The 57,671-nt window shown below is 59.3% G+C and carries 45 protein-coding genes, 3 tRNA genes and 4 pseudogenes (2 of these 52 cut by a window edge); 29 read left to right on the plus strand and 23 right to left on the minus strand.

Annotated features, from left to right (window positions below):
• A protein-coding gene (locus tag HMPREF1292_RS01795) for an alpha-(1->3)-arabinofuranosyltransferase family protein (RefSeq protein ID WP_084521388.1) crosses the window boundary here: on the plus strand, nt 1-1,879 show its 3' portion. The gene continues 1,358 nt to the left of window position 1, outside the view; only the last 1,879 of its 3,237 coding nucleotides appear in the window; its start codon lies off the left edge, out of view; it ends in the stop codon at nt 1,877-1,879.
• Here HMPREF1292_RS01795 and HMPREF1292_RS10610 read toward each other — a convergent pair.
• Entirely contained in the window at nt 1,786-2,922 is a 1,137-nt protein-coding gene (locus HMPREF1292_RS10610) for an acyltransferase (RefSeq protein ID WP_023018480.1), read from the minus strand. The genes HMPREF1292_RS01795 and HMPREF1292_RS10610 overlap by 94 nt on opposite strands.
• Nucleotides 2,923-3,043: 121 nt before the next feature.
• On the opposite strand from HMPREF1292_RS10610, the gene HMPREF1292_RS01800 reads away from it, so the two are divergent.
• The 3 genes from HMPREF1292_RS01800 to HMPREF1292_RS01810 all read left to right on the plus strand — a co-directional run bounded on the left by HMPREF1292_RS01800 (nt 3,044) and on the right by HMPREF1292_RS01810 (nt 6,101).
• Nucleotides 3,044-4,453 carry a porin PorA family protein gene (locus tag HMPREF1292_RS01800; protein WP_023018481.1) on the plus strand — a complete coding sequence of 470 codons (1,410 nt, stop codon included), beginning with the start codon at nt 3,044-3,046 and terminating at the stop codon, nt 4,451-4,453.
• 3 nt (nt 4,454-4,456) lie between these two features.
• The gene (locus tag HMPREF1292_RS01805) at nt 4,457-5,941 is read left to right on the plus strand and encodes a hypothetical protein (RefSeq protein ID WP_023018482.1); all 1,485 of its coding nucleotides are present in this window, start codon (nt 4,457-4,459) and stop codon (nt 5,939-5,941) included.
• A gap of 71 nt (nt 5,942-6,012) precedes the next feature.
• Nucleotides 6,013-6,101, plus strand: a tRNA-Ser gene (locus HMPREF1292_RS01810).
• Nucleotides 6,102-6,230: 129 nt separating this feature from the next.
• Here the strand turns inward: HMPREF1292_RS01810 and HMPREF1292_RS01815 are convergent.
• Both HMPREF1292_RS01815 and HMPREF1292_RS01820 read right to left on the minus strand, forming a co-directional pair.
• Nucleotides 6,231-6,461, minus strand: a pseudogene (locus HMPREF1292_RS01815) (IS256 family transposase); the annotation flags it as partial.
• Between the two features lie 10 nt (nt 6,462-6,471).
• Nucleotides 6,472-7,698, minus strand: a complete 1,227-nt coding sequence (locus HMPREF1292_RS01820) for an MFS transporter (RefSeq protein ID WP_023018484.1) — start codon at nt 7,696-7,698, stop codon at nt 6,472-6,474.
• A gap of 132 nt (nt 7,699-7,830) precedes the next feature.
• Between HMPREF1292_RS01820 and HMPREF1292_RS01830 the strand changes: the two are divergent.
• Nucleotides 7,831-9,046 (plus strand): annotated as a pseudogene (locus HMPREF1292_RS01830) (IS3 family transposase).
• A 351-nt stretch (nt 9,047-9,397) separates the two neighbouring features.
• Here the strand turns inward: HMPREF1292_RS01830 and HMPREF1292_RS01835 are convergent.
• Nucleotides 9,398-9,718, minus strand: a complete 321-nt coding sequence (locus HMPREF1292_RS01835) for a hypothetical protein (RefSeq protein ID WP_023018487.1) — start codon at nt 9,716-9,718, stop codon at nt 9,398-9,400.
• Between the two features lie 126 nt (nt 9,719-9,844).
• On the opposite strand from HMPREF1292_RS01835, the gene HMPREF1292_RS01840 reads away from it, so the two are divergent.
• From HMPREF1292_RS01840 to HMPREF1292_RS01860, 5 genes are all read left to right on the plus strand, one after another.
• Nucleotides 9,845-10,486 carry an NADPH-dependent FMN reductase gene (locus HMPREF1292_RS01840; protein WP_232217999.1) on the plus strand — a complete coding sequence of 214 codons (642 nt, stop codon included), beginning with the start codon at nt 9,845-9,847 and terminating at the stop codon, nt 10,484-10,486.
• Nucleotides 10,487-10,533: 47 nt separating this feature from the next.
• Nucleotides 10,534-11,715, plus strand: coding sequence for a sensor histidine kinase (locus tag HMPREF1292_RS01845; RefSeq protein ID WP_034644980.1), 1,182 nt, complete (start codon nt 10,534-10,536; stop codon nt 11,713-11,715).
• A 17-nt stretch (nt 11,716-11,732) separates the two neighbouring features.
• Entirely contained in the window at nt 11,733-12,440 is a 708-nt protein-coding gene (locus tag HMPREF1292_RS01850) for a response regulator transcription factor (protein ID WP_023018490.1), read from the plus strand.
• Between the two features lie 146 nt (nt 12,441-12,586).
• Nucleotides 12,587-13,519, plus strand: a complete 933-nt coding sequence (locus HMPREF1292_RS01855) for an ABC transporter ATP-binding protein (protein WP_023018491.1) — start codon at nt 12,587-12,589, stop codon at nt 13,517-13,519.
• A 3-nt stretch (nt 13,520-13,522) separates the two neighbouring features.
• A complete protein-coding gene (locus HMPREF1292_RS01860; RefSeq protein ID WP_023018492.1) occupies nt 13,523-14,254 on the plus strand; it encodes an ABC transporter permease in 732 nt (243 codons plus the stop codon).
• 18 nt (nt 14,255-14,272) lie between these two features.
• On the opposite strand, the gene HMPREF1292_RS01865 is transcribed toward HMPREF1292_RS01860, so the two are convergent.
• A complete protein-coding gene (locus HMPREF1292_RS01865; protein ID WP_023018493.1) occupies nt 14,273-15,322 on the minus strand; it encodes a hypothetical protein in 1,050 nt (349 codons plus the stop codon).
• A gap of 130 nt (nt 15,323-15,452) precedes the next feature.
• On the opposite strand from HMPREF1292_RS01865, the gene HMPREF1292_RS10335 reads away from it, so the two are divergent.
• Nucleotides 15,453-16,811, plus strand: coding sequence for an MFS transporter (locus HMPREF1292_RS10335; protein WP_023018494.1), 1,359 nt, complete (start codon nt 15,453-15,455; stop codon nt 16,809-16,811).
• A 28-nt stretch (nt 16,812-16,839) separates the two neighbouring features.
• Here HMPREF1292_RS10335 and HMPREF1292_RS01875 read toward each other — a convergent pair whose 3' ends face one another.
• Complete coding sequence (locus tag HMPREF1292_RS01875; RefSeq protein WP_023018495.1) at nt 16,840-17,913, minus strand: hypothetical protein; 1,074 nt, start codon at nt 17,911-17,913, stop codon at nt 16,840-16,842.
• A gap of 78 nt (nt 17,914-17,991) precedes the next feature.
• Here HMPREF1292_RS01875 and HMPREF1292_RS01880 point away from each other — a divergent pair, with 78 nt between their 5' ends.
• Entirely contained in the window at nt 17,992-18,237 is a 246-nt protein-coding gene (locus tag HMPREF1292_RS01880; protein ID WP_023018496.1) for a type II toxin-antitoxin system Phd/YefM family antitoxin, read from the plus strand.
• A pseudogene (locus HMPREF1292_RS10615) lies at nt 18,231-18,338 on the plus strand (type II toxin-antitoxin system YoeB family toxin); the annotation flags it as partial. The gene HMPREF1292_RS01880 and the pseudogene HMPREF1292_RS10615, both read left to right, overlap by 7 nt.
• On the opposite strand, the gene HMPREF1292_RS01885 reads toward HMPREF1292_RS10615, so the two are convergent.
• Nucleotides 18,335-20,407, minus strand: a complete 2,073-nt coding sequence (locus HMPREF1292_RS01885) for a BCCT family transporter (RefSeq protein ID WP_023018497.1) — start codon at nt 20,405-20,407, stop codon at nt 18,335-18,337. The pseudogene HMPREF1292_RS10615 and the gene HMPREF1292_RS01885 sit on opposite strands and share 4 nt — an antisense overlap.
• A gap of 331 nt (nt 20,408-20,738) precedes the next feature.
• On the opposite strand from HMPREF1292_RS01885, the gene HMPREF1292_RS01890 reads away from it, so the two are divergent.
• Nucleotides 20,739-22,283 carry an MFS transporter gene (locus HMPREF1292_RS01890; RefSeq protein ID WP_023018498.1) on the plus strand — a complete coding sequence of 515 codons (1,545 nt, stop codon included), beginning with the start codon at nt 20,739-20,741 and terminating at the stop codon, nt 22,281-22,283.
• Nucleotides 22,280-23,041, plus strand: coding sequence for a TetR/AcrR family transcriptional regulator (locus HMPREF1292_RS01895; RefSeq protein WP_023018499.1), 762 nt, complete (start codon nt 22,280-22,282; stop codon nt 23,039-23,041). Before HMPREF1292_RS01890 ends, HMPREF1292_RS01895 begins: the two co-directional genes overlap by 4 nt.
• Before the next feature lie 49 nt (nt 23,042-23,090).
• On the opposite strand, the gene gluQRS is transcribed toward HMPREF1292_RS01895, so the two are convergent.
• From gluQRS to HMPREF1292_RS01915, 4 genes are all read right to left on the minus strand, one after another.
• Nucleotides 23,091-24,053 (minus strand): tRNA glutamyl-Q(34) synthetase GluQRS, encoded by a 963-nt coding sequence (gene gluQRS, locus HMPREF1292_RS01900; RefSeq protein ID WP_034644981.1) that lies wholly within the window; start codon nt 24,051-24,053, stop codon nt 23,091-23,093.
• Nucleotides 24,037-25,287: a tRNA guanosine(34) transglycosylase Tgt gene (gene tgt, locus HMPREF1292_RS01905; RefSeq protein ID WP_023018501.1), complete on the minus strand. Its 1,251-nt coding sequence runs from the start codon at nt 25,285-25,287 to the stop codon at nt 24,037-24,039. The genes gluQRS and tgt overlap by 17 nt, the downstream gene beginning before the upstream one ends.
• A gap of 81 nt (nt 25,288-25,368) precedes the next feature.
• The gene (locus tag HMPREF1292_RS01910; protein ID WP_023018502.1) at nt 25,369-27,846 is read right to left on the minus strand and encodes an MMPL family transporter; all 2,478 of its coding nucleotides are present in this window, start codon (nt 27,844-27,846) and stop codon (nt 25,369-25,371) included.
• Nucleotides 27,847-28,033: 187 nt separating this feature from the next.
• Nucleotides 28,034-28,124, minus strand: a tRNA-Ser gene (locus HMPREF1292_RS01915).
• 174 nt (nt 28,125-28,298) lie between these two features.
• Here HMPREF1292_RS01915 and HMPREF1292_RS10980 point away from each other — a divergent pair.
• Nucleotides 28,299-28,529, plus strand: coding sequence for a hypothetical protein (locus HMPREF1292_RS10980; protein ID WP_126925434.1), 231 nt, complete (start codon nt 28,299-28,301; stop codon nt 28,527-28,529).
• A gap of 9 nt (nt 28,530-28,538) precedes the next feature.
• Here HMPREF1292_RS10980 and HMPREF1292_RS01920 read toward each other — a convergent pair whose 3' ends face one another.
• The 3 genes from HMPREF1292_RS01920 to HMPREF1292_RS01930 form a co-directional block, all read right to left on the minus strand.
• A complete protein-coding gene (locus HMPREF1292_RS01920) occupies nt 28,539-28,763 on the minus strand; it encodes a hypothetical protein (RefSeq protein WP_021352757.1) in 225 nt (74 codons plus the stop codon).
• 57 nt (nt 28,764-28,820) lie between these two features.
• Complete coding sequence (locus HMPREF1292_RS01925; RefSeq protein WP_034645512.1) at nt 28,821-29,252, minus strand: nucleoside deaminase; 432 nt, start codon at nt 29,250-29,252, stop codon at nt 28,821-28,823.
• 183 nt (nt 29,253-29,435) lie between these two features.
• Complete coding sequence (locus tag HMPREF1292_RS01930; RefSeq protein WP_023018504.1) at nt 29,436-29,930, minus strand: tRNA adenosine deaminase-associated protein; 495 nt, start codon at nt 29,928-29,930, stop codon at nt 29,436-29,438.
• Nucleotides 29,931-29,969: 39 nt separating this feature from the next.
• On the opposite strand from HMPREF1292_RS01930, the gene HMPREF1292_RS01935 reads away from it, so the two are divergent.
• The gene (locus HMPREF1292_RS01935) at nt 29,970-30,998 is read left to right on the plus strand and encodes a prephenate dehydrogenase (RefSeq protein ID WP_023018505.1); all 1,029 of its coding nucleotides are present in this window, start codon (nt 29,970-29,972) and stop codon (nt 30,996-30,998) included.
• Here HMPREF1292_RS01935 and HMPREF1292_RS01940 read toward each other — a convergent pair.
• Nucleotides 30,995-33,145: an acyl-CoA dehydrogenase family protein gene (locus tag HMPREF1292_RS01940; protein ID WP_023018506.1), complete on the minus strand. Its 2,151-nt coding sequence runs from the start codon at nt 33,143-33,145 to the stop codon at nt 30,995-30,997. The two genes, HMPREF1292_RS01935 and HMPREF1292_RS01940, sit on opposite strands and share 4 nt — an antisense overlap.
• A gap of 84 nt (nt 33,146-33,229) precedes the next feature.
• The gene (locus tag HMPREF1292_RS01945; protein WP_023018507.1) at nt 33,230-34,525 is read right to left on the minus strand and encodes an acetyl-CoA C-acetyltransferase; all 1,296 of its coding nucleotides are present in this window, start codon (nt 34,523-34,525) and stop codon (nt 33,230-33,232) included.
• A 160-nt stretch (nt 34,526-34,685) separates the two neighbouring features.
• Between HMPREF1292_RS01945 and HMPREF1292_RS01950 the strand changes: the two genes are divergently transcribed.
• The 6 genes from HMPREF1292_RS01950 to HMPREF1292_RS01975 all read left to right on the plus strand — a co-directional run bounded on the left by HMPREF1292_RS01950 (nt 34,686) and on the right by HMPREF1292_RS01975 (nt 41,194).
• On the plus strand, nt 34,686-36,002 hold the full coding sequence (locus HMPREF1292_RS01950; protein WP_023018508.1) for a 3-oxoacyl-ACP reductase: 1,317 nt from the start codon (nt 34,686-34,688) through the stop codon (nt 36,000-36,002).
• 32 nt (nt 36,003-36,034) lie between these two features.
• The gene (locus HMPREF1292_RS01955; protein WP_023018509.1) at nt 36,035-37,030 is read left to right on the plus strand and encodes a MaoC/PaaZ C-terminal domain-containing protein; all 996 of its coding nucleotides are present in this window, start codon (nt 36,035-36,037) and stop codon (nt 37,028-37,030) included.
• Nucleotides 37,031-37,184: 154 nt separating this feature from the next.
• Nucleotides 37,185-38,384: a Xaa-Pro peptidase family protein gene (locus HMPREF1292_RS01960; RefSeq protein ID WP_023018510.1), complete on the plus strand. Its 1,200-nt coding sequence runs from the start codon at nt 37,185-37,187 to the stop codon at nt 38,382-38,384.
• 357 nt (nt 38,385-38,741) lie between these two features.
• The gene (locus HMPREF1292_RS01965) at nt 38,742-40,058 is read left to right on the plus strand and encodes a DUF2254 domain-containing protein (protein WP_023018511.1); all 1,317 of its coding nucleotides are present in this window, start codon (nt 38,742-38,744) and stop codon (nt 40,056-40,058) included.
• A gap of 178 nt (nt 40,059-40,236) precedes the next feature.
• Nucleotides 40,237-40,728 (plus strand): helix-turn-helix transcriptional regulator, encoded by a 492-nt coding sequence (locus tag HMPREF1292_RS01970; protein WP_023018512.1) that lies wholly within the window; start codon nt 40,237-40,239, stop codon nt 40,726-40,728.
• A 97-nt stretch (nt 40,729-40,825) separates the two neighbouring features.
• Nucleotides 40,826-41,194, plus strand: coding sequence for a hypothetical protein (locus HMPREF1292_RS01975; RefSeq protein WP_023018513.1), 369 nt, complete (start codon nt 40,826-40,828; stop codon nt 41,192-41,194).
• Nucleotides 41,195-41,473: 279 nt separating this feature from the next.
• Here HMPREF1292_RS01975 and HMPREF1292_RS10340 read toward each other — a convergent pair whose 3' ends face one another.
• On the minus strand, nt 41,474-42,112 hold the full coding sequence (locus HMPREF1292_RS10340) for a DUF4230 domain-containing protein (protein WP_126850246.1): 639 nt from the start codon (nt 42,110-42,112) through the stop codon (nt 41,474-41,476).
• Nucleotides 42,113-42,379: 267 nt separating this feature from the next.
• Between HMPREF1292_RS10340 and HMPREF1292_RS01985 the strand changes: the two genes are divergently transcribed.
• Nucleotides 42,380-43,315, plus strand: a complete 936-nt coding sequence (locus tag HMPREF1292_RS01985) for an exonuclease domain-containing protein (RefSeq protein ID WP_023018515.1) — start codon at nt 42,380-42,382, stop codon at nt 43,313-43,315.
• Nucleotides 43,316-43,412: 97 nt separating this feature from the next.
• Here HMPREF1292_RS01985 and selB read toward each other — a convergent pair whose 3' ends face one another.
• The 3 genes from selB to HMPREF1292_RS02000 form a co-directional block, all read right to left on the minus strand.
• Nucleotides 43,413-45,251 carry a selenocysteine-specific translation elongation factor gene (gene selB, locus HMPREF1292_RS01990; RefSeq protein ID WP_023018516.1) on the minus strand — a complete coding sequence of 613 codons (1,839 nt, stop codon included), beginning with the start codon at nt 45,249-45,251 and terminating at the stop codon, nt 43,413-43,415.
• Nucleotides 45,252-46,541 carry an L-seryl-tRNA(Sec) selenium transferase gene (gene selA / locus HMPREF1292_RS01995; protein ID WP_034645522.1) on the minus strand — a complete coding sequence of 430 codons (1,290 nt, stop codon included), beginning with the start codon at nt 46,539-46,541 and terminating at the stop codon, nt 45,252-45,254.
• Nucleotides 46,542-46,692: 151 nt separating this feature from the next.
• Nucleotides 46,693-46,788 (minus strand) — tRNA-Sec (locus HMPREF1292_RS02000).
• Nucleotides 46,789-46,887: 99 nt separating this feature from the next.
• On the opposite strand from HMPREF1292_RS02000, the gene selD reads away from it, so the two are divergent.
• Nucleotides 46,888-47,943, plus strand: coding sequence for a selenide, water dikinase SelD (gene selD / locus HMPREF1292_RS02005; RefSeq protein WP_023018518.1), 1,056 nt, complete (start codon nt 46,888-46,890; stop codon nt 47,941-47,943).
• Between the two features lie 52 nt (nt 47,944-47,995).
• On the opposite strand, the gene nrfD is transcribed toward selD, so the two are convergent.
• The 3 genes and pseudogenes from nrfD to fdnG form a co-directional block, all read right to left on the minus strand.
• On the minus strand, nt 47,996-49,114 hold the full coding sequence (nrfD, locus tag HMPREF1292_RS02010; protein ID WP_023018519.1) for an NrfD/PsrC family molybdoenzyme membrane anchor subunit: 1,119 nt from the start codon (nt 49,112-49,114) through the stop codon (nt 47,996-47,998).
• Nucleotides 49,111-50,244 carry a 4Fe-4S dicluster domain-containing protein gene (locus HMPREF1292_RS02015; RefSeq protein ID WP_023018520.1) on the minus strand — a complete coding sequence of 378 codons (1,134 nt, stop codon included), beginning with the start codon at nt 50,242-50,244 and terminating at the stop codon, nt 49,111-49,113. The genes nrfD and HMPREF1292_RS02015 overlap by 4 nt, the downstream gene beginning before the upstream one ends.
• A gap of 159 nt (nt 50,245-50,403) precedes the next feature.
• Nucleotides 50,404-53,580 (minus strand): annotated as a pseudogene (gene fdnG, locus HMPREF1292_RS02020) (formate dehydrogenase-N subunit alpha); the annotation flags it as partial.
• Between the two features lie 305 nt (nt 53,581-53,885).
• Here fdnG and HMPREF1292_RS02030 point away from each other — a divergent pair.
• The 4 genes from HMPREF1292_RS02030 to HMPREF1292_RS02045 all read left to right on the plus strand — a co-directional run.
• The gene (locus HMPREF1292_RS02030; RefSeq protein WP_023018523.1) at nt 53,886-55,412 is read left to right on the plus strand and encodes a dicarboxylate/amino acid:cation symporter; all 1,527 of its coding nucleotides are present in this window, start codon (nt 53,886-53,888) and stop codon (nt 55,410-55,412) included.
• Between the two features lie 404 nt (nt 55,413-55,816).
• The gene (locus HMPREF1292_RS02035) at nt 55,817-56,389 is read left to right on the plus strand and encodes a Panacea domain-containing protein (protein ID WP_023018524.1); all 573 of its coding nucleotides are present in this window, start codon (nt 55,817-55,819) and stop codon (nt 56,387-56,389) included.
• Between the two features lie 21 nt (nt 56,390-56,410).
• Nucleotides 56,411-56,878 (plus strand): type II toxin-antitoxin system death-on-curing family toxin, encoded by a 468-nt coding sequence (locus HMPREF1292_RS02040; RefSeq protein WP_023018525.1) that lies wholly within the window; start codon nt 56,411-56,413, stop codon nt 56,876-56,878.
• Nucleotides 56,879-56,942: 64 nt separating this feature from the next.
• Nucleotides 56,943-57,671, plus strand: partial view of a DUF542 domain-containing protein gene (locus tag HMPREF1292_RS02045; RefSeq protein WP_023018526.1) — the 5' portion only. 45 nt of this gene lie beyond the right edge of the window; 729 of the gene's 774 nt are visible here — the first part of the coding sequence; the start codon lies at nt 56,943-56,945; its stop codon lies off the right edge, out of view.

Below are 57,671 nucleotides of genomic sequence, written 5' to 3' on the forward strand. Positions count from 1 at the left end.
TGATGCGGTGCCGCTGTTGCCGCCGGAGGCGATTCGTGGGCTGGATGGGGTGCTCGCCACGCTGGATCGCTCGGTGGATCCGTTGTTGCGTTTGGGAATCGGTGCGGTGCTGGTGCGCCATGATTTGGATTCTCCCGTCCAGCGGGAGCGTGCCGACGAGCTTGCCGACGCCTTGGACCGCTGGGCGCAGCGCCATGATTTCGGGGAGGTCTCGGTGTTTGTTGTGGATGCGCAGCGGGATATGCACATCGCGCATGATCCGGTCACGGTGGCCGGAGGCGGCGAGGCGCTGGCGGTGTTGGATGCTATCGATGGCCCGGCTCCGCGCCGATTGGTGGACCATGCGGGTGCGGGGGCGGCGACGGAAGGGTCTGGTGCCGAGATCGTCACCGATACCCCACTGCTGGTCGACCGTAATTTCGGCACCCTGCAGGGGGCTGTCTCTGGCCCGCTGGCCAGCCCGGATGAGGCCACCACGAAGCACCCGAGTGTTGATTACCCGAGCGTCGCCACGCCGCTGCCGGTGCGTACCCGCGGTGATGTGCAACTGCAGGCCTCGTCTTCGGCCGCAGATGCCACCGCTTTTGGGGGCGCGGATCCGGCGCGCTCGATCAACGCGGCGGTCGATGGTACGGACCAAGCCTGGTTGCCAGCCCCGGGAGATCCGGGAGCGTTGCAGCTCCGCAGCACCGACGGGATGTTCCACGCGCCGGAATTACATCTGACCACCACGGAGGATGCACGCCTGCGGGTACTGGCTTTTGCTGATTCGCGTCCCAGCGACAAGCCGATCCACACCATCACCGTGGAAACTGCAGCCGGCGAAGATACCCGCGTTGCTTTCCCGGATGATCTCCGTGCCAGCCACATAGAAGTCCAGCTCAATCCGGAAACCCGCACCGGGGTCTCCGATATCCACCTGGCTGGCCATGAGTTGTCGCGCCTGGTGCACGTCCCAGCTACCGCGAATGCTCGGCAGTTCGTCTTCCAGCGCCTGGCGGTGGATACGGGTGTTGTGCAACGCAGTTTCGAGGTTCCGCGCACAATGCAGCTGGAGATCCGAACCGACGATGAGCAGCCGGTCACCATCGACGGCACGGAATATTCCGCAGGTGAAACGGTGGAACTATCCGGCACGCACACCATATCTACTGCGGCCGCGTGGGTCAGCCTGCGCGAGCCTGGCTTTGCCCCGACCGCGCGTTATGAGCCTGTCGCTGGCCGCACGGTGCCGGGTGCTGCAGACGCTGACGATGCTGTAGGCGAGGGCCGCCTGCTCGTCACCGGACGCGCGTTCAATGAGGGTTTACGCGGCGAGCTTGTCGACGCCTCCGGCACTGTCACCGAGTTGCAACCTACCAGCATTGATGCCGCTACCCAGGCATTTGTGCTGCCCGCAGGCGCATCCGGCGAGTTTCGCATGAGTTTTGCCGGTGAGGCTGCGTACCGCACGACCTTATTTGTGGGTGCGGCGGTATCGCTGGTGACCTTAGCCGCGCTGGTGTTGTTCCCGCTCGCACGCCCGACGGCCAACACCCAATTCGCAGCAGCGCGACGTCGGCACGCGCGACGCTTACTAGCCACAGAACCCACACTGCCTGCCTGGGCATTCCCGGTGGCTGCCGTTGCGGTCTCGGGTGCGGTGGTGGGCCCAGCAGGGGCGGTCTCAGCAGCTGCGGCGTGGGCAATCACGCGCTGGACGACGATCCGCCCGGTGGTTTTAGCACCAGCATTGCTGGGGATTTGCGGGTTGTGGTTGGCGCGCGCACCGTGGCCGGATGTGCATTATGCCGGTGATAGTTTGCTCGTGGCGTGTTTGGCTGCCGGTGCGGTGGCCTGCCTGAGCCAAAGCCGGGCTGGTTCTTCTACCAAGGTGTAGCTGATAGCCGCGACCGCTACAGAAAGCCCCAGGGTGAGAGCCAGAATGCTGACAAAACCGCCGCTAAACATCTCGATTCCTGCCAGCGGGAAGGCGATGGACAGCACCGCCACATGCCACAGGAACAGCGAATAAGACCAGCGCCCCACAGCTTGCACCGGTTGGCTCAGCAGCAGGCCAGATTGGGTAGGCCGCAGCGCATAAGGCACCACGATGCACGCCGCAAAGACAGTACCCAGACTGATGCGGATGGCGAATTCCAGTGGGCTCGGATGCGTAAGGCCACGCGGGCTGATAGCTTCCCAACTGGCCAAGAATAAACAAGCAGTGGCTAGCACCCAAAACAGCGGTTTCATGCCCAGGATGCGTCGTACCACACCTGGGCGCTTGGCGACGCCCGCCGATTCCGCCTCGGCAGCCAGCATGCCGACGACGAACCACAGAGTATAGGCCGGTGGCCAAATCTGCCGGTTCACACTCGCCGCCCAACTAGCGCCGTCGCTACCGTCGAAACCGGCCACAAACGGCAAAAAAGCCCAGCCCAAACTCATGACCCCCACCACGCACAGCGCGAGTACTCGCGTGCGGGCCTGCCAGCGCAAAAGCACCCAGGCGATCAGTGGCAGCGTAAAATAAAAAGCGAATTCCACGCACAGCGACCACAAATGTGTCAGGCCTGGTGCCAGCCCATCGGGAATATAGATCTGAGTGGCGGTCAGGTTAGCGAGTAGTTGTTGCCAGCTCATGGTACTAGCCGCTGGCAACGCCAAGGCCACCACCGCAACGCAGACGAGGTAAGCGGGTAATACGCGCGCGGCACGCTTGCGTAAAAAACCGGGGCCGATCGGCCTGCGCCACAGCAAAAATGCGGAGAGCGCAAAGAACACGGCTACAAAGTAATCAAAACGTTCCAGCACCACTGGCCCAGAAGCAGTCTGAAAATGCACGTGGGTGATCAGCACCCCGACGGCTGCAAGCGCACGAATGCCTTCTAGGCAGTCAATGCGCTGCGGAACCGATGCGGAGACACTGGTGGCGACCATGCGCTCAGGCTAGCAGGCACGTCTTGCAGTTCGCGTGCTGAGGAAACCTATTAGTTTGGGCCTCAGCTTAGCTTGGGCCTCAGCCCTCAGAAGTTAACGCCGCAGGTATACTGCTAGCACTATGTTCCGTCGTGTCACGTTAACGGTGGCCGCTGCTGCTGCCTCACTAGTGGTTGGCGCCGCCGCTCCGCCGCTGGTAATGGCCTTCCACGATTCTTGGCCAGAAGGCACCACGGTGCACACGCGCACAGAAGACGCGGAAACCCAGCTGCTAGACACGGCGGAATTTGCTGCGGCAACCAACAGCGCCAGAGCTGGCAAGCCGCTTCCCCGCCCCGCCGATTGCCCGGAAGCGACACCAACTTTTTCGTGCTATATCAGCACCACTACCACGCATGTCGACAGTGAAATCACGCTGCTGCGCACCACGCAGGATGCGGACGATCCAGCACGCCGTTCGGAAATTACAGCACGCCACACGCTGCTTGCCAACGACGGCGCAGGCTCATCCACAAGCGACGACGCCACCAGCGCGCGCCCTGTCGGTCACGCTGATAACGACGTGACCATCAACCGCGAATCCGCCATCGGCATCCCTGACCCTACCTCGCGCGTGCGGTTTTATGATGACGGTAGAAACGACAACGCAGACACCCCCGTCGTCGACACGGGCCTGTTTGCCCGCCCAGGCATTTACTATGCCTTCGAACCGGATACGCAGAAGCGTTCCTACAATTTCTTCGATCTGTTCACCCAAGAACCGCTTCCCATCGACTTCGCCGACACCATCGAGCAGGGCGAGGATGAAGATGGTGCTGTCACCGCAGAGTTTTACGAATACCGCCACACCATTACGGCCCATCCACTGCAAAATTCCTTGCTGCGCGCGTATTCACAGCCGCAAGATTTGCTCAGCCCACCCACCCCGGTCTCGGCGCTGTCACCGAAAATCCTCGACGAGCCAGCCGCACAGCTTTTCGACGCCATGGAGATCACCGGCCCCGCCACGGATTTTTATACCGCCGATGAGCTTGCCGACGAGCGCATCACCGGCGATCTTTCCGCCGCGGATACCGTGACCATGCGCCCCTATTATTCTGTGGACCGCTTGGTGTGGGTAGAACCGATCACTGGGCAGATCGTCAACCGCGATGAACACTACGAGGTTTTTCTCGCTGCCGATGGCGCTCCGGCGCAGCCAGCCCCGGAGCGCACTGTGTTGTCCACGCACGCGAAATATGATTCCGCCTCCCGCGAGGAAGCACAAGACCTGGCCAGCAAGACGGTGCGCGTGGTGGAACGTTGGGAGGCCATTGGTTTTCTGGCCACTGCCCTCGGCATCATCCTGCTGGCAGCTGCCGTGTGGATGATCTGGCGGCACCGGCACAGCCAGAAGCGCGCCTACGCTAACCATTCCGGCATCGGTCACCCCGACACCGACCACCCCGACACCAACCACACCGACAACGGCCACCCCGGCACCAATCCCAGCGCCAGCAACCACACCGACACTGACCCCAGCGCCGGCTAGCACATGAACACACGCCTGCTGATCCTCGGGTTGTGGGCCAGCCTGCTGGTTGGCGCTCTCACCTGGCCATTTTTCGCAGCTGGCGAACTAGCCTGGCGGGATATGCTCGTGCTGGATTCACCAGCTCTGTCGCCCTCGGCCTTTGGTTTTGGGGATCTGCCCGCGCGCAATGCCCCACAAGATGGCGTGTTGGCGATCCTCGGGGTCGTGTTTCCGGCCTCGTGGATAGTCCGGGTCTTGCTGATCGGTGGCGCGGCAGCCGCTGCGTATGCCGGGGCGCTCCTGGCACACAACCGCTCTGCCTCACTGCCCGCGCAGTTGACGGCAATGACCATCGCGGTGGCCAACCCGTTCGTCGTCGAGCGCTTATTGCAAGGCCAGTGGTCGTTGGTGTTGGCAGCCTGGCTGCTACCGGTCATCGTCGCTCTGCGCACCCATCTGGTCTGGGTGTTGGTGGCGGTGCTGCTGTCCTCGCTCACACCCACCGGCGCACTGTTTGCCACGCTCACTGCGTTATTCGTCGTACGTGGCTGGCGTTCGCGCGTGCTCACGCTGGTGGTTGCAGGCTTGGCCAGCCTGCCGTGGCTGGTGCCATCGTTGCAGGATATCCCGCATGCCGCCACGAGTAGTTATTTTGCCTTTGGCCCGCGGGCAGAAACCTACGTCGGCACGCTGGGTTCACTACTGGGCTTGGGAGGAATATGGAATGGGCAGGCGGTGCCGGCGTCAAGGTCGGCAGGGTTTGCGATTTTCGGGGTGGTGTTGTTTGCCGTGCTGTGGCTGGGCCGTCGCGCGGTGCCGCGTGCGGTGTTGGCGTTGGCGGTGCTGGGTCTCGGGGGTGCGTTGGTGGGCTGGCTGGCCCCGGAGCTGTTGTCTGCGGTTGATCCGGGAGTGTTGCGGGATTCGCAGAAGCTGGTGATGTTGGCGATTCCCGCGTATTGCTGCGCTGCCGCTGGTGTGCCGCGGTTGTGGGCGCTGCTTGCGCTGTTCTGCGCTGTGCTGCAGGTCATCGATGCTCCCGCGGAGGTCTCAGTGCTGGCCCCGCGGGAGGTCACCGCCGGGCTGGATCAAAATTTATTGCAGCGTGCCGACGGCCGCACGGTGTTTTTGCCGGATGCCCCGACGGTGGTTTCTGCGCCGGGTTGGGTGAGCATCAACCCATATACGAAGGCCTTGCCGGTGGTTCATTCCGGAGAGCTGGAGGTCGACGGCGCGCTCGTCGACAAGCCATCGCGACGCTATATCCTGGCACAACAGGCGTGGGAGGCTGGCGATCACGAGCGCCTGCGCAGCTTGGGCATTGCTGTGGTCTACGCCGACGGTGTGATCACGGAAACGGGTGCTGGGCCAGAACCGGTGCCGTGGGGGTGGCATGCCGGTTGGTTTGCTACCTGGTTGCTGGTGTTGTGGTGGCAGCTGCGAAGCCGCTCAGCACGGAAAACGCGCGAGGCGAGGAAAACTCACAAAGCGCAGAAGACTCGCAGGTGAAAGCGCTGAAGTTGCCTGAATTCTTCCCGGTTTTGCGTTCTAGCAATCTACTGTTAGACTTAGTTCTCGCTGGAGGATTCGACTAGCGGCCTATGTCACACGCCTGGAACGCGTGCGGGTTTCACAACCCTCGTGGGTTCAAATCCCACATCCTCCGCCAATGTGAAGTCTCGAGACATCGTTCCTATTTCGGTGTCTCGAGATTTTTCTTTTTCACACCACAGCCCGGGCCTCAACGACGGGGGGTTAAACGCCAAAAAGTGTGTTTTTACGGCGTGTCGCCGATTGTCTAGATCTGGCCTTTCCGGATACCGATTGAATGTGTGTATTCAACATCGATACCCTGGTCGTAGAAGGCTGGCTGACCAGGTAGCTGGTTGGTGTGGTTTTCTTTGTGGATCAAGGCGTTGACTTTGGCGAGTTGGTCTTGACCCCAGTTGCACTGCCTGGCGATCTCTAGTGGGTCGTCAGGTAGTTCGGTTTTGAGGTATAGCCACCAATCGATCATGCGGCGTTTTTTGAATAGTGCTTTACTTTCTCGTGGGAACTCTAAATTTTCCGCCCCCTCCGATAAGTGAAATGGCTACAAACGCCAGACCGAGAACCAGCTGCGGGGCAGCCACAAAAGCCAACACGGAGCGGAAGGAAGTAGCCTCGAAAGAATTGGCTACCGCCGCATACACAGCACCTGACATCATCTGAATGAAGAAAAACAGCCCCGTGGAGACTCCCGGCAAAAGAAACGGTAAAGCGAGTTGCCCATTTTGGCTATACGGGATAGTCGCCCCCACCCCAATGAATTGGGTACACAAGATTGCAATCACGACCCACGCAGGAAGTACCGGAGCGACCAAGCCCACCAAGAGAACCGCCAAGGCGACCAGACCGGAAACCATGATCGACGTATGTGCAAATTTGGTCGGGTTGGCGGTGTGCTTTATCAAATAACTTCCAAACCAATACCCTACTGCAGGCCATAGCATCAACACTCCATAGGAGATTCCCGTAATCCCATAGTTGGTTTCGAAGAAACCTGGAGATAGAGCCAAAAAGCCAAAATAGCTCATCCACACCAGGGCGAGCGCTGCCGAATACCATAAATACGAAAGGTTTGAGAGCGAAGCTCCGATGGACGATAGGGTCGAAGCCAAGGAAGGTAAAGAGGGCTCGTCGGCTTTCGCCGAACCCAAAAACCCGAGGCACAACAAGGACAGGGTAATCCCCAGGACGGCTAGCACCACAAAAATGGCTCGCCAAGGAAAAAAGAGGGAGGCCACTCCCCCTAGAAGGGGAGCTAGAGCAGGAGTGAGCGAAATGACCATAGTCAGGTTAGCTAAAGGTGCAATTCTGAACGCTGGATCAATACGTCTACGAATAATTAGACGGCAAAGAACAGTCGCCGATGTCCCTCCCAGGGCTTGAAGGAGTCGCCCTGCAGACAGCGGGAAGATGGACTGGGAGAACGCACAGAGTATCGAACCAATACTGAACACAATTAATCCGAAAGCTTGAAGCTTGACCGCGTCGTATTTTTCGGCCAAAAACCCGCCCACAAACATACTGAGCGCATATCCGGCCATGTATATCGTCGTTGTCCATTGGAGCTGTGCCACATTGACGTTCAAGTCCGAGGCCATGCGAGCGAACGACGGCGTGATTACGCTTAACCCCAATTGCGGAGCCATAACCACTAGCAAGAGAGTAATCATAGCCCCGGAGGAAAATTTCTTAGAGAAACTGCTATTTCCGTTAGACACGGGAAGCCCCCTTGCCTGCAGCAAGGGCGCACGCGATGCTTTGCGCGCGATTCCGAATCTTTGTCATAGCGCTGAGGTTACCCTCGTTTAGTGGACACCCTATTAGTACGGATCTTGTGTCCGTAGGAGAGGATGTTCATTGTGAGTTCGTCAAGGAAAAACTACACCCCGGAGTACCGACATGAGGCCGCCAGACTGGTCATTGAGTCCGGGCGCCCAATCGCTCATGTAGCTCAAGGAAACCGGTGTAGCCGAAGGCCTTGTGGGCAAATGGGTCAAGCTTGAACGAGAACGTCAAGGTTTTGCTGATGGCCGCAATGATGCCGATATACGAGCCGAAAACGCTCGCCTGCGTCGTGAGTTAGCTGAGGCCAAGATGGATAATGAGTTCTTGTCAAAAGCCACCGCCTTCTTCGTGGCGTCGCAACGCGATCGGAAAAATTTGAGCTAATACAGCCAGAGCAAGGCGAATTACAGCATCAAATGCATGAGCAGACTAGTGCAGGTTTCTCGCTCTGGCTACTATAAATGGGAAAAGGCTCAAGCAGTACGGGATCGTGGTGAAAATCAGCGTCAGAGATTCCTCGACCAGTTGGACAAGCGTATTCATGACATCTGGGAGGATTCTGACGAAGTCTACGGTGCCCCACGTATTACCGCAGAACTCGCTGAGGATGGGGTCTATGTGAATCGCAAAACCGTGGCCAAGCGTATGCGGATGATGGGTATTGAGGGCATCTCGCCCAGGGCGTTTGTTCCGGTGACTACGATTCAATCCAAGCACAAGTCCACGCTTGCCGACCTGGTGAAACGGCTATTTGATCAAGGTCAGCTCAACCGGGTGTGGATGTCGGATATTACCTATCTACGCACGAATAAGGGCTGGCTGTACCTGTGCGTTATCCGCGACGGGCACTCCCGCCGAGTCCTAGGCTGGCCCATGGATAGTGTGCAAGATTCTTATCTGGTTGAACGCGCATTGCGTATGGCTCATGCCTTGCGTGGTGAAGTACCCGACGGTGTGGTCTTCCACGCGGATCGTGGTACCCAGTTCACAAGCGAGAAGTTGTGGCAGGTCTGCCAAGAACTAGGGATTGCGCAATCGGTCGGCCGGACTGGTGTGTGCTTTGATAACGCGATGTCAGAATCATTTTGGTCGACATTGAAGACCGAATTTTACGATCGGAAGAAATGGGCTTCGCGTGATGCAGCCCGGAAGGCGGTGGCTCGCTGGATTGAGATTGTCTACAATCGGCGCCGTCGACATTCGTCTATCGGGATGATCAGCCCTGTCGATTTCGAGGCTCGGATCGCTGATCAAGCTGACAAAAAGAAAGCCGCTGCTTAACCACTAAGCAGCTTAACTACGTGTCCACCACTTGCGGGCATCCCCAGGTATGAGTATCGCACGTTATCGCATGGCTGCGGTAGCGTGAGGTTAAAAGTGTCTAACAAAACGTCCGCATCCCCTTTTGTCGCTTAACCCTCAACGACGGGTTATGCGAGGGATATGGGGACATGCGGGATATGCGACAAAAGTGTGCCCGGCCGGGGCCCGACCAGCGTATTGTGTCTTTTTTACAAATAGTGAACGAAAAAGGCCACTTTCAGCGGGCCTATTTGTAAAAAACGCACCAAACGCATGATCACCGGCGATGGAATGTCTTATCAGCACCGTGACGGGGTGAAGACCACCCGATTAACGCCGCGGTGGCGGCGCCATCCCCAGCGCAACATCCACGAAATCATCGAGTTTTTGCTGGTCTTCTCCACGCAACAAGATCGACAACATCCGCATAAGACCGTGGGCTATTTCTTGCTGTTCGTTTTGGGAGTACTCACTCTGCCCAGCGAGCTTTGCACCCTCGACACCTGCGCCTTCTACGCCCGCACCCTTGACACTTTCACCCTTGGGCGGGCAGAGCGCATCCACCCCGGCTTGGTAATTACCTTTGCGTAATTGTTGGAACACGCTAATTGCTTCCAGCCAGGCACATTCTTTGTCGACTGCTTGCGACATCGCAGGCTCCTTCCTTGCAGGCAAGATTAGTTCACGCAAATTTTGTTAGACTTCATGCTACTGAACTTAATTGTTCATCATATCTATTCATTAATAGTCAGCAAGCCTACTACGCACAAAGAAAGGATGTTGCGCATGAACAACCCAGCAACTGACAACACCCAAACAACACCCACCCAAGCAGCGCCCACACAGAAAGCGTCGGCAAGCAAGAAAAAGCAGATCACGGTGCTGGTCGGCAGCCTGCGCGGCGGATCATTCGCGCGCAAAATCGCCAAGCAAGCCATCGAATTACTGCCGGAAGATTGCACCGGCACCATCGTCGAAATTGGGCACCTGCCGTTGTACAACTTCGACTACGACGACCCAGAAGTCACCGATGTGCAGACCCCAGACTCCTACACCGAATTCCGTGAAACCATCAAAGCCTCCGACGGCATCTTGTTCGTGACCTCCGAAAACAACCGCACCATCCCGGCGTGCCTGAAAAACGCCATCGACATCGGCTCCAAACCAAACTCAGATGTCGCCTGGAAACACCTCCCGGCTGGCATCATCAGCCATTCCGTCGGACGCATGGGCGGCTACAGCTCGCAGAAGAACCTGCGCCTGGCACTCTCCTACTTCGACATGCCCACCCCAGGCCAGCCGGAGGTCTTCCTGGGACAGTCGCCGAGCTTGCTTGACGACGCCGGCGCGTTCAACAACGACAAAACCCGCGACTTCGTCGCTGACTACCTGCGGCGCTTCGCCGAACTCATGCGCTAGGTACGTGCCACGGCTCTAGGTTCGTGCCACGGCTCTAGACTGGCAGCATGAGCCTCATGCGGGATAAGTCTTTGTGGCGCCAAGTACTGGTGCAAACACCTGTTCTGGTGCTGCTGTCACTCGCAGACGTTGATTTCGATCCCGGTCTTACTCCCCGGCCCCCGGGGGCGCTTACCGCAGCTATCACCGCGGTGCTCTGGGTGGGTTTGTTGTGGCAACGCCGCCGCCCGGAGCCAGCGCTGATGCTATTGGCGGCAACACTGACCGTACTGGCGGTTGCCACCAATGGGTTTTCGTTGCTGGGCTATGCGGTGGTCTGTTGGCAAGCATATTTCATCGCCGCCAACCTGCCGGTGCGCCGCAAACTCTGGGTGACGTTGCTGCTGCTCGGCGCCGTCGGCACGCTGGTGCTGTCCACGGTGCGCAGCTATTTTTTCCTACACCAGATTCTCGGGCTGGATAGCACCCTTGGCCTGCAACAGTTTTTCGTTTTATATTCCGCGCTCATCTTCATCACCCTCCTTTCCATCGCGCTGTGTTGGCAGTTGGGGCTGCGTAGCCGCCGTCGACGCCTGCGATTAGAAGAACTCCACGCCCGCGCGGAACTCGCCGCAGTCACCGAGCGCACCCGCATCGCCCGCGAGATGCACGATATTGTCGCCCACTCGCTCACCGCGGTTATCGCGCAGGCCGACGGCGGGCGCTACGCCGCGCGCCATAACCCCGAGGCCGCACTGCAGGCTTTAACCACCATTTCGCACACCGGCCGGGACGCATTGACGCAAATGCGCCAGTTGCTCAGTGTTTTGCGTGACGACGACACCCGCGAGACATCCTCGTCGCCGGGTCTGGAACGCATCGAAGAATTGTTGCACGAGGCCCAGCGCGGCGGCGTGCATATCGATTGGCACGAGACCGGCACCCGTCGACAGTTAGACCCTGCCCGTGGATTGACGGTGTATCGCATCGTGCAGGAGGCACTGACCAACATCATGAAGCATGCCGGGCCCACCGACGCGCGCCTGGAAGTCGACTGGTCTGCGGCTTCGTCGGTACGCGTGAGCGTCGACAATGCTCCAGGAACCGGTGTGTATGAGGCCGTGGATTCTACCGGTCGTGGTTTGCAGGGCATGCGTGAGCGCGCCCGTATCCATGGTGGCACCGCGCGCTGGGGCAACTCGCAGTATTATGAAGGCGGTTTCAACGTCACGGTGGAGATTCCAACATGAGCGGTCAAAGGATGAACATGGACACGACGCGCCCAATCACAGTCGGGCTTGCCGACGATCAGCTGCTGGTGCGCACCGGATTTGCCATGGTGCTGGATTCGCAGGACGACATCACGGTGGCCTGGCAAGCCGACAACGGCACGGTGGCTATTAACCAGGCAGCGAATGATCCGGTGGACGTGGTGTTGATGGATATTCAAATGCCGGACACCGATGGCATCACCGCAACCCGTGAAATTTTAAAAATTCACCCGGATACGCGCATCATCGTCTTGACGACGTTTGAAAACGGCGATTATATTGTCGGCGCAATCGAAGCCGGAGCCAGCGGATACCTGCTCAAAGACAGCGAACCGGAAGATCTACTGCAGGCAGTGCGTACCGTGGATGAATCCACCGCGGTCATCTCTCCGAAAGCCACCGCCCGCCTGTTGCGCAGCATGCGCTCTGGCAACGCCGGAAGCTCGGGCGGCGTGGGCGTCGACAAGCAGCACCGCTCCAGCGACAACTCTGCAAGCGACAACACCGCGACAGAACCGCTCACCCCGCGCGAGACAGAAATCTTGCAGTTGATGGCCCGCGGGCTGTCGAACCAAGAAATTTCGCAGGAACTGTTTGTCTCCATGCCGACGGTAAAAACCCACGTCACGCATATTTTGCGGAAAACCAACTCGCGTGATCGGGTGCACGCGGTGCTCTATGCCGTGCATCATGGGCTGGACTAGGCTGAGCTAGACTGACCGCCCCCTCGGAGGCTGGGCCGCACGCACCGCACTGCCCCACAAAACACAACCTCATACTCCGGTATGAGGCCTGAATTTCCACCCGCAGCACTATATACACAGCTAGCAGCTGCTGCCATACTGGTGGCATGATCACAGTTGAACAACTAACCAAAAAGTATGGCGCGAAAACCGCCATCAAAGATTTGACGTTCCAGGTCCCCGACGGGGCGGTCACGGGCTTTTTGGGCCCCAACGGTTCCGGCAAGTCGACGTCTATGCGCTGCATCCTCGGGTTGGATAAGCCCAGCAGCGGGCAGGCCTTCGTGGATGGCACGGAATTTTCCCGGGTGCGCAACAAACCCGCGCAGGTCGGCGCTTTGCTGGAAGCCACCTGGTTTAACCCGGGCCGCAGCGGGCGCGCGCACTTGCGGGTGCTGGCCTACGGCGCGGGAATCTCTGCTGCCCGTGTCGACGAATGCCTGGAAATCGTGGGCCTTTCTGATGCCGCGAACAAAAAGATCGGCGGATACTCACTGGGCATGAAACAACGCCTCGGTTTGGCCGGCGCGTTGTTGGGTGATCCGAAACACCTGATCCTCGACGAGCCAGTCAACGGCCTGGACCCAGAAGGTGTGAGCTGGATGCGGCACACCATCCGCCACCTCGCTAGCGAAGGCCGCGCGGTGCTGGTTTCCTCGCACTTGCTTTCCGAGATGGAGCAGACCGCCGACCGCCTAGTGGTGATTGGTCGCGGTGAGATGATCGGCGAATACAGCATGGAGGAATTTCTGCGCGGCGGCACCAAAGTGGTGGTGGAAACCGGTGGCGACGACGTCGACAAGCTCACGCAGCGTTTGCAATCAGCCGGGTTGGACGTGTCGACGCGGGATGCTGGCGCGTTGGCGCTGGAGGTTCCGGAAAATACGGAGGAAATTGAAATCCGCCGGCTCGTCGGCAAGCTGTCTGCCGAACACCAAATCCCAATTATTGGTCTGCGCACCGAATCGCAGAACCTGGAGCAGCGTTTCTTGACTGCTACCGCCGATGCCCAAGAATATTCCACCCGGAAAGGCGCTTAAACCATGAATGTAGTCCGCTCAGAAATTGCAAAACTAACGAGCCTGCGCAGCACGTGGGTCTACGCGATCCTGCTGGTGGGTTCGATTGCTGGACCGGTCGTGTTGATGGGGCTGTTCGCCTCGGATGCTACGACGGATTTTTATTGGAATGACCTGCTGATTGCCGGGGGGCTGTTTCAGATGCTCGCGATTATCTATGCTGCGGCATCGACCTCACGCGATCTGGCGCACGGCATGCACGGGCAGGCATTTTTGACCCAACCGCAGCGTTGGAACTGGTTAGCGGCAAAAATGCTGGTCACCGGGGTGTTTGTGCTGGTGTTGCTGGCGGTTTCTATCGGGATATCGCTCGTGGTCGCGCCAGTTTTTGGTTTGCACCTAGATTCCAGTGAAGCCACCAGCATCCTGTGGGCTGTGCTCATTGGTTACCCGTTGTATGCCGTGGCTGCGGTTGGTTTGGCCGCGCTGGTGCGTTCGCAGATCGCGGCGGTCGGGCTACCGATCGTCTGGATGCTGATCGTCGAGCAACTGCTGGCCTCTGCCGCGATGATCTACGAATTCCTACGCCCAGTCGCCCAATTGCTGCCTAACACCACCTTTGAATCGTTGACCACCGGCTTCGCTTTCTACGACTACATCCACACCGGCTGGGCTGGTGCCGCAGTGCTTATTGGCTGGCTGGTCGTGCTGTGTGGGCTGGGCTTTCTCGCCAACCAAAAGCTCGATGTGAAGTAGGGGTTACGAATTACCCGATCACCCGCGCCGCTGCTGCACGTACAGCACACCGCCGAAAAACGCCCAGCACCAGTGCGCAATAAGCAAGAGCAGCATTGGGGTGCCGACGATCATCCACGCGTTATGGCCGCTGGCGTTGGTCAGTTGATTCAAGCCCGCAACCACCGTTCCAACCGGGAATACGCAGGACCACCAGGTGGGGTTATATGCCATGGTATTGCGGAAGACTTGCGGCCAGTTTTTCGAGGCCGCGATGAGCAGTACCGGTATGCCGATCACCATAATCACCACACCGGATACGTAGGCAAAATGGTCCCAGGGTGCGCTGCGCCCCAACAACTGCGCCCCGGCTGTGGTCTGGCCAATCACACCAAGGGGAATCCAATAAATGGTGGTGAAGTTCAGCGGCATTTTTAATTTCTGTCGCGCCAGGCCGATATACACCGCTACCAGGACCGGGACCGCCGTAATCATTGGCATCAACAGCCCCACCACGCCAATGGCATGCACAAGAAACGACAACGTTCCGTTACCACCGGTATCAGTGATGTGCTGGGACAGTGTTCCCGCCGGGGCTCCGGCCACCGCAGGCGCAAGCAGCGGTAACGCCCAGGTGAAGTTGGCCGCCGAATACTGTGCAGACGGCAAATAAACCAGGTACCGGACAGTCACCACGAAAGCGAGCACAGTACCGAAAATCCAGTAGACGGTGTGCAACCACCACCAGCCAAGAACCGCCGAGGTAGCCATCGACAGCGAAAGCACCCCCATGGCGGTCATCGCCCAAGCTGGGAGGTGTTCTGCCACAAACGGTGGGTTATGGTGTCGAACAAATCCGACAATCACCCAAGCCAGCATGAACGTCGCAACGAAATACCAGGCCACAGCCGCTGCGTGACCGACGGCGTTAGCTCCCCAGTAGGCTTCGACGCCCAGTGTGAGCGCCGCCGTACCCATCACAGACGCCGCCCACCCGGGGCCAGCGGGCGGCAGGCTCAGTGCAGCGCGTTTCGGTCGCGGCGCGGGCGGTTCGTGGTGCAAGTGGGGCGTTTTCGTCACCCACCCCATTCTAGACGCGACCTACATCACAGTAAGGTCGGGGCCCAATTTTCATCAACTATTGTTTGCCCCGGTCACAGTGCTATTGTTTTGTCAATCAGATGATCAAGATAGGCAAAACTCAGCAATAAGGACCACCGTGGCGCGACCGAAAACCAGCCAGCAAGGGCGCATGCAGTCCGGGAAGCAGCTGCGCGTTCTTGCCGACGTCGCCACGCCATTTTTTGCCGCCGAGTTGCTGATGAACCTCGCGCTGACGGTCCCGCACGCGATTTTGACGCCGCTGCTGCTGGACAAGGGATTAACCCTGTCGCAGATCCTGCTGGTCCAAGCCGGTTTTAGCGTCGCGGTATTGCTCTTCGAATTCCCCTCGGGCGCCATCGCAGACATGATCAGCCGTCGCACGCTGTATTTCATTTCCCGGCTAGTATTCTGCGCGTTCTTCCTGGTAGTGATCTTCGGGCACGGCTTTCCGTTAATGCTGCTGGCCTGGGTCATTTATGGCTTGGCGACTGCCTTAGAATCCGGCACCCTGGATGCCGCGCTGATCAACAATGCGAAAAACCGGCAAGGCGTATCAGCAAGCACGGTGGATGGCCTAGAGGGCACGGTGGGTGCGCCGGATCATGTTGAATCACGCATTTCCTGGTTGGTGCGCAAGGAAGGGCAAAGTGCGTACCTCGGCATGATGATCGGCAGCACCATCGGCGCACTGCTGTATTTGTCGGTGGGCGCGAATATTTATTTCATTTCTGTTGGAGCCACGGTGATTTCCGTCGTCACGATCGCGTTGTTCTTCCGGATCCCGGAGCAACACAAGGTGGCAAGCGTTGGCGAGAATGAAGCCGGGGCGAGCGTCGACAAGCATGATGCTGCACGGATTGGCGGTGCGCTCAGGCTGTGGCAGGAGCTTAGATCACACGCGCGTGCGACCGTGGAGGAGATGCGGAATTCGGCGGCGTTGCGGCAATTTTTGCTGCTTGCGGTGATCGCGCAGGCGTTTTTACAGTTGCATTTTCAATTGTGGCAGGCCGTCGGCTTGGAAAAGGGCTTCGGAGAGTCGCACCTGCTGTTTTTATATTTGCTGTTTATCGGGATGGCGTTTGGTGCTTCTTTTATTCGCCCGGAGGTGCTGTTCCAGCGGCGCGCGCTCGTGGTTGCCGGTGTGGTGGCGTTCCCGGGGTTGGCGTGGCTGTCGTATCTTGTCGACGGCTGGGTATACCTGGTGTTTTACGGGGCGCTGGCGTTTTTACTGATCGTTTTTGCCAACTATTCCGCCTTCGGGGTGCGGCGGGCGTCGTCAGTGGAACGCATCGGTGCTGTGACCTCGCTGGTGGGCGTCGTCGGGCGCATAGGGGCGATCGGGGTATTGGCTGTGGCCTCAGTGTTTGTGAATTTTTATAGCGCGGCGGCGGTGGCTTCCGGCGGGTTCGTGGTGCTGGTCGTGTTGGGGCTGGGATGGGTTGGTCTGCGACGGTGGCAAATAGGGCAAAAGTAATTAGTCCACGGGCCCCGGGCAGATCGAACTAACCGCGCCGCTGCTGAACATAACGCACACCACCGAAAAACGCCCAGCACCAGTGCGCAATGAGCAGCAACAACAGCACATTACCGATGCCAATCCACATGACTTGCCCGCTGGCGTTATTCATTTGGTTAAGGCCCGAGACCACAGTTCCCAACGGGAACACGCAGGACCACCAGGTCGGGTTATACGCCATGGAATTGCGGAATACTTGTGGCCAGTGTTTCGAGGCCGCAATAATCACTACGGGAATGCCGATTACCATGGCCACCACGCCAAAACCGTAGGCAATACTGCCCCATGGTTCGCTGCGCCCCAACAACTGCGCCGCGGCCGTAGCCTGACCGACCAACCCGAGCGGGATCCAATAAATAGTGGTGAAATTCAGCGGTATTTTTAGTTTCTTCCGCCCCAACCCACTATAAATCGCCACCAGCAACGGCACAGCTGTCACCAACACCAGCAACAAACCGACTACGCCGATAGCGTGCACAAGAAACGATAGTGTGCCGCTACCACCGGCATCGGTGATATGCCGGGCGAGCATTCCCGCCGACGCCGCGTTCACCACCGGCGCGAGCAACGGCAATGACCACGTGAAATTCACCGAAGAATATTCAGCCCTGGGCAAATGCACTAGGTGGAACAGGTAACGAATCGAAACCACGAAAGCCAGCACCGTGCCGATTGCCCAGTAGAGAGTATGTAACCACCACCAGCCGAGCACCACAGACGTCGCCATCGACAACGCAAGAATCCCCATCGCCGTCATCGCCCACGCCGGGAGGTGTTCGGGCACAAACTGCGGGTTGCGGTGCCGCACAAACCCCGCAATGATCCACACCAGCATGGCCGTCCCGATGAAATACCACGCCACCGCGGCGGGGTGCCCGGCACCGCTGACACCCCAGTAGATTTCTACGACCTGCGCGAGCGAGGCACTGCCCATCACCGCAGCAGCCCATGCGGGCCCGGCTGGTGGCAGGGTCGGCGGAGTTGCTGACTGCCCAGTGCTTTCCCGCTGCGCTGCGGGCGGTTCATGGTGCAGGTGCGGCGATTCGGTCACCTGCTTCATTGTAGGAGCACAAAGATTGCCACCATAAAAGCACCAGCGTAAAATTTCTGTACCGATAAAAAGAAGCGTGAGGCGCCTATGAAAACCATGTCTTTTTCCGATTCACAAGCACACTATGCTGAGATGCTTGATACCGTGGCTAATGATCGTGAAGAAGTCATCATTACACGCGCAGGACACGAGCCGGTAGTGGTCGTCTCCCTTGATGATTATGAATCATTAAAGGAAACCGTATACCTACTCAAAAGCCCGGCTAACGCTCGCCGACTACTAGCCTCAATTGAACAGCTCGAAAATGGCGAAGGCACTCAACGGGATTTCTAGGCTATTGGTCTCGGAGAATCACAGATGAGCACCGGCTAGTTTATAAAATTTTCGGCGATGAAATTCGCATTGCCTCCTGCAGATACCACTACGGACGTTAAGACCCGCTAGAGTTTCCAGACTTCACGTCGCCAGTATCACCAGCGTCGTCAGTGTCAACAATGTCGTTAGCGTCGTCAGTATCGCCAGCGCCACCAGCGTCGTCAGTATCGCCAGCGTCGTCAGCGACATCTCCGCCGTCCATCGCAACCTGCTCGGCTATCCCACGTGCAGCACGTTCAGTCGCTTCGTACGGTTCTACATCTTCCAGGTACTCGCCGGTCTCGTAATCGTATTCAATGGCGCGCCCCTGCTCGTCGGTGCGCGTGTACCAACCAACATTCTCGGTGGCATGCGAATCCCAGTTACCACCAGCAGAATAATCGCTATCCGGTGGGCATTCCTCAATCGACAACGCAAAGTTGTCGCCGTATTTCGACACGCCTTGTTTTACCGAATTCGCCACCAAGCGGTCGCCATAAATCCGGCGCACGGTAAATGGGTCATTCCGCAGCTCTTTGAACAATGCCACTGACATCAAAATCAAAATGAACGCGAACGGCAACGCCGTAACCACCACCAGGTTCTGCATACCGCGTAGCGCGTCCTGTCCGCCCGAAAGCAAAATCACTACGGCGATACCAGCCATACATAAAACCCAGAATGTCGTAATCCACGGGTTCGGGTTAGGGTTACCTTTTTGTGATAGCTGCGAGTTCACCAATGACGCCGAATCTGCCGTCGTCACGAAGAAAATAATCAACACCACGATGATGATCGGCGCAATAATGTGCGCGCCCGGCAACTGGTCTAGCACCACAAAGAAAATCTCTTCTGGGGCCGGCATCGTATCTGCCGTGCCATCAGGCGCGATCGAATGATCACGGTTTTGCAGCCAAATCGTCGTACCACCCAGCACAGCAAACGCCGTCATGATGATGGTCGACGGAATAAACAACACACCCAGCACAAACTGGCGGATGGTGCGCCCACGCGAAATCTTGGCGACGAACACCCCGACGAATGGTGCCCAGGAAATCCACCACGCCCAGTAGAACGTGGTCCACGCAGACAAGAACGCCTGCATCTCTTCGCCTTCCCCCATGTGCGCGGACATCGCATCACCGAACGATGCGAAATACTCGATCATCACCGCTGGCAATGCGTTCATCAAAAACGCGGTCGGGCCAACGACAAAGAAAAACACCGCGATGCCGATCGAGAGCACCAAGTTGATATTCGACAGCACTCGGATGCCTTTGGCCACGCCGGAGACTGCCGAGGCGATCGTCGCAATGGTCAGCACCATGATGATGATCAGTGCAACCGTATTGCCCGCCGTCGACCAGCCAGAGACCACTTCGAACCCGCTGGCGATCTGCAAAGATCCAATACCCAATGTGGCGGCGGTACCGAACAGCGTGGCAATGATCGCCAAACCATCAATAATGCGCGCTGGCAGCGAATCCGTCGACCTATTGCCCAGCAGCGGCAGCATGATCGAGCTCATCAGCGGTACGCGGCCGCGTCGGAAAGAAACATAGGCGACGCACAAGCCGACGATTCCGTAAATCGCCCAGGCACTCGCGCCCCAGTGCAGCGTCGACTGCACCATTGCACCCTTGATTGCTTCTTCGCTGGCGGCCTCATACGCGCCCGGCCGTGGGGATAAATAGTGGCTGAGCGGCTCATACGGCCCGAAGAAAATAATGCCGATGCCAATGCCAGCCGCAAACAGCATCGCTGCCCAGGACAACGTGGAATACTCCGGCTTCTCATCGTCCAACCCCAGCGGGATGCGTCCGTATTTGGAGAACGCGAGCACCAGTAGCACAAAGAACAGCACCACGGCGATCATGGTGAACACCCAACCCAGGTTGGTCATGATCCAATCCAGGGCCGTGGAGGAGACATCAAAAACCTGTTCCGGAGCCAGCACGCCCCACAGGATGAACGCCACAACCAAGCCTCCCACCACGGTGAGCATGGGCTTGTCGACGCGATAGCGGATCTTTTGATCCTCCACGGACACGCCCGGCACCATCGCGGGGTGAATATTGTGCGGGTACGTCACCTCCCGCAAGATGCGTTTGGCTTTTGTGCCCGCACCTTCGGCATCATTTTCCGCCATCGCCGCTCTCCTTGTAGCTGTTCTTCAATTCTGGGGTGTGTTCTCTTTGCTGTTTTTGCCGTTTTTGTTGTTTTGCTGCTCCCAGCATTTCTCAACAAATTCCGAGACAACTGCTAAGCAACTATAAGGCAGGCTGTCGCATAAATCACGTTACATATTCACGCCCCACTATTGGCCAGACGGCCAAGTTTATGGCAGACTAGCGGAAGTCGACTTGGCCACCCGGCCAAATAGGTCGCGTTCGCACTACAGATCGCAGCCTGCACCTCAAGTAAAACCTCAACACAGATCTCAACCCATATCTCAACCCACAAGGCGGTACTGAAAACCCATGACAGCGATGCAATCCCCCGCGGCACGTTGGTTCGCGCTCGCGACACTCGTCGGTCCCGTACTGCTGCTCAGTATCGACATGAGCGTTATCAGCATCGCCGTGCCCGCCATCAGCGCAGGCCTCGGCCCCACTTCCGCGCAAATGCTGTGGATCATCGATATTTACAGCTTCCTGCTGGCAGGGCTGCTCATTCTGGCGGGCTCGCTCGGCGACCGCTTCGGCCGCAAACGCATGCTCATGATCGGCGCCCCCGCATTCGGTTTGGCCTCCTTGGCGACGGCATTCGCACCCAACCCGGAGCTACTGATTCTCGCCCGCGCCGCCCTGGGTGCCTCCGCGGCCACCCTCATGCCGTCGACACTGGGGTTAATCCGCACCATCTTCGACAACGCGCACGAACGACGCCTAGCCATCGCCGTGTGGGCAGCCGCCTTCGGTGGCGGTGGCGCGCTCGGCCCGGTGCTCGGCGGGCTGCTGCTGGAACACTTCTGGTGGGGCTCAGTGTTCCTAATTAACGCCCCGGTCATGGCGCTATTCCTACCCGCCGCGTGGTACCTGCTGCCAGAATCGCGCGACCCGAACCCGCAGAAATTCGACTACCCTTCGGCTGCGCTGTCCATCGCCGGGCTGCTCCCAGTCGTTTACGCGCTGAAAACCCTGATCAAGCAACCATCGGTGGCCTCCGTCGTCGCGTTAGTTGCGGGTATCGCTTTCATCGCGCTATTCATCCGCCGCCAGCGCCGTATCCCCAACCCGATGATCGACCTGGAACTTTTCGCGCGCCCCGGATTCGCCGCCGCGATCACCGTCAACATGCTGGCCACCCTCGCACTACTGGGGCTCACCTTCTTCTATCCGCAGTACCTCATGCTGGTCAAAGGCCATAGCTCCATGAGCGCGGGCCTGTGGATGCTGCCGCTGGCCGTGGCGACGATGACCGGCACATTCATCTCACCGTCCGTCGCCAAGCGGGTCTCCATCCGGAAGGTCATCACCATTGGTTCTCTGATCACCGCGCTCGGCTTCGGGCTGGCATCCTTCCTGGATACTGGCACGACGATGCTGCTGGTCGTGGTCGCGGCGGCCGCGGTCGGTTTCGGCATCGGCTTCTCGGAAACGCTGACCAACGAGGTTGTACTCAGTACCGCTCCCCCGGCGCGCGCCTCGGCGGCCTCGGCGATTTCGGAAACCGGCTACGAATTCGGTGGCGCAATGGGCACCGCCCTGCTCGGCACCCTGGGCCTAGGAGTGTATGCGCGGAACCTGCATGCCGACGAGCATGGGTTGGAAGGCGCACAGGCCGTCAGTGCCCGCGATACCCTCGGCGGGGCACACGAGATCGCCGCTAGCCTGCCCGCCGACCAGGCACGCCAGCTCATCGACGCCGCCAACGACGCCTACCTGACCGGCATGAATGTCGCCACCGGTGCGGGCGCACTCATCGCCCTGGGCGCGGCAGCCGCCGGCTGGTGGGGCATCCGCGAATATTCCCGCCGCATCGAGGAATCCGTCCACCACCCGCAGGAGATTTCACCGCGATGAGCAGCACACACCCGAACACCGAATCCGACGCTAGTTCCAGCTCTAGCCCCAGCTCTGGCTCCCAGCAGTCCCGCAAACGTATCCCCGCCGAGCAACGCCGCCGCGAACTCACCGCCGTCGCCCACACCGTCATGGCCCGCGATGGGGCATTCGGCTTGACAACGCGCGCCGTCGCCAAGGAAGCCGGGGTGCCGCATGGCTCGGTGCACTACGCCTTCCACTCGAAAGACGAGCTGATCCGCGCCGTCGTCCGGGACGATATTGATCGCTCGACGGCTGCTTTTCGACGCTTCGCCGCCCCGGAAGCCAACACCTCGGAACATGCGGGAAGCCCGGCAGAGCAGGCCACCGGTTCGGCCGCAACCCCGGACCATGCGGCAAGCCCCGCAGAGCAGGCCGTTTCCCCAGAAGGCATCCTGCACGCCGCTTTTGCCAGCTACGCCGATAACTTGATCGGTGACCCGTGGGAGGAAGCCGCGCAGCAAGAACTCGCGCTAATGTGCGCCCGGGATGAGCAGCTGCGGGTCATCATGCAAGAATCCAACGCCAGCTATCGCGAACTGATCGGCAGCATCCTGGACTACCTCGCCGCAGCCACCGGGAAAACCTGGGCCCAGCCAGCGGATATGTTAGCTGAAAATATCCTCGGCGCACTGTTTGGTACCGCGCAGCTGTGGCTGATCGATTGTGACGACGCCACCCTATATGCCAGCTTGGCGACGCTCGCGAAGGTCTACGCAGCGCAATTGGGTAAGTAACGCCCGGTGACCGGCACAGTCGCGCTAGCGCGCTGGCATACTAACGCTGCTAGCGTCCTGCCCACACGTAGTCGTCGGCAAGCGCTTCCGGGCAGAAACTCTCGAGAGCTTCGTGCAACGACGTCGCACCAGCGCAGCCAATAGATGCGAAAATCTCGCCGACGACTCGAGCGGCAGGCATGGTGCGCAAAGAAATCGGGCCATCGCGCTTCGCCAGCCGCTGCCCGTCGGCGTTGACCACCAACCCGACGTGCACATACTCGGGCGCAGTCAGACCCAACAGCTGCGCCAGATAGGCCTGCCGCGGCGCAGACGACAACAAATCATTCCCCCGCACCACCTGCGTGACCTGCTGGTGCGCATCATCGACCACAACAGCCAGGTTATAGGCATAATCACGCGCCTGCGCCGCATTGCCACCACGACGCACAATAAAATCATCCACCCGGCCGGTGTATTCGCCGTGCAACCGGTCGGTGATGCTGAACTCGCTGCGCCCCGCACGCAGCCGCAACGCCGGAACCCGTCCCTGCCCAGCAAGTTCCTCGCGTTTTTTCACGCGCTGCACCTCGCTCAAATCCCGGCACGTACCCGGGTACTCTCCCGGAAGCTGGTGCGGCGCCGACGCCGCCTGCTGGATCTCCTTGCGCGAGCAATAACACTCATACACCAACCCCTGGCCTGCCAGCTTGTCGACGGCTGCGGCATAAGCCGCCTCCCGATCCGACTGTCGCAACTCTGCACCGCGATCATCCCAGTCCAGGCCAATCGCCTGCAGATCCGCCAACTGGCTGTCGACGAAGTGTTCCCGGCACCGCTGCGAATCTAAATCATCGACGCGCACCACAAAGCCCAGCCCGTCGGCACGCGCAAACAACCACGCCGCCACCGCGGTGCGCAGGTTGCCAAAGTGCAGGTCCCCAGTCGGCGACGGCGCGTAACGGCCAACACCCCCGGTGCCAGCAGCGCTAGCCCCTACACCAGCCGAAGCAGCGCTATTTGGTGTGTGCATAGTACCGGCCCAGGAATTCATCGCGGTACTCGCGGTAATAACCGCCGTCGATCGATTGCCGGATGTTATCAACCAGGCGAATCATGAATTCCAGGTTGTGGATCGTGCACAACGTACCGGCCAGAAATTCCTTGGCCTTGAGCAAGTGCCGAATATACGCGCGCGAGTAATTCTGCGAAACATAGCCGCCGAATTCCTCATCGACACCAGAAAAGTCCCGCTCGAAGCGCTTGTTCTTCAGGTTCATTCGGCCATCCAGCGTGTAGACACCACCGCGGCGGCCCAGGCGCGTCGGCGAGACGCAATCGAAGGTATCCGCGCCGTTTTCAATCGCCCAGAACACGTCGTCCGGTTCGGAAATGCCCAGCAGGTGGCGAGGTTTATCGTCGGGAAGCTCCTCGCACACCCAGCCGACGATCGTGCCCAGCATCCCCTTATCCAACGCGCCACCAATGCCATAGCCACCGAAACCACGCCGACCGGCAGCCTCGGCCTCCTGTGATAACGACACCAGCCCGCGGGTGGCCTGCCTGCGCAGATCCTCATGCTGCGCCCCCTGGATCACGCCCCACAGCGACTGCTTCGGCCGGTGCGCACGCTCCCGTGTCAACCGGTCGTGTTCTGCCAAGCACCGCTCCGCCCAGCGATGCGTGCGCGCCACGGATTCTTCCTGGTAAGCGCGGGTATCGACCAGCGTGGTCAACTCGTCGAACGCAAACATGATATCCGCGCCCAAACCGTGCTGGATCTGCAGCGACTTCTCCGGAGTAAACCGGTGCCGCGAACCGTCCAACACGCTGCGGAAATTCACGCCGTCTTCGTCGACAATCGCCAACGAATCCTTATTCACCTTCCGCGGGGTGAACTCCGCCATCTCCTGCTCATAATCCATCTTGATGGTCTTTTTATGCCCCACGCCCAGGCTCATCACCTGAAAACCACCGGAATCGGTGTAGGTGGGCCCATGCCAGCTTTCAAACTTGGCGACGCCACCGGCCTCGTCGACAATGTCATGCCCCGGCTGCAGGTACAGGTGGTACGCGTTGGACAAGATCGCCTGCGCACCGGTGAGCCGAATCTGCTCCGGGCTCAGCGTTTTCACCGTCGCCTTGGTGGCCACCGGGATAAACGCCGGGGTATTAATCGGGCCATGCGGAGTGGTGATCGTGCCCGTGCGGCCCTGCATTCCCGCTAGATCCAGGTGGGTGTTGACGGTGAAACTCAGATCGGTCATAGCCGCTAGTTTATCGTGCTGCGGCTAATGCGACCTCCGGTGGCTAATTTGCCGTGCTGCGCTTAATTTATCGTGCCGTGTTTAATTTATTGTGCGATGCTTGCTGGGTTGCTCGTTGCGCATCGCATGCTCACTCTGCTGCTCTTCCCGATCCAGCGCCGCCACCTCGTCGTCATCTTCCAGGCTAGTGCCTTCCACATCCAGGTGCGGGGTCACCTTGTCCAGCCAACGCGGCCACCACCAGTTACCGCGCCCCATCAAGAACATCGCGGCGGGCACAAACGTCATGCGGATGAAGAAGGCGTCGAAAAGCACCGCCACACCCAACGCAAAACCGAAAATGCTGATAAACGGCAACGGCTGGCCAATGAAACCAACGAACACCGCGATCATAATGACAGCTGCCGCCGTGACGACGCGCGCGCCCTGGCTAAACCCAGCAATGGTGGAATAGTCGATCTGGTTGTAATCGCGCGCATCCGGGTCGTGGCGGGCGAATTTCTGCAAACCATCCCCGTGCGTCGCAGCGAAAGCCTCCCGCATGCGGGTAACCAAAAAGATCTGATAATCCATGGCCAACCCGAAAGTCAGGCCAATGAGGAAGATCGGCATAAACGAGATCAACGGCCCCGGGGCGTCGACGAAGCCGCCCAGGCCTTCCTGCCAAAACAGCACCGTGACGCCAAAAGCCGCGCCCACCGAAAGCAGGAACCCGGCCCCAGCGACCAGCGGCACCAACAGGGACCGGAAAACCATGATCAACAAGAGCACAGCCACGCCGACGACTACCGCCAGATACACCGGCATAACCTGAGCCAGGCGCTCGGTGATATCCACCTGCACCGCAGTCAAGCCCGTCAGGCCAACGCTAACACCCGTGGCGCGCTCCACCTCAGCGTTGACGCGGTTGAGGTTTTCCACCAAATCGACGGTGGCGGGATCAGCCGGGCCAGTTTTCGGGGTGACCAAGATTTGGGCGGCGCGGCCGTCGTCGGCAAGCGCAACCAATTGAGCATGGTCGACAGCGGCCAAAGTATTGATCTGATTGACGGTGTACAGGTAGCTCGCGCGGGCGGCTTTATCCTCGCGGGTGAGTTCTTCAGCTTCCCCCTGCAACTCGATCAGCGACTGCAGCGCGACAGCATCCTCGTTGACCGTGTGCGCGTCGACAAGCGCCAACAACGGACCATTCGTGCCCGGACCAAACCCCTCCGCCTTCAAATCCGCGGCCTTGCGCTGCGTGGTTTCCGGGTTACCAGTGGTGTCGTTCGGCAACGCGAGCTCCAAGCGCGTCAACGGAGTAGCAGCCGCACCCAAACCAAGCACGACCAGCAGCAACAACAGCGCCGGGAAACGCTGCACAAACCCCACCCAGCGTCGGCCCATCGTCGGGCCCTGCTTTTTCTTGCCATTGCGACGCGGGCGACCCGCAATACCGGGGAGTGCGAAACCAAAGGCGCGATCGCCAAGCAAACCCAAAATAGCTGGCAGCAGCGTCAACGGGACAACGGTAGCCAGCGCGACGGTCGCTGCCGCGGCCAAGCCCATAGCGGTAAGAAACTCGATCTGCGCAACCCACAACATGGCCAGCGCGATGAAGTTGGTCAGGCCCGCGAAAACCACCGACGAACCCGCGGTGCCACAAGCCAGGGCGATGGCCTTGTCATTCGGCAGGCGCTGCTGCTCGCTGCGGTAGCGCGACATCACAAACAGCGCATAGTCAATGCCGACAGCCAGGCCAACCATGAGCGCCAACACCGGGGTCATGTCATTCAGCTCAACAAAACCGGTGGCCGTGATGACCCACAAAGCACCAATGCCCACAGCCACAATCGCGGTGATAATCGGCAGAATCGCCGCAATCAACGAACCAAAGGTCACCACCAACACCAAGAACGCGATGGACAAACCAATCCACTCGTTGGACAACTCGATCTCGATCGGGTCACCGAATCCCTCACCAGAAGCTTCCACCGTCAAGCCAGCGTCGCGGCCAATATCCATGGCCTGGTAGACGGCGTCGTACTGTTCCGGCTGCACCTCATAGGCGTTCGGTGCATCAAATTTGAAGGTGGTCCAGCCGATGGTTTCGTCGTCGTTAAGCAGGCGCAAATGTTCCGCGTCCAGGCGGGCGGTTTCCTCCGGCAGGCCCTGTTCGACGCCCATGCGCTCGACGGTTTCCACCAGCTCCGGGGAGAGCGTGACCGGGTTGCCGAAGCGCAGCTCGTTCTCGATGACCAGGTTTTCTTCCAGGCTGGCGATGACGTCGTCAATCGCGGCAGTGTTGTCCGGATCGCTGAGCTTTTCGCCCTCCGGGGCTTGGAACACCAGGTTCACCGTGGCTGCGGCGGCCGGGTTTCCGTCTTCGGGGAACAGCTCGACGACGCGCTTGGTGGTGTCGATCGTCGGGGTGTCATCGATTTCGAAATCGCCGGTGAACGAACCCGACAGGCTCAATGCCGCGCCGACGGAGGCCGCCAGGATCACGACCCAGGCGATGATCACGCTCCAGCTATGGCGAAACGAGAATAATCCCAGCCGGTACAAAAACTTTGCCACGTTGTTCGCCTTACCTCGTCTTGCCTCATCTTGTGCGCTGCTGCTAGCGCGTTGCGGTTTCGAACATGGCGTTGTACGCAGGTGTTGGTGTGCACATGCCACCGTCATGATCAAGCCAATGCTGCTAGCGAGCACTGTTGTCGATATTAAAAAAGCAGACCCTTGGTTTAAGGATCTGCTCGAAAAATGGCGGTGGCGGCGGGATTCGAACCCGCGGTTGGGGGTTACCCAACAAACGCTTTCGAGGCGTTCACCTTCGGCCGCTCGGACACGCCACCGCCGATAAGGATAGAACAGACCGCGGGCTGTGTCCAAATCCGGGGCGTCCAAATCCCGCGCCGGGTTGACGGCCGAGTTGCCGCGGCGGGTTGACGGCTGGCAAATAGGAATCTTGGTGCATTTTTACAAATAGTCGGTCAAAACAGGCCCCAAACCGACCACTATTTGTAAAAATGCACCAAAACAGACCCCAAATCCAGGCATCAGCACGGACCCCGGGCATCAGCGCAGCCGTCGGCACGCATCTACGCCCGCACCGCCGACGCAGCGCCCCCAAAAGCCATGCCCACCCCGCCCCACCGCACACCCCAAACACGCAAAAACCGCCCGCCGCACACGGTGCACAATGCACCGCACGCGAACGGGCGGAAACCCCGGCCAGCACAGCTAACCGGGTGTTTTAAGCAGACAATTTACTTGTCGTCGGTCAGCTTGCCGAGGGTCTCGGAAGCCTTGTCCTTCAGGTCACCAGCCTTGTCTTCGACCTTGTCCTTGGCGTCGTTAGCGGTGCCCTTAGCCTCAGCAGCTGCAGCCTCGCCCTTGCCTTCGTTCTTCATCTGGTCGTTGTCGAAAACCTCGCCAACGATCTCTTTGCCCTTAGCCTTAGCCTTATCCAGGAAGCTTTCTGCATCAGCCATAATCTTTTCCCTCCTAGGAAACGTTTGTGAAGCTAACAGGAACCACTGTACCGGAGATCACCGCCGCAAGTCTAAAAAGAAGCTGTGAATTAGCCGCTGACTTTCGTATTCTGCCACCCCGCCGCGGACTTCCGGCACGTACAAGGCTCCGGGCGCGCGCACCGCATCCACGTATGACCCGCACGCCCCGGTTTTCGGTTCCCACGCGCCAAACACGATGCTGCCTATCCGCGCGGCCACTGCGGCCCCAGCGCACATCACGCAGGGTTCCAGGGTGACCACGAGCTCGCAGTCCTCTAAACGCCAGCGCCCGAGTTTTTCTGCCGCCGCACGCAGCGCCAGCACTTCGGCGTGTGCGGTGGGGTCATTGTCCGCTTGCCGACGGTTGGTGGCCGCCGCGATCGGTGTGCCGCTTGGGCCAAACACGACTGCCCCGACGGGGATGTCCCCGGCCGGGGTGTCGCGCGCGGCTGCAAGAGCACGGTCCATGCGGGAACGGGCGCGCGTGAGCGCGGATTGCTCTGGGAGCACCCGGGTTGGCGCTGTGCCGCCATCCGCTGAACGCGCCCCTGCGACACCAGACGCTACGCGCGTCCCTGCGTCGCCAAGCACCCGGCGCATTGGGCGTGGCGATGCGCCCGCCGCTGCGTCGTTAAGCACGAAACGGACCCTCTAATCCAGCCCGGTGACGTCCAGGAATTCTTCGTCAAAGCCGAGCTCTTCGGCGATGCGCACCAGCTGGTCGCTGGGGGATTCGTCCAGGTTGTCGGTCATGACTTCCAGCATCTGCTCGGAAACACCAAGGTCAGCGAGTATCGCGAAGTCGCCGTCGGCCCAGCCTTCGATCTCGTCGAGCTCTTCCACCGCGATATCCGGAACGTCGATGTCCATGCGGTCCAGCACAGAGGCGGCGAAATCGTCGTCGACGGCCATCGTGGCGTCGGAAAGCAGCAGCCGCACCCCGCCGGGCGTGGGGCGGACCAGCACGAAATAGTCGTCGTCAACGCAGAGCATCGCGAAAGCAGCCGATTCCGAACGCAGATTGCGCACCTGGGTGATGGACGTGTCGATGTCGTCGAAATCATCCGCGTAGCTGCGCACAGTCCAGGCGCCATCGACGGTGGTGACGACGACGGAGAAGCTCGGGCCAAAATCTTGCTGGTTCATACCTCGTGAGACTAGTCGCATTCTGGCAAAATTGATACCGTGCTATCCTCCAGAATTTCGCGTCCAGTGTGTTTAGTCGGTCTCGGGCTGATCGGAGGTTCTTTGCTGCGCGATTTAGTCGCAGCTGGCGATACTGCTTTCGGCTATAACCGCTCGACGTCCGGCGCGCGTAAGGCTGTGTCGGAAGGCTATGACGTTTCCGACGATTTACCGCGTGTGCTGCGTCGGGCGGAGGAAGACAATGCGCTGATCGTCGTCGCGGTGCCCATGTTTGCGGTGGGCGCGGTGTTGGATCAAATCGCGGAATACGCCCCCAGCTGCGGCATCAGCGATGTCGTGAGTGTGAAGTGGGAGGTGTATGCGGAGATCCGTAAGCGTGGCATGGAAGCGCGCTATGTCGGTGGGCATCCGATGGCGGGAACCTCAGAGTCGGGGTGGAATGCCTCACGCAAAGGTTTGTTTGAGCGCGCCACCTGGGCAATTACCTATGACTACGCTGATCAGCAACAAAAAAATGGCCAGCCCATTGATGCGGGCTGGATTGAGCTGTTTACCGACGTCGTGCGCATGGCCAGCGCCACCGGTGCCGAGGCCATCCCGGCGCGGGTGGTCAATCATGATCACGCCGTCGCCCGGGTTTCGCATTTGCCGCATTTGATGGCGTTGGCGTTGTCGGTGACCGGCGATAACGGTGGGATTTTGGCGCAGTCGCTGGCTGCGGGTTCGTTTAAAGACGCCACGCGCGTGGCAGGCACGAACCCAGAATTGATTCAGGCGATGTGTGAAACGAACTCCGTGGCGCTGTGCGAGGCGCTGGAAGAAGCGATCGAGTTATTAGCCGAAGCCCACGACACGCTGTCGCAGGATCCGCCGTCGATCCGTGAGCTCGCCGTAGCGGGTAACCGGGCACGGCGCCGTTTGGAGGCACGCACTGGCGCGCGCCGTGAGTCGGTGTCGCCGGTGAAGATTTCCTCGCGCCCGGTGTTGCGGTTCCATCCGGGTTCACCGGGCTGGGTGAACCAGCTCCGGCAAACGGAATCGACCGGCGGCCGGATGGAGATTTTCTAGGCTTTGTTGTCGCCGCCGTCGACGCCACCGTCGTTCAGCATTGGCACGTTCCATGCGCTCTTCGGCGTCGCGAAGGCCTCAGAAAGCACCTGCGACCATGGGCCGAGGGAGTCGACCAGGTCGTTGATGGCGGCGCGGGCGGCTTTCACACGGCCGGATGGCAGCATGTTGTGCTCCTGGTACCAACCGGCGTGTTTGATCAACAGGTCGAAGAAGAACAAGCTGCGGACCTGCTCGAATACCTGGCGGGCGGCCGAGCCTTCTGGCAGTTCCAGTTCGGCTTCCACCATGGTGCGCATCAGCAGCGAGTCGACGTGCGCCCAGGACACAGCAATCAGGTGGTCCTGGGTCTTGTCGACGATCTCAGCGGCCTCAGCTCGGTCTGCCTTGCGGGCTGGGGCGATGCGTCGCACCAGCGAGCGCAGCACGGCCTGTTCACGGTCTTCGATGAGCTTGACCTGGTAACCGGCGTCAAACAGCGAGTCCTCGTCGCGGTTGGAGACCAGATCGATGACGGACTGCACGCCGGAACGGATGCCAGTGCGGCGACGGACGGTATCGGCAGCAGTTTCCACGCCGTATTTGACCATGTCCCACGGGGAAAGGTCCTGCATATCGCGGCCGAAGGCGGTCAGCAGATGTTTGCCCACCATCTGGATCAGCACCGTGTTGTCGCCTTCGAAGGTGGAGTAAATGTCGGCGTCGGCACGCAGGGTGGTCAGCAGATTTTCGGACATATATCCGGCGCCACCGCAGGCTTCACGCATTTCTTGCAGCGTCTTGTTCGCGTGCTCGGTGGATGCGGCCTTGACGGCGGCAGCCAGCGATTCCATCTCGCGGGAGGCAAACAGCTGTTCCTCGGTGGGGTCAGTGACCGACCACTGTCCGCTGGCCTGCTTATTCAGCATGTCGTCGTAGCGTTCCAGAATGCGGTTTTGCAGCAGCGTCAGCGCGTAAGTGCGCGCCAGCGGGATGAGCAAACGGCGGCGGTGTTGACGGTAATCAATCAGTCGCTTTTCGACGCCCTTTTCGCCACCTTCGAACTGGCGACGGCGGTTGGCGTAGCGGATGGCGATGTCGCTGGCGGTGCGGGTGGCTGCCAGACCGGCACCACCGACGGTGATGCGGCCGCGGATCAGCGTGCCCAGCATGGTGAAGAAACGGCGGTTGCGCGAGTCAATCGGCGAGACGTAGGTGCCATCTTCTTCGACGTCGCCGAAGCGGTTCAGTAGGTTTTCGCGTGGCACGCGCACGTTGTTGAACAGCAGGGTGCCGTTGTCCACGCCCAGCAGGCCGCCCTTGCGTCCATGGTCGCCGATTTCGACGCCGTCGAGCGGGTTGCCGTCCTCGTCGCGGATGGGCACGATCAGGCAGTGCACGCCGTGGGATTCTTCTTCGCCTGGGGTGTAGAGCTGCGCGAATACAGCAGCCATGCGGCCGTCGCGGCCCGCGTTGCCGATGTAGACCTTGCGGGCCGAGTCAGTTGGGCTGTTGATGATGAACTCGTGAGTGTCTGGGTCATAGGTCGCGGTGGTTTCCAGCTCTTGCACGTTGGAACCGTGGCCGCGTTCAGTCATGGCGTAGCAGCCAAGTAGTTCCGCGTTTTGGATCTTTTCGATGTAGTGGCGGTGGCGCTCGCTACCGAGGTTGTCGACGGCTCCGCCCCACAGGCCCCACTGGACACCAGATTTGATGGTCAGCGATGGGTTAACCGCACCAATGGTCTCAATTCCGGACACCGCAGCCAGCGCATTGCCGGAACCACCGTTTTCCTTAGAAAAAGAGTGGCGGGATTCGCCGGATTCCACCAGGAACTTGATGTGCTCGTACATGCGGTCGCGTACCGCATCGATGCCACCATTGAGGTCGAGCTTGAGGTCTTTTTCTTCCAAAGTCTCGCGCACTGCTTTGCGGTAGGGGGCGGCTTTACCGTCGAGAAGTGTCTGCAGTTCTCCGGCGGCGGAGTGGTCTGGTTCCGTCGGCAGGGTGCGCGGCGAGGACGGCTCCGGGGTGCCCTTGGCCGAGTTGGTCTCCAGGTCAACGTCTTTAACACCAGCACCTTTAGCACCGCTGTCTTTAACGCCGTTGTCCGAATCTTTGCCCGAATCTTTGCCCAGGTTCTTGGCAAATTCTGCGATGCGGTTCATGGGGGTTCTCCTTCCAGGAGGGTCTTGCTCAGGTTGTTCTCACGCTGGTTTAGCGCTCAACATTCAACGCTCAGCATTCAGCGTTTAGCGTTCAACGATCGCGGTGATGCCCTGTCCACCAGCGGCGCAGACGGATACGAGTGCGCGGCCGCCACCGTTTTCTTCCAGGGTCTTGGCGACGGTTGCCAGGATGCGTGCACCGGTGGCTGCGAATGGGTGTCCGGCTGCCAGTGAGGATCCTTTGACGTTGAGTTTGTCGCGATCAATAGCACCCAGTGGTTGGTCCAAACCGAGCTTTTCACGGCAGTAGTCTTCGTCTTCCCAAGCTGCCAGGGTGGCCAGGACCTGGGAGGCGAAGGCTTCGTGGATTTCGTAGAAATCGAAGTCCTGCAGGCTCAGGCCGTTGCGCTCCAGTAGTCGTGGCACGGCGTAGGTCGGTGCCATCAGCAGGCCGTCGTCGCCATGCACGAAGTCCACACCGGCTACTTCGGAGTCCACCAGGTATGCGCGAACCGGGATGTTGTGCTGCTGTGCCCATTCTTCGCTGGACAGCAGGGCGACGGAGGCTCCGTCGGTCAGCGTGGTGGAGTTACCAGCCGTCATCGTGGCTTGGGCACCGTGGCGTTCGGCATCTTTTTTGCCGAATACTGGCTTGAGCTTGGCGAGCTTGTCGACGGTGGAGTCTGGGCGCAGGTTGGTATCGCGCGTGACACCCAAAAATGGGGTGATGAGGTCATCGAAAAAGCCTTCGTCGTAGGCCTTGGCCAGCTTCTGGTGTGATTCCACAGCCAGCTGGTCTTGCGCCTGGCGGGAAATGCCGAATTTCCGGGCGGTGATTGCGGCATGCTCACCCATCGACAGGCCGGTGCGTGGCTCGGAGTTGCGTGGGGTTTCTGGCGCCAGGTCTTTCGGGCGGATGGAGCCGATCAGCTTCAGGCGCTGGGTGGCGGTTTTGGCGCGGGACAGTTCCAGCAGGGTGCGGCGCAAGCGGTCACCGACGGCCAGTGGTGCGTCGGAAATGGTATCGACACCACCGGCGATGCCGGATTCGATGCGTCCGGCAGCGATGGCGTCGGCCACGTGTACGGCTGCTGCGATGCCGGTGCCGCAGGCCATCTGGATGTCCGTGCCTGGGGTCTGCGAATCAAGCGGGGAGCCTAATACACATTCGCGTGTCAGGCTGAAGTCCCGGGAGTGTTTCAGGACGGCGCCTGCGGTGACTTGACCAACCCGCTCATCCTGCAGCCCATAGCGCGCTACCAGGCCGTTAAGGGCTGCGGTGAGCATATCTTGGTTGGATGCGGAGGAGTATTCCTTGTTCGAGCGGGCGAACGGGATGCGGTTGCCGCCCAAGATCGCGACTTTTCGGCGCTGGGTCATAATTTTCTCCCTTGTTTTGTCTCAGAAAACAGTCTGCTTGCTGCAGTTTTTCCGTGACCCTAGGATAGGGTGCCAGGATTCACTTTACACAATTTCGTGTAACCTTAATCACGCATGACCATTCGTACAATTCGTCTCTACCCCCTACAGGAGGCCCATAATGGCGAAAAAATCCATGTTGGAACGCGTCATTAACTCAGACTTTGGCGCAAAACTCGGCATCCCCCAGGGCACCAAGCTCCGCCGCTACACTCCTGGCGAGCCCTTCCTGGATGGTCCCGTAGTGGTAGGTGGTGGCGATCTTGCCGACGACATCCGTTCCCTACTGCAGGTGGACTACCAGCTTCTCGACGCCGAGGCGGATTCCAAGCGCGCCGCCATCGTCTTCGACGCCACCGGCATCACCCGCCCGGAACAGCTGCACGAGCTCTACGATTTCTTCCACCCGCAGATGCGCAAGCTCGGCGCTTCGGGGCGCGTCGTCGTGATCGGTAATAACCCGGATGACCTGGAAGGTGATGCCCGCATCGTCGCGCGCTCCCTGGAAGGTTTCTCTCGTTCTATTTCTAAGGAACTGCGCAAAGGCGCTACCGGCCAGCTGGTCTATGTTGAGCCCGGCGCGCCTATCACTGCACTGGAATCCACGCTGCGTTTCTTGCTGTCTGGCAAATCTGCCTTTGTTTCCGGCCAGGTTATTCGCGTTTCTGCCACCGAGAACGAGAACGTGGACTGGGAACGCCCGCTGGCGGGCCAGCTGGCCGTGGTTACTGGCGCCGCCCGCGGTATCGGTGCCACCATCGCTGAGGTGCTGGGCCGCGATGGCGCTGATGTCATCTGCATCGACATCCCACCGGCTGGCGAGGCATTGGCCGAGGTTGCCAACAAGGTGAAAGGCACTGCCCTGCCACTGGATGTCACCGCAAACAACGCCGCCGAGGCCATCACCGAGCACGCACAGCAGCGCTACGGCAAGGCCGTGGACATCATCGTGCACAACGCTGGTGTTACCCGCGATAAGCTGCTAGCAAATATGAACGAGGGCCAGTGGCAGATGGTGCAAAACATCAACCTGGTGGCCCCGGTACGCATCACCGAGCAGATGCTAGAAAACGGCGGCCTGGCAGCAGATGCCAATATCGTCGGTATCTCGTCGATGGCGGGTATTTCCGGCAACCGTGGCCAAACCAACTACGCCACCACCAAGGCCGGCATGATCGGGCTTGTCGACGCTTTGGCCGAAAAGATGGCAGCCGCTGGCGGCACCGTCAACGCCGTGGCCCCGGGCTTCATCGAAACCGCGATGACTGCCGCCATGCCTACCGGCCCACGGGAGATCGGCCGTCGTATCAGCTCGCTGAACCAGGGCGGTCTACCAGTCGATGTTGCAGAAACGGTCGCGTTTTTCGCTAGCTCTGGCTCCCGCGCGGTCAATGGCAATACCGTGCGCGTGTGCGGCCAGAACATCATGGGTGCCTAGGAAGGCATAGAGGAATAGGAAGGGTCTTGTTTATGACTGCACAGAATTCCCGCAACTACACCAAGCTGACCGAAGTCCCGGAGATGTCGAAGCTGCTGCGTGGCGTCGTCAAGGACACTCTGCCGGTGTTGGGTACCAAGCGCCACGCCACTGGTGACCCGCAGGCGGCGTTTGAGGTCGCGAATTTCACTGTGGACCGCGAGCATCTGGCCGCCTATACCCGCGCGACTGGCCTGCGCTATAGCAGCGAACTGCCGATTACTTACCCGTTCGTGCTGTCCTTCCCGCTGTTTTTGCAGGTGATGCTGGCGCCGGACTTCCCGTGCCGCGCGGCCGGTATGGTGCATCTGACCAACGAGATTGAACAGACCCGCCCGCTGCGCATCGACGACGAGCTGACCCTGCGCGTGCACGCAGAAAACCTGCGCCCACACCGCAAGGGATTGTTGGTGGATTTCATCAGTGAGATCTCTGTCGACGGCGAGCTGGTGTGGCGTCAGACCTCCGCATTTTTGGGCATGGGCGCGAAGTTCTCCGCGCAAACGCCGACTGAGGTGCGCACCCGCGGCGAGGATTCCGGCTCCCTGCTGGAGCGGCTGGACGTTACCGACGAGACCGCCACGGTGAATTGGAAGGTGGACCGCGACATCATTGACGATTACGCGGACGCCTCTGGTGATAAGAACCCGCTGCACGTTTCCAAGATCGGCGCGAAGGCCTTCGGTTTCCCGGCCCCGATTGCCCACGGCATGTGGACGGCGGCCAAGATGGTCGCTGGTTTGGAAGGCGAACTGCCCGGCGCGCTGCGCTACACGGTGGAATTCCAAAAGCCAGTGATCCTGCCTGCCCGCATCGCGTATTACACGTTCCGCGGCGAAGGTGCCCAACCAGGCGCACAGGCAGATGCCCAGGCTGGCAATGCTACAGCGCCAGCCACCGACACCCCAGCTACCTGGAACGCACAGGTAACCAAGGGTTCGGATCCGCAGAAGGTGCACGCCATCGGCAAGTTCGAGGCTCTCAGTTAGCACTCGACTAGCGCTCAACTAACGCTCGACTGGCACCTGCCGGGAGTTTTATACTCCTCACACACCAGAAACCTAGGCCCGATTCGCTGTTATTCTGGCGGGAAAACCCGTTCATAGATAACGAGAAAACACCACGAACCGAAAGGCCTAGGTTTTGTCGTCTCACAATCATTCCACCGCCGCTGAATCTGCTGCTGACGCCGCCGCTGACTCTGCTACTAACAGCACGTATATCCCCGTCACCGCGGATCATTTCCGCTCTCGCTTAGCCAAAGCGGAAAAAATCGTCGCCGAGCAGAACCTGGCGGGTTTCCTGGTCAGCCCGGGCCCAGAGTTCCAGTACCTGACTGGTTCCACATTTAGTTCCCACGAGCGTGCCACCTTCCTGGTGCTGCGTGCGGGCAAAGATCCGGTGGCTGTGTGCCCGGAGACCGACGTGCTGACGCTGCAGCAGGAAAACCTGGACGAGCTCGGTTTCCGCTTCGAAGCCTGGCGCGACGGGCAGTCCCCGTATGAGATCACCCGCAAACTGTTGGAGGAAAACAGCGAACACAAGGCCGTAGCGGTGGCTAATGCGATGACTGCCGATCACGTGTTGCGCCTGGATGCTGCGTTGCCGAACCACAGCATCGAATTGGGTTCGGATGCGATGAGCCAGTTGCTGTTAGCCAAGGGCGAGGAAGAAATCTCGCAGCTAGCGGCCGCAGCGGCAGCAATTGACCGCGTGCACGAGCAGGTTCCAGCGCTGCTGCGCGACGGCGTCACCGAGCGCGAAGTGGCCGATAAGCTGCATGATCTGATCTTGCAGGAGCACCACAGCATCGATTTCATCATCGTCGGTTGTGGCGAGAATGGCGCGAACCCGCACCATTCCTTCTCGGACCGCGTGCTGCACACGGGCGAGCCGGTGGTCGTCGACCTGGGCGGTGCTTTTGGCGATGGCTACCGCTCGGATTCCACCCGCACCTATGTGGTCGATGGTGCCGTCGACAAGGCCCCGCAGGAATTCCGCGATGCCTATGAGGTTGTTACCCGCGCGTTCCATGCTGCCCGCGAGGCCGCGAAGCCGGGTGCGACGGCGGAGTCGATTGATCGTGCTGCCCGGGAGATCATCACGGAGGCCGGCTATGGCGAGAACTTCAGCCACCGCTTAGGCCACGGCATTGGCTTATCGACGCACGAGGATCCGTTCTACCTGGAGGGCAATAAGCAGCAGGTACAGGAAGGCTTCACATTTTCCATCGAGCCCGGCATTTATGTCGAGGGCAAGTGGGGCATGCGCCTGGAAGATATTGTGGTGCTGGAAGAAGATGGCCCACGCCACCTGAACCAGCAGCCCCGCGAGTTGCGGTAATTCGCGAGACTTCGTGAGCTGAATCTATGCCCAGGGAAAGCCTTGAAGCTCGGTTTGCTCTCGGGGACGTTGCTTAAGCACGACTCGATCACATAGGCTTGTACTATCAAGACCGGTTCCGCTGCTCTTCGTAGCAGTCCAGGGCCGGTCCTCATTTTTCTTCGGTCGTTTCTAGGGGTGAAGCGCCCCAGGTTTTGTTCCATCTGAGTAGACGGGAAGATCCCGTATCATGCTGAAAAGAAACTGAGGATGCTGCGAAAGCCCGTGCCGTCTTCCCAGCAGCAAACGTTATCGCCGAAAATGCACGGCCAGGCGGGAAAACAGACCAGATAACAACCAAAGAAAAGGCCTTGACGAGTGGGTAAAATACTGGCATTTGTACGCACGATCCCGGAACAGTTCTGGTTCGTCCCGGCTTTGTTTGTCATGGCCGCCATTGTTCTTTCGCAGATGCTCGTCAGCTTGGACCACATTGACTATGAGCTGCCGGGTTTCCTGCATGATCTGTTGTTCGCCACGGGTGCCGACGGTGCGCGTTCGCTGCTTTCTGCCGTCGCCGCGTTCCTGGGTGTGGCGGGCACGGCCTTTTCCATCACCATTTCGGTGATCAGTACTGCGTCGACGACGTATGGCCCGCGTTTGGTGCGCAATTTTATGCGAAACCGCAATAACCAAATTGTGCTGGGTGTTCTCACCGCAACATTCGTTTATACGTTGCTGGTGTTGCGCACCATCAAGTCCGCTGACGACGGTGATGGCGAATCCTTCATCCCGCACATGGCGGTCAATGCCGCGATTGTTTTCGGCGTTATCGATGTTTTTGTTTTTGTCTGGTTTATCCACCACATCGCCAGTTCGGTGCAGATCGAAACTATCAGCACCCAGGCGTGTAAGGATTTTGAACGCACGATTAAAAACACCTGGCATGATCCAGACGACGACGGTGTCGAGTGCTTCCCAGCGCCCACGGAAGGCGGCGGGCTGGTTGCAGCGCACCAGAGTGGGTTTTTGACTCGCATCGATTACGACATGTTGCGTCGTGATGCCGAAAGCTGCAACGTCAACGTCAGCCTGTTGGCACGCCCGGGCGATCACGTGGTGGAAGGTGCACCGCTGGCCCAGGTGTGGCCGGAGCAGCGTGCCGACGCCGTCGCCAAGGCCTTGCGCGATCACTTGCACCTCAGTACTTCCCGCACCACGGAGCAGGATTTGCGTTTTGCGCAGCAGCAGTTGGTGGAGTTGGCTTTGCGTGCGATGGCGGGTGGCACGGATGATCCATATACCGCGATCACCGTGTTCCAACAGATCACCCCGGGCATTGTCACAGCGGTCAGCCGGAGCGAGGACGCGAATGTGTTGCTTGACGACGCCGGCGCGCCGCGCGTGTATCTGCGCCCGGTGACTATCCAGGAGATCGTCGATATGCCATTTGACCACGTGCGCCCGCATGCCCTGGGCTTCCGAATTGTGGCAGAGGCTCTCGTGGATCTGGCCCATCACATTCGCGTCAATGCACAGGACCCGGAGATTGCCAAGCGCGCGGAGCGGCACGTCGCCACCATCCTGGAAGAAGCCCAGGACCAGCTCAGTGCGCGCGATATGCAGCTGCTCCGCGAACACGCACAAACCAATTTTTACGACGCAGTAGGCTCTGACAGCTCACAGCACAGCTAACCTGCGCTAAATCTGCATTACCCCACCGGCTTTGCGATAATGGAGTAATGACTCGCGCCACATCCACCACGCAACGCCTGGAACGCTCAACCATCCGCCACAACCTCTCGCAATTTGTGGTGCGCTGGCGCGAACGCATCAACGACTAAGCACACAGCCTAAACTAAGAAGAAAAGAAATGAGCATCATAGATCCAGCAACAGTAAGGTACTGCCTTGCCCAGGGCATGACACAAACAGAGCTGGCGCGCGAGTACGGGGTGACCCGACAGTACATTCACAAACTGGCCAAACAGGCTGGACACGAGCCATTGCGGACGATTGTTACCGAAAACTTTCCGTGGCCAATCAAACCAGAATACACGCACAACAACCTATACACCGTGCTCAGAGTTATCGGGTTGTGGAATCTGGACCCTTCGGCGGTACAAAACAGCACTATGCAGAAGGTAAAAGGCGTTTTGCGGAAGATACAAAACTTCAACACCGTGATCGACTGTGACCCCGGCCATCCAGACGTACCTGGGCTGGTAAACACGCCAGGGTTCGCCTACGTGCCGCGAACAGAAAGCGATGAAAACTTCATCGTAAAAATCAAACCCGAAACAAGAATCACACCTATCGGCAGAAAACTTTGGCGTATGCCAGAAGGAGTGCCGGGAATGGAATAGCAAGGTTCGGCTGAACGCCCCAAATTTTGTTCCGTCTGAGTAGATGGGAAAATCTTCGAACTTGCCCAAGAAGATTGCCCAGGATGCCAAGGATTAGGTGGTCCATCTCGTAGAAGACCGTTCTGGCAGAGAGCCTTTCGATGTACCCCGCGTGCCAAGCTGTGGCACCGCAGCTGGGCGTGTCGTGACATATTGCTCGGCAATGCGCCCAGCTCGCCAAGATAATCAACCAACTTTGAAATCTGGCCACATTTATCAGATCACTAGCTACGCCACTGCTTATGCGATGAACGAGCCTGCTGGGACTCCGGTACACGGTGTGATGGTCTATGCGACTTTGGGTTTACCAGCTGGTCATTCAGGTTTGCCTGCAAATGACTTTCCTGATGTACAGGAGTTTTCTATCGGCCAGCACAGGATGCGATTCGCAGCATTAGATCTCATTGGCTCTGCCCGAAAAGTATGAGAGGCAGCACTTGCGGCGGTAAAATAGCGAGCGAACGCTAGGGTGTTCAGTCATGTATAAATGCCACTAATTTAAATGGGACTTATATACAACGCCGGGGTCTCCGCGTCGTAACCGTCTAAACTGACTCTTATACATAGCGAATCCAGGTAAATCTGGATGGTCTGGACTGGATTAATAGACCATGCGGTTTGAACGTATCTTCCGTGACAGCCCCTGTTCGGCAGGAAGACTGGTAACCATGAAGAAATTCAAAACACGCCTCATCACCTCTGTGCCTTAAGCAATTATCACTTGCACCTCGTAGCCGTCTTTGTCCGATCCAGCCAGGAATGCCTCGGCCTGGGCGTTAACCAAGTCGGTCACACGCTGCTGCGCCCGATCCAGCAAGCCATTCTGCTTAGCTTTCTCCTCAGCTCGCTTTTCTTCGCCGTCCAAGAACTCCGCATAATTTTCCACCCTGACCTGATTCAAAGGGTTGAATGACTGGTCATATACCGTCACGGACGAGGGCTCAATTTCATTTGAGAGGATCTCCGCCTTAGAAACCTTGATGGTTACGGTGCGAGCGACGTCATCGATGCTCACATCCGACTTCTCAATATTCTTGACCCCTGCCTTCACCACGCCGTCGTAGGCAATAAGAAAATGCTTTCCCGTCAACGGGACCCTCAGCCCCAATGCCCTCCAACCGTCCTCCTCGAAGCGCCCAACGGCGGAATACGAGTACTGCTCAACGGCCATTTCCGAAATGTCCTCAAGGGTGCCACCGATGCCCGTCGAAGTAATGGAGCGGGTCGGCTCCTCCAACAGGCTCATCTTATTGAGACCAAAGAGAGCGCCCACCGTCAGAACAATTCCTACCAGCAGGCCAACTACAACTTTCAGCACACCCGACATTCCGCCGCTTACCTCCACGCGTCACGATCTTGTTACCAAATCGGCAACAAATCGACCATTTTTTAGGTAACATACCACGGCGCTCGCTGAAATCTTTTTGTTCTCTATTTGTTCCGACGCATCGTCGTCGGTGATGCATCGAATTCACTCAACAAGTTCTTCGCGACATGGAACGAAATTACTGCAATGAGAAATCGAAGTTTTTAGCTACCGGCAGTGCTACTATGGCGAAAACTTTCTGTGAATTCCCCGGACAAAACAGATTAAGCTGTGCATACTATTCCTATGTCGCTTCCTACTGAGTTCACTGTGCTCGATTTCGAAACCGCCAACGAGATGCGTGCGTCGGCATGCCAGATCGGCCTCGTGCGAATGAACGACCACGGCGAAACACTTGAACGCTACAGCTCACCCATCAAACCAGACCCTGGATACGAGCACTTCCAGCCAATCAACATCTCGGTACACGGCATTAGAGAAACCGACGTCGCAGATGCCCCAACCATGCGGGAGCTAGCCAGCGACATCCAGGAATTCGTCGGCACTAGCCCCATCGTTGCACACAACATGGCTTTTGATTATTCCGTCTGGCGAGCACACACAGAGCTGGGGAATCTGCCCGATTTTATAAATCCTCGGCTTTGCACGCTGCGCATGGCCCGATACCTGCTGCAACGCCCTGCCGGAACCAACGGGCTCGAAAGCCTGATCCACGACTACTGCCCCGGCCTGGCATTCGCGCACCACGACGCCTCCGAGGACGCGCGGGTTACCGGCGAGCTATTCCTCGCGATGCTGCGACACCTGGAGATGCCCCTGGGGCAACTCGTAAAGACCTTCGCACTAACGCAAGCACCGCGGCACCGCGGCAACGCGGGGTCTGGTAACGATAACGGTACCCGGCCGGCGCGACCAGAAGCAGACCTCACTCAGTGGACTAATGAGACCGCGCTAGAAGGCGAAGTCGTGTGTTTTACCGGCACACTTGGTCGGATGAAGCGCGCGGATGTGCAGCAGCTCGTCGAAAAGCTAGGCGGCAAGGTTGATAAATCAGTGACGAAGAAAACCACCCAGCTGGTAGTCGGGGTACCCTCGCCAACCACGTGGCGGCCAGGCATGGATGGCTCCAGCAAAATGGTGAAAGCCCGAGCGCTCGCGGAAAAAGGCGCGGCATTGACCGTGATGACAGAAAATGAATTCTTCGCCGCAATTGAAGAATAGGCGTGCGTACGAGTGGTATGGATCGCGAGCTATTAAGTTTCTACTCTAACAATGTTAGAGTAACTTTAGAGTAGCTTTACAGTAGATCGACCACGCACTACCGCAGCTCCCGCAAGCCACCATCCAGGCGGCGGGTAATACCCTGTTCATCGAGATACTCCAGCAGCGGGATGGCCACCCGGCGCGTCGTCGACAAAGCCTTCCGCGCCGCCGACAACGTAAACGGTTGCTCCAACTGCGCGATACGCTTTTTCGCCTCCTGCGGCGCACCAGGCAACACAACGATCCCCTGGCCAAGCCGCAACAATCGCCCCGCATTTTCCGCTGCGGCCAGCTGCTTGGCACCCAACCGGAGTTCCTGCAGTTCATCCGCCTCCGGTGCGGCAAACGGGTCGTCGGCAAGCCAGGCCTCCAACTTGGCCACCGACGCCTCGGCCGCCCCCAGATCCACCTTGTACCCCGGCAGGCGCAGCACACCGTCGACTTGTTCCACCTTGGCGGCAGCCACTGCGATGCCCAACAGGGCATCCTCCTGCAAGTCCAGCGCATCCATCGCAGCCTTGCGTGGCATACCTGCAGCCAGCGGATTATCCTGCGTATGCTTGCCCAGCGCGACCAGCAACTGATTCTTCCAGCGCGTGATCTCCCGGGCGGCAATCCACCACTGCCGAAAAGCAATAATGCCCTGCGGTGGGGCGGCCGGATCACCCACGGCAAACCCGGCGCGCTGCAGCTTGCCGACGGGCACATAACCGACGCGCTGCACATAGGCGGTGGGATCGGTGAACGGACTCGGGCTGGCCGCGGGAGTGCTGGTGGCGCTGGGGCTGGCGTCGGCAAGCAGTTCCAATTCCTCTGCACGCCGACGCGCCGCACCGCGGCGGTTCAGCTCCGGCGGGTACACATCAATAACCTGCACCCCGGCGCTCACATGCCGCCCGCCCGGGCTGCGCACCACGAAGCGATCCAACAGCTGCAGCGGCAACGGGTGCGCCAAACTCAAGCGCGCATAATCCGCGGACAACGGCCGCACGTGCGCCTCCAGCCCAGCAGTGCCAATGTGAACGACGATATTCTGCGGCAACTCATAAAAATCCTGGCCAAAGGTGCGACGCACATCGATCTGCTCCACCAACTCCCACGCACCCGAGCTGAGCAAGCTGTGGCCGCGGTGGATGGCATCCGCGCTGATCCCGCGCAGATTCACCGCCACTCGCGAAGTCGGCTCCAACACCTGGTGGGCGGTATTTTCGCTGTGCAAGCCGCGAACTTCCACCGCGCGAGTGCCGTCCGGGCTGGCCAGCTGTAAGGTATCCCCCACCCGCAGAGTGCCGGCTGCCAACGTGCCCGTGACCACGGTGCCAGCGCCTTTCACGGAAAACGCGCGGTCGATCCACACACGCACCCGCGCCTGCGGGTCCGGGGCAGGCACCTGGGCCAGTACCTCATCCAACACCTGCCGCATCTGCGCGATGCCCTCACCGGTATGGGCGGAAACCTCAACCAGGGGTGCGTCGGCAAGCGCGGTACCTGCCAACTCATGGCGCACCTGGGCTGTGACCTCGGCGCGACGGGTGGCATCGGCGCGATCAGCACGAGTCAGGGCGATCAGCCCATGCCGGATGTCCAGCGCACGCAGGGCATCGCGGTGATCCGTAGACTGCTCCTGCCAACCTTCATCGGCAGCAACCACGAAAATGACCACCGGCGCCGGGCCCACACCGGCGAGCATATTGCCCAGGAACTTCTCGTGCCCCGGCACGTCGACAAACGCCAGGTCCGTCCCTGACGGGGAGGTAGTCCACACAAAGCCCAAATCAATGGTCAGCCCGCGGCGTTTTTCTTCCGCCCAGCGGTCCGGGTCCATATCCGTCAGGGCACGCACCAAAGCGGATTTGCCGTGGTCAACGTGCCCGGCGGTGGCAACGACGTGCATTTAGTTCGCCTCCTGGCTGGGCTGTTGGGCTTGGACGCCCCGAATGGTCTGGACCAACAGCTCATCCTGTTCTTCCGGCACGCAGCGCACATCCACCACACACTGGCCATCATGCACCCGCGCGAGCACCGGCGGGCTAGCCCGCCGCAACAGCGCAGCCAGCGACTCCGGCAGAGCCACGGCCACACCAGGCAACGGATACTCCGGCGCTCCCCCACCGCCGACACGCCCATCATGGTCCAGCACACGGCCACCAGTGGCGTCGGCAAGCGCCTGCGTGCGCTCGTGATAACGCTGCGGATCAATATGCAACGCATCCTGCACGGCATTCGAAGGCGTCGTTACCGCTGCTTGCAAGGCATTCAGGCGCAACTTATCAATGCGCACCGCCCGCGCCAACGGATGTTTTTTCATTTTCGCAATCGCCTCGGCACTCCCCAGCACAATGCCCGCCTGCGGGCCGCCAAGCAGCTTATCGCCACTAGCAATCACCACATCCGCCCCGGCAGCCAGCTGGCTGTGAATATCTGGCTCCTCCGGCAACGCGGGATCATGCGTGAGCAGGCCCGAACCCAGATCCACAATCAAATACTTGCCGTGGGTGCGCGCAAGCTGGCGCAGCTTGTCGACGCCCACCGCAGCCGTGAATCCTTCCATACGGAAATTCGACGGGTGCACTTTTAAAATCGCGCCAGTATCCGCGGTGATCGCGTTGTCATAATCAGTCAGGTGCGTGCGGTTGGTCGCACCCACCTCGCGCAAACGCGTCGCGGTGGATTCGATGAGCTCCGGCAAGCGGAAGCCGGCGCCGATCTCGATCAACTCGCCGCGAGAGATGATCACTTCTTGGTTCGGCGCCAGCGCCGCCGTGGCCAGCAACAACGCGGAAGCACCGTTGTTCACAATCAGCGCGTCCTCCGCCGCCGGGCACGCATCCAGCAACGCCTGCGTGGCACCGCCTCCGCGGTTTTTCGATCGCTTGCCGCTGGCCAGATCCATTTCCACATCCGTATACGAAGCCGCCGCCTGCAACGCCTCCACGGCAGCCCGTGGCAGCGGGGCGCGGCCCAAGTTGGTGTGGATGATCACCCCGGTGGCGTTCAGGACCGGGTGCAGGGCAAACGGTTGCTGCGCGCGTAGATTCTCAGCAATGCGCTCTTCGATGGAATCCACGGCTATGGCGCCGCGACGGGCGTCGGCAAGAATGTTTTTTATGGTCGCGCGGATGGTGTGTTCTGCCAGGCGTTGCCGCGCGTGTTCGACGGCGGGAAGCTGCAACAGTTGATCCATCTTCGGGATATTCCGGCGGGGATCGTTGTCAGGCGCTAAAGGATCAGGCGTTGCAGAATCAGACACTGTGGTTTCAGGCACCGTGGCGACCTCCTTGCGGGGCGGGAAACTTGCCTGCGCTGTGGCAAAACTAGTGTTGGGGCAAAACTAGTGGCGGAGACGGACAGGAATCGAACCTGCCAGACCGAGATGCTCGGCCTCACCGGTTTTGAAGACCGGGGCGCCCACCAGGAACGCATACGCCTCCACCACGTCAGTTTACTAGGGCACAGGTGCAGGGTGGCGGAGTAGGCAGCAAAATAACGAGCACACCGGTGCAGCGACGGCGCACAGGTAGCATAGGCCTATGAGTGACGAAGCTGGAAACAATAACATCAACCTCACCTCGTTTGCCGCCGGAGGTGGCTGCGCCTGCAAGATCCCGGCCGGAGAGTTGGAATCAGCCGTCGAGGGCCTCATCGGCAAAGCCGACCCCAACGTGCTGGTCGGTTTGGACGACGGCGACGATGCCGCAGCCGTAAAAATCCAGGACGGGCTGGCGGTGATCTCCACCGCGGACTTTTTCACCCCCATGCTCAACGACCCTTATGACTGGGGCCGGGTGGCAGCCGCCAATGCGCTTTCCGATGTCTACGCCATGGGTGGTACCCCGGTGACCGCGATCAACCTGGTGGGTTGGCCCAACGACATACTCGGCCTGAATGTGCTGCGCGAAGTCCTGCGCGGCGGCATGGACGTGGCCACCCAAGCAGGCATTTCTGTCACCGGTGGGCACTCGATCACCGCACCCGAACCCATGTACGGCATGGCTGCCACCGGCATTGTCACACCAGAAAAACTCATGCGTAACAACGCCGCCCAACCCGGTTTGCCCATCACGCTGACCAAGCCGATCGGCGTCGGAATTCTGAATAACAAACACAAAGCCACCGGGGAGGTATCCCAGGCGGCTGTTGATTCCATGACCGCCCTCAACCGAGAAGCTTCGCAGGCCGCGCTGGCGGCGGGCGCGCGGGCGGCCACCGATGTCACCGGCTTCGGTTTGCTGGGCCACTTATACAAAATGTGCCGGGCATCCGGGGTCGCCGCGGAACTCGACTTTTCCGCGGTTCCTGCCATCGACGGCGCCAAGGAAGCGCTTGCCGACGGCTTCATCCCCGGCGGTTCGCGCCGCAACCTGGATTGGGTGCGCCCGCACTTGTCGGTGGAATCGGAGGCGATTTCGGAAGAAGACTTGATCTTCCTGGCCGACGCCCAAACCTCCGGCGGCTTGCTGGTCATCGGCGAAGTGCCTGGTTACCCGGTTATTGGCCGCACTGTAGAACGCGCTGTGGAAGGCAACGTGGAAGGCAACGGTGGTAGCGGCACCGGCGAGAACACCGCGTATATCTCGGTGCTCTAGCACTGCTTTAGTCCGGCGTCACCACCTTTAATCCGGGGGCACCGCGGGTACGCTACTCCGGCGTCACCACGTCGCCAGCTAAGCCCTGCTGCTCACGGCGTCGCTGCGCACGACGCTTCTGCGGCCCAATGGTGGTGGACGGATCTTTCACTGCCTCCAGCCCGGCGTCCAACACCCCGAAGCGAGTGCAGGCAGAACCAGCCAACAACGACAGGCCCGAAAGCACCGAGACCGCGCGGGATTTCGTCACCGCCGACACCGCAGCACCCACACCACCAGCGGCGATGAGGTATTCCGAAGCCTTCATGAGCTTGCCGGACTTGCCGTGGTGCAAAGCCTCGCGCGGTTCCGGTTCCATGCCGTTTTCCAGCACCTTCGTGGCCACCAGATCACTCACAGCCGCCCCCATCGCTAACGCTCGGGCTGGGCCTGCACTATCCACTGGCGTAGTGACCATCGCGCAACCCGACGCCGCCGCCGAAGCCGAGGACACAAACACATACGGCAGGTGGTTTTTCATGTCATTCCACACCGGGTTCGAGGTATTCGACAACAGCACCGCCGTATAACCAGCCAGCGGGCCGCCCAAAACACCCGTGGCCGCACCAGCTGGCCCGGCGAGTTTCCGCAGCGCAGTGCGCGCGAATTTCGGCAACGGCAGACCACGACGACCAGCCAGCTCATCGACTTCCACCAGCGCCGGGATCGCCGAAGCACTGGCGAAGCTCATCAAAATCCACGAGCCCACAGACATCGGCGAGGTCACCTTGAACACGCGGAACATATTCAACGCGCGTTCCGGCCGGCCCAAATCCAGAATCAAAAACACGGAACCGAGCGAAGCAGCAGATAGCGTCGTCAAGCGAGTTGTGCGCAGCAAGGGCTTGTTGCCGGTAGCCTGCGCGCCCGCGGCCAGCATGCCCGAGCCACCACTGACACCGCCGAGGAACAAATAAACGCCAATTGGCCACTCCCACGGCGGAGCCTTGACGACGGGTTTGCCGTAGTAGGAAGAAAACTCGAAGTCTTCTGCCATCCGCTCTTCTTTGGAACCATCCTGCGCACCCGCACCTGGCCGCTTGCGCTTCTTCTTCGGCTTTGTGCCATCGAACTTGCGGTAACGGTTCGGTCGTGCACCCTGCGGCGGGCGGTATTCGTCGAAGTTGCTCACTTCCGACCTCCCATAACAAACGCACCAGCCACGGCCAATGCCATGCCACCGATGGCCTTCACAGCGGTTTTATACATCTGCGGCAAATCCGCCGTCGGCACGCGCGGGTCTGGCGGCAAACCATAGACCTCAGGCGAATCCAACAGCAAGAAAATCGAGCCCGTGCCACCCACGCCATCGTCACTATTCGCGCCGTACAGACGGGCCTCGGTCAGCCCCTGTTCATGCAGCACGCGCACGCGCTGTTTCGCCGCGGCCAGCATGTCCTCGTAGGTGCCGAACTGAATAGAATCCGTCGGGCAGGTCTTCGAACACGCTGGTTGCTCGCCGACTTTCAGCCGGTCATAGCACATAGTGCATTTCTGGGCGACGCCAATATTTTTAATCGGCATGGACTTACCCGGGGTGTGGTCAATTTTGTTCGGGCCCTGCAGCCCACGCTGCTTCAACTTCGCCAGCACATTCACCCCGGCGTGCGAGTTGTCGTGGTGCTCCACGGTGGCGGTTTTGTCCTGCTTCAGCGTCACCCCGCCGTCGTCACGACGCTCAATAACACCAAACGGGCACCCAGCCACACACGTGCCGCAACCATTGCACACATCATCTTGCACGACGACGGTGCCGAACTCCGTGCGAAACAGCGCGCCCGTCGGGCACACGTCCAGGCAGCCGGCGTTGGTGCAGTGCTTGCATACGTCCGAGGACATCAACCAGCGGAAAGAATCCGTATCCGGCGGGGTGGTGTTGGTGCTCTCTGTTGCAGCGCCAGCGGGGCTACCGGTTGCAGCACCAGCGCCAACCGCCGACCCCATCTGACCAGCGTTCCCGTCCTGGCCACCGATCGTCGGCATGCCCAACGAAATCAGTTTTTTGCCCTCTGCGCGGGACTGCTCAATGCGGTCGTTGTTCTGCTCCACAAACGCCACGTGCCGCCAGGTATTCGCCCCCAGCGCGCCGGTGTTGTCATAAGAATCACCCGTAACCTCGTAGCCTTCCACGGGGTTGCGGTTCCACTCTTTGCAGGCAACCTCGCAGGCCTTGCAGCCAATACACACCGAGGTATCGGTGAAAAATGCCATGCGCTGATAGTCGTCATAACCATGCGAGGAGGCGTTTTCGGTCAGAAGCATAGTCCTTTACTTCCCTTCTTCGCTCTCATCGGGGTTGTGCTTGCCGACGCTGCGCTGGTCAGAGTTATCCTTAGCAGCGCGATTCTCCGGCCCATACTCAGACTTGCCGACGGCATCCAGACGTTGCTGCCGCGAAGCTGCATCAGAAACACTGCCGTCTTCGCCAGTGAGCAACTCGTTGCCGCTGTCCACGGTCAGCTGCGCACGCTGCTGGTATTCCACCAGCAAATCCCGGCGCGCCTGCCCGCGGGGGCGTCGGCCCGGTTGGATATCGCAAGCACCGATCTTTGAGTTCTGAATGAACACGTTCGGCTCCAGCGTCAGGCCCAGCAAGTCATTGGCGCCGTCGCCAGCAACTTCCGTGGTGTCGGATTCGCCGTAGTGGAACGGCAAACCAATCTGGTGAAATTCCTCGCCGTTGATCTGCAGCATCTGCATGCGATCGGTGACCAGCACCTGTGCTTCGATCACGCCACGTGGTGAGATGATCGTCGCCCACTCACCATTTTCTAGCCCGCGCTTGGCAGCCAGGTCCTTATCCACTTCACAGAACAAGCCCGGTTGTAGTTCCGCGAGGTACGGCAAGCGACGCGTCATGGCACCCGAGGTATACATCTCCGTCAACCGGTAAGTAGAAAAGACGAACGGGAATACCTCGGATCCTGGCTTGCCCGGTTCCGGACGCGAGAGGTTGTCTGCACGCTTGATTGGCATACGTGTCGGCGATTGCTGCTGGGTATACAGGATATTTCCCACCGGCGATTCGTGCGGTTCGTAGTGCGTCGGCAAGGGCCCATCCGACAGACCACTAGGCGCGAACAACCAGCCGCGCCCGTCGGACTGCATGATGAAGGCGTCGGTGCCGTCCAGCGCATCCGGGCCCACGGCGTCGGCAGGTGCCTTGTAGTCCGGGGCTTTGTCCACCGGGAAATCCGGCACGTCGTCGCCAACCCACTTGCCAGCGTCCTTGTCCCACCACACGTACTTCTTGCGCTCTGACCAGGGGGTTCCGTCCGGTCGCGCCGAGGCACGGTTGTACAAGATGCGGCGGTTCGACGGCCAGACCCAGCCCCAATCCAGCGCGACCTCGTTTTGTTCGCGGCCCGGGACCTTCTTCTGCGAATGGTTGATGCCGTCTTTATACACGCCGGTATAAATCCAGCAGCCGCCAGAGGTGGTGCCGTCGGCTTTCATCTCCACGAAGCTCGGCAGCAACTCGCCCTTGTTCGGCCCATCCAGGTAGTAGCCGTTGATCTCTTTGAGCACGTCCTCTGGGTTCGGCTCACCCTCCTCGGTTTCCACGTAATCCCAGGTGAGTTTCTGCACCGGCAGATCGCGCGGGTCCGTCGAATCCGCCAAGCGCTGCTTGATCTTCTTGCCCAGCTGGTAGAAGAACCACAAATCGCTCTTGGCATCACCCGGCGAAGGTGCGGCTTTAAACCGCCACTGCAACATGCGCTGGGTTTGCGTGAACGTACCGGCTTTTTCCGCGTGCGTGGCGGCCGGGAACAAGAAGACCTCGGTGCCGATCTCCTCGGTTTTCAGCTCACCAGTTTTGATCTCTGGCGCATCCTTCCAGAACGACGCCGTCTCAATCTCCTGAAAATCGCGCACGACCAGCCACTTCAGCGCAGCCAAACCACGGCGTTGCATACCACCGTTGGATTGCGCCACCGCCGGGTTCTGCCCAAAGACTAAGTAGCCTTCCACAGCGCCTTCCAGCATTGCCTCCAGCGTCTGATACGTAGAGTGCGCACCGGAAATCCGCGGCATCAGGTCATAGCCCCAATTGTTCTCGGCCGTTGCCGCATCGCCCCAGTAGGACTTCATCAGCGAGACGGCATAGCTCTCGCCAAGCTGCCAGAAGCCCTTCTGCGACTCCTCCCGAATCTCGTCACAGTATTCCTGCCAGCTTTGCTTGTCGACGCTCGGCATCGGCAAGTAGCCCGGCAGTGAATGGAACAGCGTCGGGATGTCCGTCGAACCCTGGATCGAGGCATGCCCACGCAAGGCCATGATGCCCGCACCCGGGCGGCCCACGTTACCCATCAGCAGCTGCAAAATTGCAGCGGTGCGGATGAACTGCGCGCCCAGCGTGTGTTGGGTAAAGCCCAGTGCATAAGCGAAACACGTGGTGCGATCCGGCTTGGAGTTATCCGCGATCGAATTAGCCAGGTAATAGAAATCTTCCTGCGAGATGCCGCAGGTTTCTTCCACCAGCTCCGGGGTATAGCGCGCGAAGTGGCGTTTCAGAATCTGGAACACACTGCGCGGATGCTGCAGGGTGTCGTCGCGTTCCACGTTCCAGGACGAGCCGTCGCCTTTCTGCTCGTACTGCCACGTATCGGTGAGGTATTTCCCGGTTTCGGGGTCAAAGCCCGAAAACAGTCCGTCGAGATCCTCCGTATCCTGGTAGCCTTCCGAGACCAACATCGGCGCATTGGTATATGCCACCACGTAGTCGTGGAAGTACAAGTCATTGTCCAGCATGTACTTGATCAATGCACCCAACAGCACAACGTCAGTGCCGCCGCGAATACCAATGTGGCGGTTCGCAAAAGCCGAGGTGCGCGTGTAGCGCGGGTCGACGTGGATGATGCGAGCGCCCCGCTTTTTCGCTTCTACTACCCACTGGAAACCCACCGGGTGGCATTCCGCCATGTTCGAACCCTCGATGACAATGCAGTCAGCGTTCGCCATATCCTGCAGCGGTTGTGTAGCACCGCCGCGGCCAAAGGAAGTTCCTAAACTAGGAACTGTGGCAGAGTGTCATATGCGCGCCTGGTTTTCTACCTGGATCGCGCCAGTAGCGGTAAACAGCTTTTTAATCAGGTAATTTTCTTCATTATCCAGCGTCGCACCGCCCAGCCCGGCGATGCCCATGGTGCGGTTGAGTCGGCGACCTTCGTCGTCGGTATCCTGCCAGCCATTACGGCGGGCTTCCAGGTAACGATCCGCGATCATGTCCATCGCGGTATCTTCATCCAATTCCTGCCATTCGGTGGAATAGGGTGCACGGTATTTGATCTTGGTTAGCCGCGATGCAGAGTTAATCAGCTGCTCAGAAGCCGAACCCTTCGGGCACAACCGGCCACGGGAAATCGGCGAATCTGGGTCGCCTTCCACCTGGATAACACGATCGTCTTTCACGTAAATGCGCTGTGAGCATCCCACCGCGCAATACGGGCAGACGGACTGCACGACGCGGTCCGCCTCCTCAATGCGGCCACGCTTGTCTTTGCTCTTTTGCGACTGCGTGTTGACGTCCCTACCAAAAGGGTCTCCGCCGCGAATCTGGCGCACAACAGGCCAGTTGAGGGGGCTAAAACGAGACATGCACTCAATGTATTCTGCACAAGTCCAAAAATCCAGCAAGGCAAGCCTTGGCATCACAGAATCAAATCCACCCGCGAACCCCTCCCGCACACCACACCCTAGATCCATTGTGTGCACCATCACAGCAGGTCACGCGGGCTTCTGCGTTTCCATAAGAATATATTTTCACGTCGTGTTGCGCCCCGAAAACTAGGGGGAGTACAGTCAAGGGAACATTCTTGAACAGAATGGTTCATCCAAAATAGACCGATCTGTTCATAATGAACGAAATTTAGCCCTACAAACTCACGCGATAAGGAACACTTATGGCACACAAAACCTCCGCGCAGGCGTCGACAAGCACGCCCGAGCACGCAGAAAGCAAGCACAAGCTCCCCAGCTGGGCCACCGGCTTCGGCGCACAAGTCATCGCCGGTTTGATCATCGGCGTGATCTTAGGATTAGTCGCCTCCAACATGGACACCGACCCGGAGAACCCGGGCTGGCTGACCAGCATTCTTAGCAACGTCGGCAGCGCCTATGTGCAGTTGCTGAAAGTCATGGTGCCGCCGCTGATCTTCGCTGCAGTGGTCACCTCTGTAGCAAACCTGCGCAAGGTCACCAACGCCGCGTCCCTGGCGTTTTCCACGCTGCTCTGGTTCGCGATCACCGCGTTTTTCTCCGTTATCGTCGGCATCGTCGTCGCTCTGGCACTGAAGCCGGGCGTCGGCACCAGCGTCGATGCTTCCCAGGCGCAAGACCCATCCAGCATGGGTTCGTGGACGGCCTTCTTCGAACAACTGCTGCCGCAGAACTTCTTCGGGCTGAATGCGTCGGTCAGCGACGGCGAAGTCTCCTTAAGCTTCGGTGCCCTGCAGCTGCTAGTAATTTCCCTGGCCATTGGTATCGCCGCGGTGAAAGCCGGTAAGGCCGCGGATCCATTTTTACGGTTTACCGAATCCTTCTTGAAGGTCATCCAGGTAGTGCTGTGGTGGATCATCCGCCTGGCACCAATCGGCACCGCTGCGTTAATTGGTAAAGCCGTAGCCACCTACGGCTGGGACGCAATGGGCTCACTAGGCAAATTCGTGCTCGCAGTCTACATCGGCCTGGCCTTAGTCTTCCTGGTGGTCTACCCGGCCGTCATGAAGGCACACAATATCCCGGTTTTTGGTTTTTACAAGCGCATCTGGCCAGTTATTTCCCTGGGCTTTGTCACCCGTTCCTCGATGGGCGTCATGCCAGCAACGCAACGCTTCAGCGAACGCGCCATAGGTGTTCCCCGCGAGTACGCTTCCTTCGCCATCCCGCTGGGTGCAACCACCAAGATGGACGGCTGCGCTTCGGTCTACCCTGCCGTCGCCGCGATCTTCGTTGCCCAGTTCTACGGCATTGACCTGGACTTCACCCAGTACCTGCTGATCATCTTCGTTTCCGTCATTGGTTCCGCAGCCACCGCAGGCACCACCGGCGCCACCGTCATGCTGACGCTAACCTTGTCGACGCTAGGCCTACCACTGGCTGGTGTGGGCTTGCTGCTAGCCGTCGAACCCATCGTCGACATGGGCCGTACCGCGCTGAACGTCACCGGTCAGATCCTGGCTGCGACGGTCGTCGCCAAGCGCGCCGGTATCCAAGACATGGATGTATGGGATGCTGCCGAAAGCGGTGTCAACGACCTGCTGAATGACGATGCTCAGGATGACGACTCGCTGGATGATGCCGCCTCCAACCCTGGATCCAACTCGGAGCCCGACTCTGACGCAAACTTCGAATCAGGTGCGCATCCACACACCAATTCGCCATCCGAAACACAAACCAGATCACATTCAGTGAGTGTTTCTAGCCGCTAGTGAAAATCTCGGTCCCCCAGACCTAAAACATTTCACGACCATTCCCCTCCACTGCTTTTTGCAGTTGGCGGGGATTTTTTAAAGAAACGCTACTTATTTTACGTAGTCTATCGGTCGAATTTTCCGCGACTTACGCTACTTATTTTACCCGTTCTACGCTACTTATTTTCCGTATTGTTTTGTAATGGTCATTAGATGACTGCGAAAAATAAAACGAATATATTTTCGATTCTAAGCAAATTCAAGCTCTCATATTCTGGATCTTTGCTAGCGTTTGGCCTAAGCAATGGTTAGTAATGGTTCCGCAACACCCGCGTCGAAACGACACGCGAGGGCACAAACCAACAACCCTAGAGGGTTCAGAAGGCGCAGAAGCCGCAGTAACGGCAGACAAGGAGGCGACGATGGCGACAATCCTCGATGTAGGTCAATACATCACCGAACTGCTTCCTGGCGTCGACAAGATGAAGCTGTACAAGCTGTGCTATTTCTCCCAAGGCTGGCATTTGGCATGGACTGGCAAGCCCTTGTTTGCCGATGAATTCGAAGGCTGGCGCCACGGCCCTGTCTCCCCACAGCTGCGCCACCACACCGAGGCAGCAGCCAAGGGTTACACGGTAGCTGAGGTTCCGGGCGGGGAATCGGCGCGCCTTTCTGCATACGAAGCTGCCGTCGTCGCACGCACCGTGGAATTTTACGGTAAACAGAAATCCACCGACCTGTCAGAGTTGAGCCATGGCGCAGCGTGGCAGGCGACTCGTTCCGGGTTAGGACCAGATAACCCAGGAACAAACGTGCTTAGTCTGACGAATATTCGCGACGAATTCAGCGAGCTGTTACATGCTCAGACCTCACGCCCCTCTGCTCCCGCAATAAACCAGATATCCCCGGATACAACTACTGACGACATGATCTCTCAGGCTATTGCACTAGAAAAAGAATGGGACCCGGTGTTTGATTTACTCGCTACCCGCTAGTCTGTGCAGCAGAAAATCGATATGACCGATTGCCGTGACCAATCAGCAGAGGAAGCGCTCGCTGAAAAACTGGTGGAGGTAGCTTGCGCGCTCAATAAACGTTGCGGGATGCGAGCATCTCACAGTCGTAATGGCCTCCAAGAATACTCAGGTTTTTCGGTCCACCTCGAAGGCCTTCGGTCCGCAATTTATGCCCCCTTGCAGATATTCTTCGGCCAAGCTGCTTACGACTCACCATTTGAGCGCGCGGCCGCATTAATCGTGAATATCGCACAAGGACACCACTTTGGTGACGGCAACAAGCGCACAGCCTTGCATCTTGGATTGTTTTATCTATCGATGCTCGGAATCAAAATTGACCGTCCGAGCGACGAAGCAGCCGCCGCCTGGATGCAAGAACTCGTCACCTCGAGAATTCCCAGAGAAACCACAATTATCAACGCCGGCCGGAAACTACGGCAGTGGTCAGCCCCGACAGCAACCACGTAGCCACAGCCGCTAGCCGCATAAAATCACAGCGACGACCCGGGGCCACCAGAGTAAAATTGAAACCATGAACACGCTGGAATTTCACCCCGAGACCACCCTGCGCGAGATCGTCAACACCGACTATGGCTACTCGCAGATTTTCGAGAAATTTCGCATCGATTTCTGCTGCAACGGCCACCGCACGCTACACCAGGCAGCCCAGGATGCAGAAATCCCCGTCGAGCACCTCATCGGCACGCTGCAGGATGCCCAGCTACCAACCAACCAGCAGGCTCATGCCGACGCCACCCCGGAGGCAGCAGCGGCAGCAAGCGTCGACAAGCACAGCGATGAGGCTACACCGCATGCCAACGCCCGGGTACTCTCTGCACAAGCGCACGACATCGTCGACATCCACCACTCCTATTGCTGGCTCGAGATGCCGGAATTGCAGGAACTCGTGCACAAAGTCGCCCGCGTGCACGGCGACGCGCACCCAGAATTGACGAAAGTAAAAGAATTCTTCGACACCGTCGTCGAGGAAATGTCCGAGCACCTCAGCCGCGAAGAACGCTTCGTCTTCCCCGCAATTTCCGCCATGGAACGCACCGGCACCGCGGCAACCAACCTGGACCACGAACTACGCGCACTTATGTCCGAACATGACGCCGCCGGCACGCTCATGCGCACCATCGCAGAACTCACCGACGATTTCACCTCACCCAACGATGCCTGCCCGTCGTACCAGATGATGAATGAACGCCTGGCGAAATTCCGCAGTGACCTGCACCTACACGTGCACAAGGAGAACAAC

The sequence above is a fragment of the Corynebacterium sp. KPL1995 genome, assembly GCF_000477935.1.
Classification (GTDB): domain Bacteria; phylum Actinomycetota; class Actinomycetes; order Mycobacteriales; family Mycobacteriaceae; genus Corynebacterium; species Corynebacterium pseudodiphtheriticum.

What these genes read in the sequence shown, in the direction of transcription:
- HMPREF1292_RS01865 (WP_023018493.1), bottom strand. Translation starts at nt 15,322, where the DNA reads ATGGGGTGGGTGACGAAAACGCCCCACTTGCACCACGAACCGCCCGCG.
- selB (WP_023018516.1), bottom strand. Translation starts at nt 45,251, where the DNA reads ATGCACGTCGTTGCCACCGCCGGGCACGTTGACCACGGCAAATCCGCT.
- HMPREF1292_RS01895 (WP_023018499.1), top strand. Translation starts at nt 22,280, where the DNA reads ATGAGCAGCACACACCCGAACACCGAATCCGACGCTAGTTCCAGCTCT.
- HMPREF1292_RS01800 (WP_023018481.1), top strand. Translation starts at nt 3,044, where the DNA reads ATGTTCCGTCGTGTCACGTTAACGGTGGCCGCTGCTGCTGCCTCACTA.
- HMPREF1292_RS01970 (WP_023018512.1), top strand. Translation starts at nt 40,237, where the DNA reads ATGAGCATCATAGATCCAGCAACAGTAAGGTACTGCCTTGCCCAGGGC.
- HMPREF1292_RS01925 (WP_034645512.1), bottom strand. Translation starts at nt 29,252, where the DNA reads ATGGACCGTGCTCTTGCAGCCGCGCGCGACACCCCGGCCGGGGACATC.
- HMPREF1292_RS01955 (WP_023018509.1), top strand. Translation starts at nt 36,035, where the DNA reads ATGACTGCACAGAATTCCCGCAACTACACCAAGCTGACCGAAGTCCCG.
- HMPREF1292_RS01880 (WP_023018496.1), top strand. Translation starts at nt 17,992, where the DNA reads ATGAAAACCATGTCTTTTTCCGATTCACAAGCACACTATGCTGAGATG.
- tgt (WP_023018501.1), bottom strand. Translation starts at nt 25,287, where the DNA reads ATGACCGATCTGAGTTTCACCGTCAACACCCACCTGGATCTAGCGGGA.
- HMPREF1292_RS01845 (WP_034644980.1), top strand. Translation starts at nt 10,534, where the DNA reads ATGAGCCTCATGCGGGATAAGTCTTTGTGGCGCCAAGTACTGGTGCAA.
- selA (WP_034645522.1), bottom strand. Translation starts at nt 46,541, where the DNA reads ATGGATCAACTGTTGCAGCTTCCCGCCGTCGAACACGCGCGGCAACGC.
- HMPREF1292_RS01920 (WP_021352757.1), bottom strand. Translation starts at nt 28,763, where the DNA reads ATGGCTGATGCAGAAAGCTTCCTGGATAAGGCTAAGGCTAAGGGCAAA.
- HMPREF1292_RS01850 (WP_023018490.1), top strand. Translation starts at nt 11,733, where the DNA reads ATGGACACGACGCGCCCAATCACAGTCGGGCTTGCCGACGATCAGCTG.
- HMPREF1292_RS01885 (WP_023018497.1), bottom strand. Translation starts at nt 20,407, where the DNA reads ATGGCGGAAAATGATGCCGAAGGTGCGGGCACAAAAGCCAAACGCATC.
- HMPREF1292_RS01940 (WP_023018506.1), bottom strand. Translation starts at nt 33,145, where the DNA reads ATGAACCGCATCGCAGAATTTGCCAAGAACCTGGGCAAAGATTCGGGC.
- HMPREF1292_RS01890 (WP_023018498.1), top strand. Translation starts at nt 20,739, where the DNA reads ATGACAGCGATGCAATCCCCCGCGGCACGTTGGTTCGCGCTCGCGACA.
- HMPREF1292_RS01945 (WP_023018507.1), bottom strand. Translation starts at nt 34,525, where the DNA reads ATGACCCAGCGCCGAAAAGTCGCGATCTTGGGCGGCAACCGCATCCCG.
- HMPREF1292_RS01950 (WP_023018508.1), top strand. Translation starts at nt 34,686, where the DNA reads ATGGCGAAAAAATCCATGTTGGAACGCGTCATTAACTCAGACTTTGGC.
- HMPREF1292_RS01985 (WP_023018515.1), top strand. Translation starts at nt 42,380, where the DNA reads ATGTCGCTTCCTACTGAGTTCACTGTGCTCGATTTCGAAACCGCCAAC.
- HMPREF1292_RS01875 (WP_023018495.1), bottom strand. Translation starts at nt 17,913, where the DNA reads ATGAAGCAGGTGACCGAATCGCCGCACCTGCACCATGAACCGCCCGCA.
- gluQRS (WP_034644981.1), bottom strand. Translation starts at nt 24,053, where the DNA reads ATGCACACACCAAATAGCGCTGCTTCGGCTGGTGTAGGGGCTAGCGCT.
- HMPREF1292_RS02015 (WP_023018520.1), bottom strand. Translation starts at nt 50,244, where the DNA reads ATGCTTCTGACCGAAAACGCCTCCTCGCATGGTTATGACGACTATCAG.
- HMPREF1292_RS10980 (WP_126925434.1), top strand. Translation starts at nt 28,299, where the DNA reads ATGCACCAAAACAGACCCCAAATCCAGGCATCAGCACGGACCCCGGGC.
- HMPREF1292_RS02035 (WP_023018524.1), top strand. Translation starts at nt 55,817, where the DNA reads ATGGCGACAATCCTCGATGTAGGTCAATACATCACCGAACTGCTTCCT.
- HMPREF1292_RS01860 (WP_023018492.1), top strand. Translation starts at nt 13,523, where the DNA reads ATGAATGTAGTCCGCTCAGAAATTGCAAAACTAACGAGCCTGCGCAGC.
- HMPREF1292_RS01930 (WP_023018504.1), bottom strand. Translation starts at nt 29,930, where the DNA reads ATGAACCAGCAAGATTTTGGCCCGAGCTTCTCCGTCGTCGTCACCACC.
- HMPREF1292_RS01855 (WP_023018491.1), top strand. Translation starts at nt 12,587, where the DNA reads ATGATCACAGTTGAACAACTAACCAAAAAGTATGGCGCGAAAACCGCC.
- HMPREF1292_RS02040 (WP_023018525.1), top strand. Translation starts at nt 56,411, where the DNA reads ATGACCGATTGCCGTGACCAATCAGCAGAGGAAGCGCTCGCTGAAAAA.
- HMPREF1292_RS10610 (WP_023018480.1), bottom strand. Translation starts at nt 2,922, where the DNA reads ATGGTCGCCACCAGTGTCTCCGCATCGGTTCCGCAGCGCATTGACTGC.
- selD (WP_023018518.1), top strand. Translation starts at nt 46,888, where the DNA reads ATGAGTGACGAAGCTGGAAACAATAACATCAACCTCACCTCGTTTGCC.
- HMPREF1292_RS01835 (WP_023018487.1), bottom strand. Translation starts at nt 9,718, where the DNA reads ATGTCGCAAGCAGTCGACAAAGAATGTGCCTGGCTGGAAGCAATTAGC.
- HMPREF1292_RS01805 (WP_023018482.1), top strand. Translation starts at nt 4,457, where the DNA reads ATGAACACACGCCTGCTGATCCTCGGGTTGTGGGCCAGCCTGCTGGTT.
- HMPREF1292_RS01840 (WP_232217999.1), top strand. Translation starts at nt 9,845, where the DNA reads ATGTTGCGCATGAACAACCCAGCAACTGACAACACCCAAACAACACCC.
- HMPREF1292_RS02030 (WP_023018523.1), top strand. Translation starts at nt 53,886, where the DNA reads ATGGCACACAAAACCTCCGCGCAGGCGTCGACAAGCACGCCCGAGCAC.